At 69.4% G+C, this 55820-nt stretch carries 57 protein-coding genes (1 of these 57 running past the window's edge); 46 read left to right on the top strand and 11 right to left on the bottom strand.

All coding sequences use genetic code 11. From position 1 onward, the window contains the following. Both ACLM5J_RS10220 and ACLM5J_RS10215 read left to right on the top strand, forming a co-directional pair. A protein-coding gene (locus ACLM5J_RS10220) for a hypothetical protein (RefSeq protein ID WP_413656306.1) crosses the window boundary here: on the top strand, positions 1-119 show its end. Its footprint begins 286 nt before the window's first position; the window shows 119 of its 405 coding nt (coding positions 287-405); the start codon falls outside the window, past its left edge; the stop codon is at positions 117-119. A gap of 7 nt (positions 120-126) precedes the next feature. After that, the gene (locus tag ACLM5J_RS10215) at positions 127-1011 is read left to right on the top strand and encodes a serine/threonine-protein kinase (RefSeq protein WP_413656305.1); all 885 of its coding nucleotides are present in this window, start codon (positions 127-129) and stop codon (positions 1009-1011) included. Positions 1012-1061: 50 nt separating this feature from the next. On the opposite strand, the gene ACLM5J_RS10210 is transcribed toward ACLM5J_RS10215, so the two are convergent. The 3 genes from ACLM5J_RS10210 to ACLM5J_RS10200 form a co-directional block, all read right to left on the bottom strand. Then, entirely contained in the window at positions 1062-1727 is a 666-nt protein-coding gene (locus ACLM5J_RS10210; RefSeq protein WP_413656304.1) for a response regulator transcription factor, read from the bottom strand. Continuing rightward, on the bottom strand, positions 1712-3118 hold the full coding sequence (locus ACLM5J_RS10205; RefSeq protein ID WP_413656303.1) for a sensor histidine kinase: 1407 nt from the start codon (positions 3116-3118) through the stop codon (positions 1712-1714). The genes ACLM5J_RS10210 and ACLM5J_RS10205 overlap by 16 nt, the downstream gene beginning before the upstream one ends. A gap of 102 nt (positions 3119-3220) precedes the next feature. Beyond that, positions 3221-3538, bottom strand: a complete 318-nt coding sequence (locus ACLM5J_RS10200) for a hypothetical protein (protein ID WP_413656302.1) — start codon at positions 3536-3538, stop codon at positions 3221-3223. Positions 3539-3625: 87 nt separating this feature from the next. Between ACLM5J_RS10200 and ACLM5J_RS10195 the strand changes: the two genes are divergently transcribed. The 3 genes from ACLM5J_RS10195 to ACLM5J_RS10185 all read left to right on the top strand — a co-directional run bounded on the left by ACLM5J_RS10195 (position 3626) and on the right by ACLM5J_RS10185 (position 6232). Further along, on the top strand, positions 3626-4744 hold the full coding sequence (locus ACLM5J_RS10195; protein WP_413656301.1) for a Nif3-like dinuclear metal center hexameric protein: 1119 nt from the start codon (positions 3626-3628) through the stop codon (positions 4742-4744). 73 nt (positions 4745-4817) lie between these two features. Then, complete coding sequence (locus ACLM5J_RS10190; RefSeq protein ID WP_413656300.1) at positions 4818-5528, top strand: zinc ribbon domain-containing protein; 711 nt, start codon at positions 4818-4820, stop codon at positions 5526-5528. Continuing rightward, entirely contained in the window at positions 5525-6232 is a 708-nt protein-coding gene (locus tag ACLM5J_RS10185) for a histidine phosphatase family protein (RefSeq protein ID WP_413656299.1), read from the top strand. Before ACLM5J_RS10190 ends, ACLM5J_RS10185 begins: the two co-directional genes overlap by 4 nt. 59 nt (positions 6233-6291) lie before the next feature. Here the strand turns inward: ACLM5J_RS10185 and yaaA are convergent, their stop codons facing one another. Then, a complete protein-coding gene (gene yaaA / locus ACLM5J_RS10180) occupies positions 6292-7071 on the bottom strand; it encodes a peroxide stress protein YaaA (protein ID WP_413656298.1) in 780 nt (259 codons plus the stop codon). A 26-nt stretch (positions 7072-7097) separates the two neighbouring features. Between yaaA and ACLM5J_RS10175 the strand changes: the two genes are divergently transcribed. The 15 genes from ACLM5J_RS10175 to ACLM5J_RS10105 all read left to right on the top strand — a co-directional run bounded on the left by ACLM5J_RS10175 (position 7098) and on the right by ACLM5J_RS10105 (position 27252). Continuing rightward, entirely contained in the window at positions 7098-8558 is a 1461-nt protein-coding gene (locus ACLM5J_RS10175; protein ID WP_413656297.1) for an RNB domain-containing ribonuclease, read from the top strand. A gap of 39 nt (positions 8559-8597) precedes the next feature. Beyond that, positions 8598-9458, top strand: coding sequence for a DegV family protein (locus tag ACLM5J_RS10170; RefSeq protein ID WP_413656296.1), 861 nt, complete (start codon positions 8598-8600; stop codon positions 9456-9458). A 70-nt stretch (positions 9459-9528) separates the two neighbouring features. Beyond that, positions 9529-10434 carry a helix-hairpin-helix domain-containing protein gene (locus tag ACLM5J_RS10165; RefSeq protein WP_413656295.1) on the top strand — a complete coding sequence of 302 codons (906 nt, stop codon included), beginning with the start codon at positions 9529-9531 and terminating at the stop codon, positions 10432-10434. A 158-nt stretch (positions 10435-10592) separates the two neighbouring features. Beyond that, positions 10593-12734 carry a ComEC/Rec2 family competence protein gene (locus ACLM5J_RS10160; protein WP_413656294.1) on the top strand — a complete coding sequence of 714 codons (2142 nt, stop codon included), beginning with the start codon at positions 10593-10595 and terminating at the stop codon, positions 12732-12734. 50 nt (positions 12735-12784) lie between these two features. Further along, complete coding sequence (smc, locus tag ACLM5J_RS10155; protein ID WP_413656293.1) at positions 12785-16345, top strand: chromosome segregation protein SMC; 3561 nt, start codon at positions 12785-12787, stop codon at positions 16343-16345. 53 nt (positions 16346-16398) lie between these two features. Further along, positions 16399-18006 (top strand): ABC transporter substrate-binding protein, encoded by a 1608-nt coding sequence (locus ACLM5J_RS10150; protein ID WP_413656292.1) that lies wholly within the window; start codon positions 16399-16401, stop codon positions 18004-18006. Continuing rightward, entirely contained in the window at positions 18003-18986 is a 984-nt protein-coding gene (locus tag ACLM5J_RS10145) for an ABC transporter permease (RefSeq protein WP_413656291.1), read from the top strand. Before ACLM5J_RS10150 ends, ACLM5J_RS10145 begins: the two co-directional genes overlap by 4 nt. Next, entirely contained in the window at positions 18983-19843 is an 861-nt protein-coding gene (locus ACLM5J_RS10140) for an ABC transporter permease (RefSeq protein WP_413656290.1), read from the top strand. The genes ACLM5J_RS10145 and ACLM5J_RS10140 overlap by 4 nt, the downstream gene beginning before the upstream one ends. Beyond that, positions 19840-20634 (top strand): ATP-binding cassette domain-containing protein, encoded by a 795-nt coding sequence (locus ACLM5J_RS10135; RefSeq protein WP_413656289.1) that lies wholly within the window; start codon positions 19840-19842, stop codon positions 20632-20634. The genes ACLM5J_RS10140 and ACLM5J_RS10135 overlap by 4 nt, the downstream gene beginning before the upstream one ends. Further along, on the top strand, positions 20631-21275 hold the full coding sequence (locus tag ACLM5J_RS10130) for an ABC transporter ATP-binding protein (protein ID WP_413656288.1): 645 nt from the start codon (positions 20631-20633) through the stop codon (positions 21273-21275). The genes ACLM5J_RS10135 and ACLM5J_RS10130 overlap by 4 nt, the downstream gene beginning before the upstream one ends. 13 nt (positions 21276-21288) lie before the next feature. After that, positions 21289-21765: an acyl-CoA thioesterase gene (locus tag ACLM5J_RS10125; protein WP_413656287.1), complete on the top strand. Its 477-nt coding sequence runs from the start codon at positions 21289-21291 to the stop codon at positions 21763-21765. Between the two features lie 20 nt (positions 21766-21785). Further along, positions 21786-22949 carry a signal recognition particle-docking protein FtsY gene (gene ftsY / locus ACLM5J_RS10120; RefSeq protein ID WP_413656286.1) on the top strand — a complete coding sequence of 388 codons (1164 nt, stop codon included), beginning with the start codon at positions 21786-21788 and terminating at the stop codon, positions 22947-22949. Positions 22950-23211: 262 nt separating this feature from the next. Next, positions 23212-24585: an ammonium transporter gene (locus ACLM5J_RS10115; protein WP_413656285.1), complete on the top strand. Its 1374-nt coding sequence runs from the start codon at positions 23212-23214 to the stop codon at positions 24583-24585. Then, positions 24582-24920 (top strand): P-II family nitrogen regulator, encoded by a 339-nt coding sequence (locus ACLM5J_RS10110; RefSeq protein ID WP_413656284.1) that lies wholly within the window; start codon positions 24582-24584, stop codon positions 24918-24920. Before ACLM5J_RS10115 ends, ACLM5J_RS10110 begins: the two co-directional genes overlap by 4 nt. A gap of 82 nt (positions 24921-25002) precedes the next feature. Continuing rightward, positions 25003-27252, top strand: coding sequence for a [protein-PII] uridylyltransferase (locus ACLM5J_RS10105; RefSeq protein ID WP_413656283.1), 2250 nt, complete (start codon positions 25003-25005; stop codon positions 27250-27252). Here ACLM5J_RS10105 and ACLM5J_RS10100 read toward each other — a convergent pair. Further along, entirely contained in the window at positions 27236-27556 is a 321-nt protein-coding gene (locus ACLM5J_RS10100) for a hypothetical protein (RefSeq protein WP_413656282.1), read from the bottom strand. The genes ACLM5J_RS10105 and ACLM5J_RS10100 overlap by 17 nt on opposite strands. A 78-nt stretch (positions 27557-27634) precedes the next feature. Here ACLM5J_RS10100 and ffh point away from each other — a divergent pair, with 78 nt between their 5' ends. The 4 genes from ffh (at position 27635) to ACLM5J_RS10080 (ending at position 30621) form a co-directional block, all read left to right on the top strand. Further along, complete coding sequence (ffh, locus tag ACLM5J_RS10095; RefSeq protein ID WP_413656281.1) at positions 27635-29191, top strand: signal recognition particle protein; 1557 nt, start codon at positions 27635-27637, stop codon at positions 29189-29191. A gap of 434 nt (positions 29192-29625) precedes the next feature. Then, positions 29626-29829, top strand: coding sequence for a hypothetical protein (locus tag ACLM5J_RS10090; RefSeq protein WP_413656280.1), 204 nt, complete (start codon positions 29626-29628; stop codon positions 29827-29829). Beyond that, a complete protein-coding gene (locus tag ACLM5J_RS10085; protein WP_413656279.1) occupies positions 29819-30160 on the top strand; it encodes a helix-turn-helix domain-containing protein in 342 nt (113 codons plus the stop codon). Before ACLM5J_RS10090 ends, ACLM5J_RS10085 begins: the two co-directional genes overlap by 11 nt. Positions 30161-30225: 65 nt before the next feature. After that, a complete protein-coding gene (locus ACLM5J_RS10080) occupies positions 30226-30621 on the top strand; it encodes a hypothetical protein (protein ID WP_413656278.1) in 396 nt (131 codons plus the stop codon). Here the strand turns inward: ACLM5J_RS10080 and ACLM5J_RS10075 are convergent. Further along, entirely contained in the window at positions 30602-31708 is a 1107-nt protein-coding gene (locus ACLM5J_RS10075; RefSeq protein ID WP_413656277.1) for a ScyD/ScyE family protein, read from the bottom strand. The two genes, ACLM5J_RS10080 and ACLM5J_RS10075, sit on opposite strands and share 20 nt — an antisense overlap. Positions 31709-31845: 137 nt before the next feature. On the opposite strand from ACLM5J_RS10075, the gene ACLM5J_RS10070 reads away from it, so the two are divergent. Further along, positions 31846-32916 (top strand): amidohydrolase family protein, encoded by a 1071-nt coding sequence (locus ACLM5J_RS10070; protein WP_413656276.1) that lies wholly within the window; start codon positions 31846-31848, stop codon positions 32914-32916. Between the two features lie 130 nt (positions 32917-33046). Then, the gene (locus tag ACLM5J_RS10065; protein WP_413656275.1) at positions 33047-33709 is read left to right on the top strand and encodes an Ig-like domain repeat protein; all 663 of its coding nucleotides are present in this window, start codon (positions 33047-33049) and stop codon (positions 33707-33709) included. Positions 33710-33719: 10 nt separating this feature from the next. Here the strand turns inward: ACLM5J_RS10065 and ACLM5J_RS10060 are convergent, their stop codons facing one another. Genes ACLM5J_RS10060 through ACLM5J_RS10045 form a run of 4 tightly spaced genes read right to left on the bottom strand, consistent with a single transcriptional unit; the run spans position 33720 to position 38649 of the window. Continuing rightward, a complete protein-coding gene (locus tag ACLM5J_RS10060) occupies positions 33720-35855 on the bottom strand; it encodes an iron ABC transporter permease (RefSeq protein ID WP_413656274.1) in 2136 nt (711 codons plus the stop codon). Beyond that, the gene (locus ACLM5J_RS10055; protein WP_413656273.1) at positions 35848-36864 is read right to left on the bottom strand and encodes an ABC transporter substrate-binding protein; all 1017 of its coding nucleotides are present in this window, start codon (positions 36862-36864) and stop codon (positions 35848-35850) included. Before ACLM5J_RS10055 ends, ACLM5J_RS10060 begins: the two co-directional genes overlap by 8 nt. Before the next feature lie 19 nt (positions 36865-36883). Beyond that, positions 36884-37708: an ABC transporter ATP-binding protein gene (locus tag ACLM5J_RS10050; protein ID WP_413656272.1), complete on the bottom strand. Its 825-nt coding sequence runs from the start codon at positions 37706-37708 to the stop codon at positions 36884-36886. Between the two features lie 47 nt (positions 37709-37755). Beyond that, positions 37756-38649, bottom strand: a complete 894-nt coding sequence (locus ACLM5J_RS10045) for a siderophore-interacting protein (protein WP_413656271.1) — start codon at positions 38647-38649, stop codon at positions 37756-37758. A gap of 85 nt (positions 38650-38734) precedes the next feature. On the opposite strand from ACLM5J_RS10045, the gene ACLM5J_RS10040 reads away from it, so the two are divergent. From ACLM5J_RS10040 to ACLM5J_RS09970, 15 genes are all read left to right on the top strand, one after another. Further along, positions 38735-39220, top strand: coding sequence for a glutathione peroxidase (locus ACLM5J_RS10040; RefSeq protein ID WP_413656270.1), 486 nt, complete (start codon positions 38735-38737; stop codon positions 39218-39220). A gap of 160 nt (positions 39221-39380) precedes the next feature. Further along, positions 39381-39863, top strand: a complete 483-nt coding sequence (rpsP, locus tag ACLM5J_RS10035) for a 30S ribosomal protein S16 (RefSeq protein ID WP_413656269.1) — start codon at positions 39381-39383, stop codon at positions 39861-39863. A gap of 5 nt (positions 39864-39868) precedes the next feature. Continuing rightward, positions 39869-40111, top strand: coding sequence for an RNA-binding protein (locus ACLM5J_RS10030; protein WP_413656268.1), 243 nt, complete (start codon positions 39869-39871; stop codon positions 40109-40111). Positions 40112-40197: 86 nt separating this feature from the next. After that, a complete protein-coding gene (rimM, locus tag ACLM5J_RS10025; protein WP_413656267.1) occupies positions 40198-40743 on the top strand; it encodes a ribosome maturation factor RimM in 546 nt (181 codons plus the stop codon). After that, positions 40740-41885, top strand: a complete 1146-nt coding sequence (trmD, locus tag ACLM5J_RS10020; RefSeq protein ID WP_413656266.1) for a tRNA (guanosine(37)-N1)-methyltransferase TrmD — start codon at positions 40740-40742, stop codon at positions 41883-41885. The genes rimM and trmD overlap by 4 nt, the downstream gene beginning before the upstream one ends. Positions 41886-42083: 198 nt before the next feature. Continuing rightward, entirely contained in the window at positions 42084-42434 is a 351-nt protein-coding gene (rplS, locus tag ACLM5J_RS10015) for a 50S ribosomal protein L19 (RefSeq protein ID WP_413656265.1), read from the top strand. A 37-nt stretch (positions 42435-42471) separates the two neighbouring features. Beyond that, positions 42472-43296 carry a signal peptidase I gene (lepB, locus tag ACLM5J_RS10010; RefSeq protein ID WP_413656264.1) on the top strand — a complete coding sequence of 275 codons (825 nt, stop codon included), beginning with the start codon at positions 42472-42474 and terminating at the stop codon, positions 43294-43296. Then, a complete protein-coding gene (locus ACLM5J_RS10005) occupies positions 43293-43988 on the top strand; it encodes a ribonuclease HII (RefSeq protein WP_413656263.1) in 696 nt (231 codons plus the stop codon). The genes lepB and ACLM5J_RS10005 overlap by 4 nt, the downstream gene beginning before the upstream one ends. Beyond that, positions 43985-44293 (top strand): DUF2469 domain-containing protein, encoded by a 309-nt coding sequence (locus ACLM5J_RS10000; RefSeq protein WP_413656262.1) that lies wholly within the window; start codon positions 43985-43987, stop codon positions 44291-44293. The genes ACLM5J_RS10005 and ACLM5J_RS10000 overlap by 4 nt, the downstream gene beginning before the upstream one ends. Before the next feature lie 132 nt (positions 44294-44425). Beyond that, entirely contained in the window at positions 44426-44851 is a 426-nt protein-coding gene (locus tag ACLM5J_RS09995; protein ID WP_413656261.1) for a TadE/TadG family type IV pilus assembly protein, read from the top strand. Next, positions 44848-46503, top strand: a complete 1656-nt coding sequence (locus tag ACLM5J_RS09990; protein WP_413656260.1) for a pilus assembly protein TadG-related protein — start codon at positions 44848-44850, stop codon at positions 46501-46503. Before ACLM5J_RS09995 ends, ACLM5J_RS09990 begins: the two co-directional genes overlap by 4 nt. A 111-nt stretch (positions 46504-46614) precedes the next feature. Continuing rightward, complete coding sequence (locus tag ACLM5J_RS09985; protein ID WP_413656259.1) at positions 46615-46983, top strand: YraN family protein; 369 nt, start codon at positions 46615-46617, stop codon at positions 46981-46983. Continuing rightward, positions 46983-48575 carry a YifB family Mg chelatase-like AAA ATPase gene (locus ACLM5J_RS09980; RefSeq protein ID WP_413656258.1) on the top strand — a complete coding sequence of 531 codons (1593 nt, stop codon included), beginning with the start codon at positions 46983-46985 and terminating at the stop codon, positions 48573-48575. Before ACLM5J_RS09985 ends, ACLM5J_RS09980 begins: the two co-directional genes overlap by 1 nt. Next, on the top strand, positions 48572-49717 hold the full coding sequence (gene dprA / locus ACLM5J_RS09975) for a DNA-processing protein DprA (RefSeq protein WP_413656257.1): 1146 nt from the start codon (positions 48572-48574) through the stop codon (positions 49715-49717). The genes ACLM5J_RS09980 and dprA overlap by 4 nt, the downstream gene beginning before the upstream one ends. A 10-nt stretch (positions 49718-49727) precedes the next feature. Next, positions 49728-50660 (top strand): tyrosine recombinase XerC, encoded by a 933-nt coding sequence (locus tag ACLM5J_RS09970; protein ID WP_413656256.1) that lies wholly within the window; start codon positions 49728-49730, stop codon positions 50658-50660. Here ACLM5J_RS09970 and ACLM5J_RS09965 read toward each other — a convergent pair. After that, entirely contained in the window at positions 50544-51188 is a 645-nt protein-coding gene (locus tag ACLM5J_RS09965) for a M23 family metallopeptidase (RefSeq protein ID WP_413656255.1), read from the bottom strand. The two genes, ACLM5J_RS09970 and ACLM5J_RS09965, sit on opposite strands and share 117 nt — an antisense overlap. 407 nt (positions 51189-51595) lie before the next feature. On the opposite strand from ACLM5J_RS09965, the gene rpsB reads away from it, so the two are divergent. The 5 genes from rpsB to ACLM5J_RS09940 all read left to right on the top strand — a co-directional run bounded on the left by rpsB (position 51596) and on the right by ACLM5J_RS09940 (position 55723). Further along, positions 51596-52501 (top strand): 30S ribosomal protein S2, encoded by a 906-nt coding sequence (gene rpsB, locus ACLM5J_RS09960; protein ID WP_413656254.1) that lies wholly within the window; start codon positions 51596-51598, stop codon positions 52499-52501. Between the two features lie 38 nt (positions 52502-52539). Further along, complete coding sequence (gene tsf, locus ACLM5J_RS09955; protein WP_413656253.1) at positions 52540-53352, top strand: translation elongation factor Ts; 813 nt, start codon at positions 52540-52542, stop codon at positions 53350-53352. Between the two features lie 126 nt (positions 53353-53478). Next, a complete protein-coding gene (pyrH, locus tag ACLM5J_RS09950) occupies positions 53479-54195 on the top strand; it encodes a UMP kinase (RefSeq protein ID WP_413656252.1) in 717 nt (238 codons plus the stop codon). 72 nt (positions 54196-54267) lie between these two features. Then, positions 54268-54822 (top strand): ribosome recycling factor, encoded by a 555-nt coding sequence (gene frr, locus ACLM5J_RS09945; protein ID WP_413656438.1) that lies wholly within the window; start codon positions 54268-54270, stop codon positions 54820-54822. A gap of 22 nt (positions 54823-54844) precedes the next feature. Further along, positions 54845-55723 carry a phosphatidate cytidylyltransferase gene (locus ACLM5J_RS09940; RefSeq protein WP_413656251.1) on the top strand — a complete coding sequence of 293 codons (879 nt, stop codon included), beginning with the start codon at positions 54845-54847 and terminating at the stop codon, positions 55721-55723. Positions 55724-55820 lie beyond the last annotated feature (97 nt).

Genomic DNA, 55820 nt, shown 5'->3' with positions numbered 1-55820 from the left:
GCGGTGACAAGACCCGCGACTGGACCCGTGACGGCGCGAAGAAGCAGGGCAAGAAGGAGATCCGCGACTGGTCTGCCAACTCGACCAACGACCGCTCGCGCAACGACACGCGCCGCTGAGGACACGATGAGCGACCGCGCAGAGCGCTGGGGCTTCACCGAGGGTGACCTCATCACCGAAGAGCTGACTGCGATCAAGCTTCTCGGTGGTGGGGCTGCCTACGAGGCGTACCTGGCATTCGACGAGATCACGTACTCGCCGGTGGTGGTCAAGGTCGTTCGACCTGACCAGGTGCAGAGTCGCAGCACCCTGCGCGGGCTGCGGCGAGAAGTCGCCGCGCTCGCGGAGATCAACCATCCTGTCGTCGTCCGCGGGTTGCGTCACGAGTTGGCGGGGGAGCGCCCGCACGTCGTCCTGGAACAGGTGGACGGCCCGCGGCTCTCCACCCTGGTCCGCCGATACGGACCGCTTCAGGCAGCCCAGTACCTACCGTTGGCGATCGACATCGCAGCGGCGCTGCACTACTTGCGCCATGTCGGCTACGTGCACCTCGACATCAAGCCCAGCAACGTGATCATGGGCGCACCGGCTCGGCTGATCGACCTGTCGGTCGCCCGACGGACGGAGGACGCCGCGGACCTGCGGCACCTGATCGGCACCGACGCCTACATGGCTCCGGAGCAGTGTGAACCGGGCGAGATCCACGTACCGGGCCCCGCATCCGACGTGTGGGGCCTCGGCGCCACCCTCTACCACGCGGTGACCGGCTCTCCGCCGTTCGCCGAGGGCGACCCGGACGCCGAACGGGCGACCGACAGATTCCCCCAGCTCGCCGCTGCGGCACCGGAGCTGCCCGACGAGGTACCCGCCGCGGTCGCCAAGGTGATCCACGCCTGCCTGGCTCCGGAGCCCGGGGCGCGACCGGAACCTGCCGACGTCGCGGGCGCCCTGGAGCCGGTGCTGGCGAGGCTGCCCCGAGGTCACCTGGCGGGCTTCCGGCTTGGGCGTTGACGGTTGGGCGCGTACGCCTGACGGTTGGGCGCGTACGCCTGACGGTTGGGCTAGGGCTCGTAGCGGTAGCCCATGCCGCGCACGGTGCTGATCGCGGCGGCGCCCACCTTCTTCCGGAGGTACCCCACATAGACGTCGACCACGTTGGAGCCGGGGTCGAAGTCGTAGCCCCACACGTGGTCGAGCAACTGCTCACGGGAGAGGACACGACGTGGGTTGAGGAGGAAGATCTCCAGTAGCGTGAACTCGCGCGCCGAGAGGTCGACCTCGCGGCCGTCGACGGTGGCCTGGCGAGTGCGAATGTCCAGGCTCACCCGGCCGGAGGAGAGGAGCTGATCGGTGCCTGCCTGTTCGCCGGCCTGGCGCAGCCGCAACCGCACCCGCGCGGAGAGTTCGGCGAAGCGGAACGGCTTCGGCATGTAGTCGTCCGCGCCCCCTTCGAGCACCGAGACCGTGTCGGTCACCGAGTCGCGAGCGGTCAGCACGATCACCGGGAGTCGCGCACCCTGAGCGCGGGCCTGGGCCAGCACCTCGAACCCGTCCAGGCCGGGCAGTCCGATGTCGAGGATCATCAGGTCGTGACCGCCCATCAGGGCCTCGTCGAGACCCGAAGGACCGTCCGTGCAGACGGTGGTGGTGTGCCCGTCCGCGCGCAGTCCCTTCGCGACGAACGAGGCGATCCGTTCTTCGTCCTCCACGATCAAGATGCTGGCCATGCCTCCGCCTTCCTGGGGATGGTGATCACGAACCGTGCGCCACGCGGGACGGCGTCCTCGACGTGGGAGGTGCCGCCGTGGGCCTCGGCGATCGCCCGGACGATGGAGAGCCCCAGACCGAAGCCCTCGTCGTCGGCGGGGACCTGACTGCGACCGAAGCGCTCGAAGATCCGCACCCGGTCCGCCTCCGGGACGCCGGAACCCGAGTCGCGCACCCACAGTTCGACCCGGTCCGTGAAGGTCGCTGAGCCGATCGCGATCTGATCGCCCGGTCCGGTGTGCTTCACCGCGTTGTCGGCCAACTGCAGCAGGGCCTGGGTGATCCGCTGGCTGTCGAGATCGACCCGGACCTCGGTACCGCCGTCGTCGAGCCACTCGCGGTCGGCCAGCGCGCTGGCCTTGGCCAGGACGGAGGCGGTCAGGCTGCGCAGGTCGACCGGCTCGCGGACGACGAAGTCGGGGCGCGCGCTCTTCGCCAACAGGATCAGGTCGCCGACCAGGCGCGACATCCGGTCGATCTCGTCGATCAGGAGCGCTCTGGTCTCGGTCACCTCGGCCGGGTCGTCGGCGTCGAGGAGCTCAAGGTGTCCGCGGAGCACGGTCAGTGGGGTCTTCAGTTCGTGGCCGGCCGCGTCGAGGAACTGGCGTTGCTCGGAGAAGGTGGAGTCCAGGCGCTCGAGCATCTGATTGACGGTGCGGGTGAGCTCGGTGATGTCGTCGTTGCCGGTCTCGGGGATCCGGCGCGAAAGATCGCTGGCACCGATCTCGCGAGCTGTGTCGCTGAGCTGGCGCAAGGGGGAGAGCAGACGCCCGGCCTGCCAGGCCGCCAGCAGCGTGATCAGAGCCCAACAGGCGAGGGCGATCAGCAGGTAGGTGCGGAGCAGGTCGAGGAGGTCCGCCCGGCTCACCTCCAGCAGCGTGAGCACGACGAGCGCGCCTTCCTCGCCGGATGCACGGTGCTGCACCGGCTGCACCGTGACCAGGACGTCGCCATGCCGGGTCTCCACGCGGACGTCCCCGCCCGCATCGAGCCGGCTCTCGATCTCGTCGCCGATCGCGGGGTTCTGGGCCAGGTCCTCGGCCAGCGACTCCGGGTCGGAGAGGGAGACCAGCGGCGCACGGTTCTCGAACCAGGCGATCAACACCTCTGCCTCGTTGGGAACGTTGCGTTGGATGTAGAGCCGGAACAGCGGCACCAATCCGGTGAACGCGTCCCCGGTCGCCGGGTCGCTTCCTCGCCGTAGCTGATCGAACTCGGCGATCTCCTGGCTGGCGTGGTCCGTGGCCCGTTCGCTGAGGCGCGCCGATTCGACGGTGTAGATCAGCAGGCCGACCAAGGCCAGGGCGAGGGCGACGGTGAAGGAGACGGCGGCCGTGATCCGGGTGCGCACGGAGACGCCCGGCCGTGCTGGCCGGGCGCCGGTTGCGGGGGAGGAGGGGTGGCTCAGGGGGTTGCTCCCGCCGGTGCGGGCGCGAGGCCGCGGAGCGCTGGCTCAGTCATCGTCATCATCGTCGTCGGCGTCGTCCTCGTCGTCGTCACCATCATCATCGTCGTTGTCGACGGCGCCGCCCTGCGCGGTGCGCGGATCCGGTCGCACGACCTCGGGCCGTTTCGACGGTTCGGAGTCGTCGTCGTCGATCTCGTCGGGGATGTCGTCGCGCTGACGCCCTGTGGGCTGCTCGGGCTCCTCGACCACGATCGGGGTCCGTTCGGTGGGACGGTCGCTGCCGGCGACGACGGCTCCGGCCGCGTAGGCGAGCACCGGAAGCAGGACTGCGGCACCCAGCAACCACTTCCACGGCAGGCTCATAGCGGCCATCCTCCGGCCCGCAGGTGGGCCGGAGATGAGCGGACCATGAGAACCTCCTCATCAACCTGGCCCACTAGGGTTGCGGCTATGACGACGTTGGGTGAAGTGGTTGATCTGCTCCATCGGTGGTACCCGCCGGCGACGGCAGACAGTTGGGACGCCGTCGGGTTGGTGCTCGGTGACCCGGGGCGTTCGGTGCGCAAGGTGCACTTCGCCGTCGATCCGAGCCCGGAGGTCGCCGAGGAGGCCGTCGCAGCCAAGGCCGATCTGTTGGTGGTCCACCACCCGCTCTTCCTGAAGCCGGTCACCAGCGTCGCCGCGACCACGCCTAAGGGGCGCACGCTGCAGACGCTGGCGACCGGTGGTTGCGCCCTGCTGACCGCACACACCAACGCGGACCAGGCGCTGAGCGGCGTCTCGGAGTCGCTGGCGCTGGCATTGGGGCTCACCGACCTGACCCCGATCATCGCGGCGCCGGCCGAGCCACGGGACAAGTTCGTGGTCTTCGTGCCGACCGACGCCGCTGCCCCGGTCCGGGCCGCGATGGCCGAGGCCGGGGCCGGCGCGATCGGCGACTACGACCATTGCTCGTTCTCGGCGCACGGCGTCGGCCGGTTCCGACCGCTTCCGGGGGCGGACCCGGCGATCGGCACGGTCGGCGACATCGCCGTCGTCGAGGAGGACCGGATCGAGGTGGTCGTGCCTCGCCGGTTGCGCAGCGCGGTCCTGGTGGCGATGCGCAACGCCCACCCCTACGAGGAGCCGGCCTTCGACATCGTCGAGTTGGCCGACGCCGGCGAACAGAGCACCGGAACCGGGCGGATCGGCACCGTGCCGGCCACCACCCTGGCCGAGTTCGCGCAGCACGTCGCCGGTGTGTTGCCCGCCACCGAACATGGGGTCCGGGTCGGCGGCGATCCGCAGCGTCCGGTGAGCCGGGTCGCAGTCTGCGGCGGTGCCGGGGACTTCCTCCTGGACCGGCTGGCCGGCAGCGACGTCGACGTCTATCTGACCTCCGATCTGCGGCACCACCCGGCGGCCGAGTTCTTGGAGAAGAACGGCCCCGCGTTGATCGACGTCGCCCACTGGGCGGCCGAGTCGACCTGGCTTCCGGTGGTCCGCCAGCGGCTCGCCGACGCCCTGGGCGATACGGTGGAGTGCACGGTCAGCGCAGTGCGCACCGACCCCTGGACGTTCCGCGTCTGAGGACGCATTAATTCCTGAAGAATTTCCACCCGAGGAGCCGACGCTGAAAGCCGACCCGATCGCCCAACGCAAGTTGCTTGACGTTGCTGAGCTCGATGCCCGGATCGCCCAGATCCGCCACCAGATCAAGGCGCTCCCCGAGCACCAACAGCTGAGCGACCTGCAGCACCGGCGTGCCGACCTCGACACCAAGGTGCGCGACGCTCGCATCCTGCTCGAGGACCTCACCCGCGAGCAGAAGAAGTCCGACCAGGACGTCGAGCAGGTGCGCACCCGCCGGACCCGTGACCAGGGCCGGATCGCCCAGGGCCTGATCACCAACCCCAAGGACCTGGAGCGGCTCAACCACGAGCTCGACTCCCTGGAGCGCCGGATCAACACGCTCGAAGACATCGAGCTGGAGATCATGGAGCGCGTCGAGGAGGCCCAGGCCTCCTTCAACGAGTACCAGGAAGCGCTCACCACCACCGACGAGGAGATCGCCGTCGTGGTCGGTGCCCGCGACGAGAAGACCGGGGTCGCGCAGGTCGAGCTGGACCAGGTCACCGAGCAGCGCGCCACCGAGGTCTTCAGCATCCCGACCGATCTGCTGGCCCTCTACGAGAAGGTCCGCGAGAAGCAGGGCGTTGGCGCAGCGATGCTCCGTGCGCGTCGTTGCGAGGGGTGCCAGTTGACCCTCAACCCGGCCGACCTGTCCCGGATCACCAAGACGCCCCTCGACGAGGTCGTGCGGTGTGAGGAGTGCAGCCGGATCCTGGTCCGCACCGACGAGTCGGGCCTGTGAGCAAGACCGCCGGAACCGACGGCGGCAGCCGCGGGTGGTCCGCAGGTTCGGCGGCCCCCACCACCCTGGTGCTGGTGCGCCACGGGGTGACGGCGCTGACCCTGGACAAGCGGTTCTCCGGCGGTATCGGGGGCACCAACCCGCCGCTCGCCGAGGCCGGCCGCGACCAGGCCCGGGAGGCCGGTCAGTGGTTGAAGGCCGCAGCCGACAGGATCGACGCGGTGCTCACCTCGCCGGTCCTGCGCACGATCGAGACCGCCGAGATCATCGGCGCCGAGATCGGCCATCGGGCGGAGGTGGAGAACGCCTTCGCGGAGATGGAGTTCGGCGAATGGGACGGCCTCACCTTCGCCGAGGTCGCCGAACAGCGCCCCGCGGAGATGAAGGCCTGGTTGGGGTCGCTGGAGGTGGCTCCGGCCGGCGGCGAGTCGTTCCGCGACGTCGAGGGCCGGGTCCTCGGCGGCCTGAACCGGGTGCTCGCGGAGCACGCCGGGCGGACCATCGTCGTGGTCTCGCACGTGACGCCGATCAAGATCATGGTCGGCAGCGCGCTGGGCGCACCGCTGGAGTCGGTCTACCGGATGGAGCTCAGTCCGGCATCGGTCAGCGTGATCAGCCACTACCCGGGCGGCGAGGGCAGCGAGTCGATGTCGTCGCTGCGTCTCTTCAACGCCCGCCCGGGCGACCTGCCGCTGGTCCTGTAGCTCAATGTGACCTCAGCGCGGGAAATGGACCGAAAAACGAGCGCTGAGGTCACATTGAGTTAGAGCTCGGTGACGACGACGTCGAGCTGAGTGCCCTTCTTGCCGGGCTCACCCAGCTCGACGAACCAGCCCAGGTCGCGGAGCTTCTCGGCGAGCTTGGCCGGCGTCCGCGGGTTGGCGCCGTCCTCGAGCAGCGCCCGGACCAGCCGGCCCTTGGTGGCCTTGTTGAAATGGCTGACCACCTTCCGCTTGCCGCCGTGCTCGTGGAGCACCCGGACGGTGGCGACCCGGCCGAGGAGTGCGGCATCGGGCCGCCAGAAGTTCGCATAGGTCGTCGACCGCAGATCCACCAGCAGGCCGTCGCCGAGCGCATCGAGCACCGCCGGACCGAGGTGGTCGCGCCAATGCCCGGCCACCGACCCCAGTCCGGGGACGGTGACGTCGCCGGAGAGTCGGTAGGAGGGGATCACGTCGCTCGGACGGACCATGCCGAAGACCGAGGAGATCACCGCGACCCGGTTCGTCGCCCGGCGCTTGCCCGCGGTGCTGAGCGTCGCGAGGTCCAGGTTGTCGTAGAGGACCCCGGTGTAGATCGCATCGGCCCGCGTGCTCGGCGCCTCCTGCAGGCCGGCGTTGTGCTGGACCAGGTCGCGCAGGCTGGCCCCGAGGCCGAGCACCTCAGCCGCCTTGTCGGCGTCGTCGGAGCAGAGCTCGACGAGGGCGGCGATCACCGCGGCTCGGGCGTCGGTGAGCTCCGGGGAACTCAGGGCGGCGAGGTCGAGGGGGCCGCCACGGGTCGGCAACGCCTTGCCCTCGCTGGGTGGAAGCAGGATCAGCACTCGCACAGGTTAGTAGGGTGAGGACCATGCCGAGCCGAGTGGTGCGAGTCAGGTCCCGCGGTAACCGTCCTTGGGGGCAAGCGCCTGCTGGTGCTGGGCTGCGGGAGGGGGTTGACGCGATCCGCGCCGAGCTGGGCGTCACCGCGGAGTTCCCGCCCGACGTCGAAGCGGCGGCAGCCGCTGCCGCCGCGGCACCGCGGTTGCCCGAGCTCGATCGCACCGATCTGGAGCTGCGCACCATCGACCCCGACGGCGCTATGGATCTCGACCAGGCACTGCACCTCGCGCGGTCCGGGGCAGGCTTCGTAGTCCACTACGCGATCGCCGATGTCGCCGCCTTCGTGACCCCCGACGACCCGATCGACCTGGAGGCACGGCGCCGCGGCCAGACCCTCTACGGCGCCGACTCGAAGGTGCCGCTGCACCCCAAGGTGATCTCCGAGGACGCCGGGTCGTTGCTGCCGGAGCAGACCCGCCCGGCGTTGCTGTGGACGATCACCCTCGACGCTCGGGGTGAGCAGACCGCGGCGAAGGTCGAGCGGGCGCTGGTCCGTTCCCGGAGCCGGCACAGCTACGACGAGGTGCAGGCCGACCTGGACGCGGGGCGGGCGGACGGCGTCTTCACCTTGCTCCGGGAGATCGGCGAACTGCGGATGCGGTTGGAGGCCGAGCGCGGCGGCGTCTCGTTGCCGTTGCCGGAGCAGGAGGTCAGCGTCAGCGACGACGACCACTGGGAGTTGGCATTCCGGTCGATGCATCCGGTCGAGGAGTGGAACGCGCAGATCTCCTTGTTGACCGGGATGGCGGCTGCCGACCTGATGGTCTACGGCCGCGTCGGGCTGCTGCGTACACTGCCGCCAGCCGACCCGCGCGACGTCACCAGGCTGCATCGGACGGCGCGTGCGCTGAAGATCAGTTGGCCGGCCGAGCAGACTTACCCGGACTTCATCCGCACCCTCGACCCCGCGGTGCCGACGCACGCGGCGATGCTGGTGGCCTGCACCCGGTTACTGCGGGGTAGCGGTTATGTCGGGTTCGACGGCGAGCTTCCGGCGCAGCCGGAGCACACCGCGGTGGCGGCCGAGTACGCCCACGTCACGGCGCCGCTACGGCGGTTGATCGACCGCTACGCCTCAGAGATCTGTGTGGCGCTCTGTGCGGGTGAGCCGGTCCCGCAGTGGGTGCTCGACCGGTTGGCGGATCTGCCCGAGGTGATGGCGACGTCGTCGCGGACTGCGAGCCGCTACGAGAACGCGATCGTGGACCTGGTCGAGGCGACAGCGCTCGCCGACCGGGTCGGGGAGCGGTTCACCGCGGTCGTGGTGGAGGTCGAGGAGAAGTCCGCGACCCGCGGCGAGGTGACGATCGCGGAGCCCGCCATCGAGGCCCGGGTCAGCTCGGAACGTGAGCTCCCGCTGGGGGAGGAGGTCGAGGTCACCCTGACCTCGGCAGACCCGGTGGCCCGCAAGGTCGCGTTCACCTATTGACCTTGCCCATGCGAGCCGCAGCACCGCTATTCTCTCGACATGCCTGAACGCCGGATCGCCGTCGTCACCGACTCTCCCGCCTCGGTTCCCGCCGAACTCGCGGATCAGCACGGGATCGTGGTGGTTCCGCTTCAGGTGATCGTGGGAGCCACCTCCTACGACGAGGGCGTCGACGAGGGTGCCAGCCCCGAGATGGTGGCCCAGGCCCTGCGTGAGTTCACCCCGGTCTCGACCTCGCGCCCGACCCCGACCCGGATGGGCGAGGTCTACGCATCGCTGGCAGAGCAGGGCTATACCGAGATCGTCGCGGTCCACCTCTCCTCGAAGATGAGCGGGACCTTCGACTCCGCCGAGGTGGCGGCACGGAGCTCGCCGATCCCGGTGCACACCGTCGACTCGCTACAGGTCGGCCCCGCTACCGGCTACGCCGCACTGGCAGCTGCGGCCGTGGTTGAGGCCGGCGGGAGTGCCGAGGAGGCGGCCGAGGCGGCACGCGCCCGCGCGGCGGCCTGCGCATCGCTGTTCTATGTCGACACCCTGGAGTACCTGCGCCGCGGCGGCCGGGTGGGAGCGGCCGCTGCCTTGCTCGGTGGGGCGTTGGCGGTCAAGCCGTTGCTCACGGTCATCGACGGAAAGATCGAATCGCTGGAGAAGGTCCGCACCGCGGGCCGGGCCCTGGCCCGGTTGGAGGAGCTGGCCGCGCAGGGTGCCGGGGAGAACCGGGTCGAGGTCACCGTCGCGCACCTGGCCAGCCCGGACCGCGCCCAAGCGCTCGCGGACCGGCTCTCCGCCCGGGTCGCGTTGGCGGAGCCCGCTCGGATCGTGGAGTTGGGGGCCGTGCTCGGCGCACACGCCGGACCTGGCGTGGTCGCGGTCTGCGTGGCACCAGCGCTCGACTAGCTCAGGCTCTCGTCCACAGATGAGGGCGAGGTCCGCCCTGGGCGAGCCGGGTGGGCTCTAGCTTCGCGCCATGCGAGGTCGTGGAGCAGAACAGCACGCTGAGGCGGTCGCCCGTCGGTTGGAGCTGCTGCGCGCCGAACTTGGCGGTGCAGCCGAGGAGCACACCCGGATCAGGGCGCTGCCGCCCACCACAGCGGCGGACGGCGGCGGGCCCCCGCCACCGCCGCTGGCACCGGCATCGCCGCCTCCGGCGCCCCACTTCGATCCGGTGCCGGGTCCGGCGGCTCCGGTGGTGCTCGGTCCCGGGCGGCACGCATCGCGACGACGGGTGGTCGCCTTCGAGGAGCTGCGTGGCCGGGTGGCCCTCGGCTCTCCCCACCTGATCGTCGCGGTACTGCTGGCGGTCCTGGCGGTGGCCCTCGCCGGGTGGTGGGTGCTCCGGTCAGGCGGCAGCGCGGGGGAGCTCCCGGAGCCTGCGCTCGCCTCGCCGCTGGCCGCGGTCTCAGGGCTGCCTGAGGGGCCGGTGCCGCCCACCGCCTCTGCCGAACCCGAGGTGGTGGTCGACGTGGCCGGGAAGGTACGCCGTCCCGGGATCGTGGTGCTGCCCCGCGGCGCGCGGGTGGTGGACGCGTTGGCGGAGGCTGGCGGTGCCCGGCGTGGAGTGGAGCTGACCGGGCTGAACCTGGCCCGGGTCCTGGTCGACGGCGAGCAGATCGTGGTGGGAGGCGCGCCGCCGTCCGGGATCGCCGCGTCAGCCGCCCCGGAGGGCACCGGCTCGGTGGGGACGCTGGTCAACCTCAACACCGCCAGCCTCACCGAGCTCGACGATCTGCCCGGGGTCGGCCCGGTGACGGCGCAGGCGATCGTGGAGTGGCGCGATGCCAACGGGGGCTTCCGGGCGGTCGACCAGTTGCTGGAGGTGGACGGTATCGGGGAGAAGACGCTCGCCGACCTTGCTCCGCACGTCACGCTGTGAGCGGTCCACGAGCGAGGCGACCGGGTTCGGGTGAGCCGGATCGATCGGGCGGGACGGAGCGAGCAGGTCCGCTGGACCTCCGGCTACCTGCATGGGGAGCGGCGGCGTGGTTCGGTGCTCTGGTCGGGCTGAGGGCCGGTGCTGGCGTTCGGATCTCGGTGCTGGTCGCCGTTGCGGTTCTGCTTCCGTTCGCGATCCGCCGGTTCGGCTGGCGTGCCGTGGTCGCCTGGGTGGTGTTGGCAACGGCGGTCGGGGTCAGCGCCAGTTGGCGCGATGCCACCGTGGCGGACTCCTCGGTCGCGCAACTGGCAGCCACGCGTCAAGCAGCCACCGTGGAACTCCTCGTCACCAGCGATCCGAGGCGGTTGCCGGGTGGCTTCACCGATCAGGTGACCTTCCGGGCCACGCTGCGCGCGATCCACACCGAGACAGGGCGGGTCGCGCTTCGGGCTCCGGTCGTGGTCGTCGCCACGCCCCGCCAGGCCGACCACCCGCTCGGCTCGCGGCTCCGGGTCCTGGTCCGCTCCGCGCCGAGTGAGGATCACGACGTGGCCGCACGCCTTCGGCCGTTGCGTGATCCCGAACGGGTCGAGGCGCCGTCGCGGATCTGGCGCGCTGCCGGTGCGGTCCGCGACTCGGTCCGTACCCACGCTGGGGGACCGGACGACGGAGCGGCCCTCGTGCCGGCTCTGGTGGTCGGCGACGACGCCGGGTTGAGTGAGACGACCCGCACCGACTTCCGGCGCTCGGGGTTGACCCACCTGTTGGCCGTCTCGGGTACCAACCTGACCTTGGTGGTGGGGTTCCTGGTCCTGCTCGGGCGCTGGCTCGGCGTCCGGGGGCGGTGGCACTACCTGGTTGCGGTACTGGGCATCGTCGGCTTCGTGCTGGTCGCGCGTACCGAGCCGAGCGTTGTTCGGGCGGCTGCGATGGGAGCCGCCGCGCTGGTGGGGATGGCCCACAACGGGACCCGGCGCGGGGTCCGGGCGCTCGGCTTGGCGGTGCTGGTGCTCCTGGTCTGGCAGCCCTGGTTGGCGACCACGGTCGGCTTCGCGCTCTCGGCGCTCGCCACCGGTGGCATCCTGCTGTTGGCCCCGCCCTGGACGAGGGTGCTCAGCCGCTGGCTGCCGGCGCCGTTGGCGGCGGCGGTGACCGTCCCGCTGGCCGCGCAGATCGCCTGCACCCCGATCGTCGCCGCGATCTCCGGGGAGGTGAGTCTGGTGGCGGTGCTCGCCAACCTGTTGGCCGCACCGCTGGTAGCTCCGGCGACGATCTGTGGCCTCTTCGGCGGTCTGCTCGGACTGATCGCAGATCCGCTGGGAAACGCTGTGGCGACCCCGGGAGGGTGGTGTGCGGCGCTGATCGTGAAGATCGCCGAGGGCTGCGCCGGGATCGCCCTACCCGCGGTGAGCTGGGGGAGCGGCGGCTGGTCGGTGGCCCTGTTGACGGCGCTCTGCGCCGGGCTGGTCGTGACCCTGCCCTGGCTCTTCGCCCGGCCCCGGCTCACCTTGCTGGTGGTGATCGGGTTGATCCTGGTGATGCTGACGCCGATCCCGAGGTGGGGATGGCCGCCGCAGGGGTGGGCTGCGGTTCTGTGCGACGTCGGGCAGGGCGATGCCGTCGTGCTCAACGCCGGTTCGGGGGCTGCGGTGGTGGTCGACGCCGGCCCGGAACCGGCAGCGGTGGACCGCTGCCTGGACGAGCTCGGGGTGCGGGAGATTCCGCTGCTGGTGCTCACCCACTTCCATGCCGACCACACCGACGGTCTCGCCGGGGTGGGCCGCGGACGTCGGATCGGCGCGTTGTGGATCTCGCCGGTGGTGCCGCCTGCGGCCGCCGCACTGGCAGCCCGCGGTCGGGTGCCGACTGTCGGCGAGACCCGGCAGGTCGGCGCGGCCACTCTCCAGGTGCTCGGGCCCGCCACCAGCGCCGGCCTGGTCGCGGCGGAGCCGAACGACGCCTCGCTGGTCCTGTTGGCCGAGGTTGCCGGGGTCAGCCTGCTGCTGACCGGGGATATCGAGCCACCTGCGCAACAGGCGTTGGCGCGGGTCGTCGGCGATCTTCGAGTCGACGTGCTCAAGGTGCCGCACCACGGCAGCCGGGCTCAGGAGCTCGACTTCCTGCTCGGGCTGCGGCCGTCGATCGCAGCGATCTCGGTCGGCGCCGACAACGACTACGGCCATCCCGCGCCCGAGCTGGTGACGGCGTTCGAGCGGGCCGGAGTCCAGGTGGTGCGCACCGACCGCGGCGGCGACATCGCCCTCAGGAGGCGCTCCGAGGTCACAGAGGTGGTGCGCTGAGTCGGCGGCTCGGCGTAGGCTCGCCTCGATCGTCGGCCCAAGGAGTGCGTGTGTATCTGAAGAGCCTGACCCTGAAGGGGTTCAAGTCCTTCGCCTCCTCGACCACCCTGCAACTCGAGCCTGGCATCACCTGCATCGTCGGGCCCAACGGTTCGGGCAAGTCCAACGTGGTCGACGCCCTCTCCTGGGTGATGGGCGTCCAGGCCGCCAAGTCGTTGCGTGGCGGCAAGATGGAGGACGTCATCTTCGCCGGCTCCTCGGGTCGCCCGCCGCTGGGCCGGGCCGAGGTGGCGCTCACCATCGACAACTCCGACGGCGCCCTGCCGATCGAGTACTCCGAGGTCACGATCAGCCGGACCATGTTCCGCAACGGCGGCTCCGAGTATGCGATCAACGGCAACTCGTGTCGTCTGCTCGACGTCCAGGAGTTGCTCAGCGACTCCGGCATCGGCCGGGAGATGCACGTCATCGTCGGTCAGGGCCAGCTCGACACCATCCTGCACGCCACCCCCGAGGACCGCCGCGGCTTCATCGAGGAGGCGGCCGGCGTCCTCAAGCACCGCAAGCGCAAGGAGAAGGCGCTCCGCAAGCTCGACGCCACCGAAGGCAACCTCAACCGGCTCGGCGACCTGATCACCGAGATCCGGCGCCAACTGAAGCCGTTGGGGCGCCAGGCCGAGGTGGCCCGGAAGGCGGCCACCATCCAGGCCGACGTGCGCGACGCCCGAGCGCGACTCCTCGCCGACGACCTGGTCACCGTGACCACCTCGTTGGAGCAGGAGATGGCCGACGAGACGGCGCTGGCGCAGCGTCGTGCCGAGGTCGAGGCCGCCACCACCAAGGCCCGGGAGAACGAGGCGGCGCTGGAGGCAGCGCTGCGCGAGGACCTGCCGGCGCTCTCCCGTGCCCAGGACACCTGGTTCGGGTTGTCAGGTCTGCGCGAGCGCCTTCGCGGCACCCAGTCCTTGGCCTCGGAGCGGTTGCGCAATGCACAGAGTGCCCAGGGCCCGGAGGTCGAGAGCGGCCGGGATCCGGAGAAGTTGGAGGCCGAGGCTGAGCGGGTCCTCGCCGATGAGCTCGAGATCAACGCCGAGATCGACCGGCAGCGGGCTGCGCTGGCCGCCGCGGTCGCGGCGCGGAAGGCCGCTGAGGAGGCGGCTTCCGATGAGGACCGGAGGATCGCCGGCCTGCAGCGTGCCGCGGCGGACCGCCGCGAGGGGCTGGCCCGGCTGCACGGTCAGGTGAATGCGATCAAGTCCCGCGCCGCGGCCGCCGACGAGGAGCTGGGGCGCCTCGCCGCGGCCCGCGCCGAGGCGTTGCACCGTGCGGAGAAGGCGCAGGCGGATTTCGAGCAGCTGGAGAGCCGCGTTGCCGGGCTCGACGAGGGCGAAGAGGGCCTGGACGCCGAGCACGAGGAAGCCGTCGGCATCCTGGACGAGATCGAGGAGCGGCTGGCCGCGGCCCGCGACGAGCTGACCAGGCTCGACCGGGAGCGCGGTGCGCTGGCGGCTCGCCGCGATGCGCTGGAGATGAGCCTGGCCCGCAAGGACGGCGCCGGGGCGCTGCTCGCGGCGGACGGCGAACTCTCCGGAATGATCGGCTCGGTCGCCGCCCTGGTCACGGTCCAGTCCGGCTACGAGACCGCGATCGCCGCGGCACTGGGCAGTGCCGCGGACGCCGTCGCGGTGGCCGACTCTGCTGCTGCGGTCCAAGCGATGGGCCACCTCAAGAAGAGCGACCTCGGTCGCAGCGACATGGTGGTCGGCGGGGGAGCCGGCGCCGCAGGGACCGGGGCCGATTGGCCCGCTTTGACGGGGTCGATCTGCTACGCCCTCGATGTGGTGAGTGCGCCGGCCACCTTGGGTGCCGCGTTGGCCAGGATGCTGGACCGGGTCGCCGTCGTCGACGATCTGGACGCCGCCCGGGCGTTGGTGCAGGCGCACAGCGAGTTGATCGCGGTCACCCGCGACGGCGACGTGTTGGGCGCGCACTTCGCCTCCGGCGGCTCCGCTGGCGGGCAATCGCTCCTGGAGGTGCAGGCCGCGCTCGACGAGACGGTGGCGGCGTTGACCTCGGTGGCCGAGACCGAGCAGGCGCTGCAGGAGTCCAGCGCTGCGCTGGGGGCAGAGCGGTTGGAGGCCCAGAAGCGGGTCGACGACGCGCTCGCCAAGCTGCACGAGTCGGACGCGAACCTGGCTGCGGTCGCCGAGGAGTTGGGCCAGTACGGATCCCAGGCGCGGGCCGCGAGCGGCGAGGCCGAGCGGTTGGCCGCCGCGATCGTCCGCGCGGAGGAGTCGCGGGAGAAGGACTCGTCCGGCCTGGTGGAGTTGGAGCAGCGGTTGGCCGCGGCCGAGCAGACGCCGGAGCAGGAGCCCGACACCGACGACCGCGAGCGGCTGGTCGAGGAGTCGCGGACCGCGCGGCAGAGCGAGATGGATGCCCGGTTGGCCCTGCGCACCTCCGAAGAGCGGGCCCGGGCACTGCACGGCCGGGCCGACGGGCTGCGCCGAGCGGCCCGTCAGGAGCGCGAAGCCCGAGCCAAGGCGGCGGCCCGCCGCGAGCGGATCGCCCGGGAGGCCGAGGCCGCGCAAGCTGTCGGCGACGCGGTGGTGGTGGTGCTGGAGCGCCTGGAGGTCTCCGTCCAGCGGGCCGCCGAGGAGCGTGCCGCGATCGAAGCTTCGCGGACCGGCCGTGAGGAGGCGCTGCGCACGGTACGCGTGCAGTTGCGTGACCTCGGTCGGGAGCACGACGAACTGGTCAACTCCGCGCACCGCGACGAGATGGCCCGCACCCAGCAGCGGATGCGGATCGAGCAGTTGGAGGAGCGCGCGATGGAGGAGCTGGGCCTGGAGGTGGCCGCGCTGGTGCGCGACTACGGTCCGGACCAGCTGATCCCGGTGATCGTGGACGGCGAGGACGGCCCGACCGAGGGTGAACCGATTCCGTTCGTCCGCGAGGAGCAGACCAAGCGGCTCAAGACCGCGGAGCGCAACCTCAACATGCTTGGCAAGGTCAACCCGCTCGCGCTCGAGGAGTTCTCGGCGATGGAGGAGCGGCACAAGTTCCTGACCGAGCAGCTGGAGGACCTCAAGCGGACCCGTCGCGACCTGCTCGACATCGTGCGGGAGGTCGATATCCGGGTGGAACAGGTCTTCACCGAGGCCTGGCAGGACGTCAAGGTCGCCTTCGACCACGTCTTCAAGCGGCTCTTCCCGGGCGGTGAGGGTCAGCTGGTGCTGACCAACCCGGGCGACATGCTCAACACCGGGATCGAGGTGGAGGCCCGCCCCGCCGGGAAGAAGGTCAAGCGCCTCTCGCTGCTCTCGGGCGGTGAGCGTTCACTGGTGGCGGTCGCCTTCCTGGTCTCGCTCTTCAAAGCCCGGCCTTCGCCGTTCTACATCCTCGACGAGGTGGAGGCCGCCCTCGACGACACCAACCTCGGTCGGCTCCTGGAGATCTACGAGGAGCTGCGGGAGAACTCGCAGCTGCTGGTGATCACCCACCAGAAGCGGACGATGGAGGTCGGTGACGCCCTCTACGGCGTCACGATGCGCGGCGACGGCGTCTCCGCGGTGATCAGTCAGCGGCTTCGGGATACCCAACCGGCGTAGCCGTTCCTGCTTCCAGTACCTTATTGCGAAAGACTTGCAAGAAGGGCTGGGAGATGCGGACCGTACGTGGAGTGGTGAGCGCCGTCGCGGTGCTGATGGTCGGTGGCCTGTTGGCCGCCTGCGGCAGTGACGACGACGGTTCGGTCGGCGGCGCCGATCGGGAACTCGTGCTCGCCCTCGGCGGCGAGAGCGCCGAGGGGTACGACCCCACCCTCGGCTGGGGCCGCTACGGCTCGCCGCTCTTCCAGTCGACCCTGTTGGCCCGGAACCCGGACCTGTCGATCACCACCGACCTCGCCACCGACTACCGGGTCAGCAAGGACGGTCTGACCTGGACGGTCGACATCCGCAAGGACGCCCGCTTCACCAACGGCGCCACGGTCACCGCCGACGACGTCGCCTACACCTTCGAGACCGCCGCCGAGTCGGGCGGACTCACCGACGTCACGGCGCTCAAGGAGGCTCGCGCCGTCGACGCGGACACCGTCGAGCTGGTCCTGAAGAGCCCCCAGAGCACCTTCGTGAACCGGCTGATCAGTCTCGGCATCGTGCCGAAGGACGCGCACGGCAAGGAGTACGCCAGCAACCCGGTCGGTTCCGGCCCCTTCACCCTGGTCGACTGGCAGCGTGGTCAGCAGCTCGTCGTCGAGCGGAACAAGGACTACTACGGCACCGCTCCGGCCTTCGACAAGGTCACCTTCCTCTTCTTCGACTCGGAGGACTCGGCGCTGGCCGCGGCGAAGGCGGGCGAGGTCGACATCGTCGGCGTCCCGTCGTCACTGGCCGTGACGGAGGTCGAGGGCATGCGGATCGAGGCGGTCACCTCGGTCGACAACCGGGGGATGTCGCTGCCTGCCGTCCCGAACGAGGGCAAGCGTTCCGAGTCCGGGGTGCCGATCGGCAACGACGTCACCAGTGATGTAGCCGTGCGCCGTGCCCTCAACCTGGCGGTCGACCGTCAGAAGCTGGTGGACGGCGTCCTGGAGGGCTACGGGTCGCCGGCGTTCGGCCCCGCCGACGCGGCACCGTGGTTCCAGCCGACCTCTGCGATCGAGGACAACGACATCGAGGGCGCCAAGAAGCTGCTCCAGGAGGCCGGCTGGGTCGACTCGGACGGCGACGGCATCCGGGAGAAGGACGGCGTCAAGGCCAGCATCAACCTGGTGCACCCGGCCGGCGACAGTCTCCGTCAGGGCCTGGCGCTCAGCGTCGCCGACATGGTCAAGCCGATCGGGATCGAGTTCAAGGTCGCCGGCAAGAGCTGGGACGAGATCGAGAAGATCAAGCACACCGACGCCATCCTCTTCGGCTGGGGCAGCCACGACCCGACCGAGCTCTACAACCTGCTCTACTCGAAGAAGGCCGGGACCGAGCTGCTGAACCCGGGCTTCTACAGCAACCCCAAGGTCGACGCCGCCCTCGATGCCGCGCTCGCGGCCAACAGCGAGGAAGAGGCGATCCCGCACTGGCGTGACGCTCAACTGAACGCCGAGGGCGAGGGCTCCGCCGCGGCTGCCGACGCGGCCTGGGTCTGGCTGGTCAATCTGGAACACACCTACTACGTCAGCGACTGCCTCGACATCGGGACGCCGCAGATCGAGCCGCACGGCCACGGCTGGCCGCTCACCGCCGGCATCGCCGGGTGGAAGCGGACCTGTTGACCAAGTTCGTCGCCGGGCGCGTAGTCCGACTGCTCACCCTGATGATCGGGGTGGCGGTCGGCACTTTCGCGTTGATGTCGGCCTCTCCTGTGGACCCGATCGAGGCCTACGTCGGAGCCGACTCCGTGCAGATGTCGTCCGAACAGCGCGCGCAGATCGCCGAGCGCTGGGGACTCGACGACCCGCCCGTCGAGCGGTTCGTGGCGTGGGCGGGCCAGGTCGTCCAGGGGAACCTGGGCACCTCGCAGGTCTTCAATGCACCGGTCACCGAGGTGATCGGCGAGAAGTTCGCCTCCAGCCTGATCCTGATGGCGACCGCCTGGTTGCTTTCGGGGCTGATCGGGTTCGGGCTCGGCGTTCTCGCCGGGGCCCGGCACGGCAGCTGGCTCGACAAGGGGATCTCCTGGTGGGCCTACACCCTGGCCTCGGCCCCGGTCTTCTGGGTCGGGTTGCTCCTGCTCTACGTCTTCTCGGTCTCGCTGCAGTGGACCCCCGTCTGCTGTGCCGGGCCGATCGGCGCCCTGCCCGGTGAGGTGAGCCTGCTGGAACGGCTGCACCACCTGCTCCTGCCCGCGCTGACCCTGAGCGTGGTCGGGGTCGCCCCGGTCATCCTGCACACCCGGCAAGCGGTGGTCGAGGTGCTCGGCTCGGATCAGGTCACCTTCGCTCGTTCGCTGGGGGAGTCGCCGCGTGGCGTCATCGTGCACCGGGTGCTCCGCAACGCCGCCGGCCCGGCGCTGATGCTCCAGTTCGCCTCGCTGGGTGAGCTCTTCGGCGGCTCGGTACTGGCCGAGCAGGTCTTCAACTATCCCGGTCTCGGTCAGGCGATCACCACCGCCGCGCTGCGCCAGGACATCCCCCTGCTGATGGGGATCTCACTGGCGATGGCGCTCTTCGTCTTCGCCGGCAATCTGATCGGCGACCTCCTGCACACCCGGGTCGATCCACGGGTCCAGCTCACTGCCGGAGCGGGCCGATGAGCGCCCCGACCACCCATGTCGCCGACGAGGAGTTCGGCAGTGACGGACGGCGTCGGCGCACCCTGTGGACGACGGCCGCGCTGCTGGTCTTCGTCCTCGCGATCGTGGTGGCGGGATTCTGGGCCGACGGCACGGCAGGGGTCACCTCTCTCGACGACCGCCGCCAAGCACCGTCGCCGGACGCCTGGTTCGGTACCGACTGGCTGGGCCGCGACGTCTTCGCGCGCACCCTGGTGGGGCTCCGGCTCAGTCTCTTCGTCGGCGTGGTGGCGGCGACCGCCTCCGCCCTGATCGCGATCACCCTGGCAGCCGCCTCGGCGGTCTTCGGCCGCTGGGTCTCGGCGGTGGTGAACTGGCTGGTCGACCTCTTTCTGGCGCTGCCGCACCTGGTCCTGCTGATCCTGATCGCCTTCGCGCTGGGCGGCGGCACCAAGGCGGTGGTGATCGCGGTGGCACTGACCCACTGGCCCACCCTCACCCGGGTGCTCCAGGCCCAGGCGCGCGTCGTGGTCTCCTCGGACTACGTGGCGCTCTCGCGGGGCTTCGGTCGTAGCCGCCGCTTCATCATGGCCCGGCACGTGGTCCGCCACCTGGTGCCGCACTTCGTGGTCGGTCTCGTGTTGCTCTTCCCGCACGCGATCCTGCACGAGGCGGCACTCTCGTTCCTCGGGTTGGGCGTCGACCCTTCGCGCCCGGCGATCGGCATCCTGCTGTCGGAGTCGATGCGCTACCTCTCGAGCGGGATGTGGTGGCTGGCGGTGCTGCCCGGTCTCTGTCTGTTGCTGCTGGTCAAGAGCGTCGACTCGATCGGCGACAACCTGCGCCGACTCACCGACCCGAGGAGTCACCACCTGTGAGCCACCTCCTGGAGATCGAACACCTCGCCGTCTCGTTCCGGCAGTACGACCGCGGGCTGCGGCGGCGCACCGTGACCCCGGTCGAGTCGATGGATCTGCGCGTCGACGGCGGCGAACTGGTGGCGCTGGTGGGGGAGAGCGGAGCCGGCAAGACCCTGCTCGGTGAGGCGGTGCTGGGGATGCTCCCGCCGAACGCCAAGGTGGCGGGGACGGTCCGGTTCCGGGACGAAGAGCTCACCGTCGCCCGCCGGCGTCGACTGGCGGGGCGGGAGATGGTGATGCTTCCGCAGTCGGTGACCTACCTGGACCCGACCGCGACCGTCGGACGCCAGGTACGACGGGCGTTCCAGTTGGCCGACCGCCCAGCCGGTGGCGACGCCGTCCGGGAGGCGTTGGCGGAGCGGGGACTGGGGCCTGAGGTGCTCGCGCAGTACCCGCACCAACTCTCCGGAGGGATGGCGCGCCGGGTGCTGCTGACGATGGCGTTGGCCGGTCGGCCGAGCCTGATCTTCGCCGACGAGCCGACGCCCGGGCTGGACCAGGACTCGGTGCGTGCGATCTTCGGTGAGCTTCGCGAGATCGCCGACAGTGGGTGCGCGGTGGTCGCGGTCTCCCACGACCTCGACGCCGTGATCGGCGTCGCCGATCGGGTGGTGGTCTGCCAGGGCGGCCGTACCGTGGAGACGCTGGCGCCCGAGCGGTTCGGCGCGGGCACCGCCCAACACCCGTACAGCCGAGCGCTCTGGGCAGCCCTGCCTGCGCACGGCTTCCACGCGGAGGAGCAACGATGACGATGCTGGGCACCGAACGCGGCACCTCGCTGCGGGCCGAAGCGCTCTCCTTCCGGTATCGCCGACGCGGACCCTGGGTGCTGCGCGAGGCGAGCCTGAGCCTGGCCGGCGACGAGGTGGTCGGACTACGTGGCCCGTCGGGCTCCGGCAAGTCGACGTTGGCGCGGCTGCTCGCCGGTCTGCTCACCCCGGTCGAGGGGGCCGTCGCCGTCGATGGTGTCGTCGCCGGACGTGGCCACCCGGTGCAGCTGGTGATGCAGCATGCGGTCACCGCGATGAATCCACGTTGGCGGATCTCGGAGATCCTCGCCGAGCCACGGTCCGGGCGCGACCTGGCCGAGCTGACACCTGCCCTGGTCGACCCGGCGTGGTTGGACCGGTTCCCGCACGAGGTCAGTGGTGGCCAGTTGCAGCGGATCAATCTGGCCCGTGCGCTGCTCGCCGACCCGGCGTTCATCGTCGCCGATGAGATCACTGCGAGTCTCGACCCGATCACCCAAGCCCGGATCTGGCAGTTGTTGTTGGCGCAGGCCCTTGAGCGCGGCATCGGCGTGCTGGTCATCTCGCACGACGACGCGCTGCTCAAGGTGCTCTGCGACCGGGTCCTCGACATCGCCGATCTCGGCGTGGGGCCCGTCTGATTGGATCGACGTCGTGTCTACCTCTGAACAGTCCGCCCCCGCCGGGCGCCCGGTACGCGCCGACTACGTCGCCTGGCGCACAGCGACCACCCGGTGGCGGGACGACGACGCCTACGGTCACCTGAACAACGCGACGTACTACGAACTCTTCGACACCGCGGTCAACGCGCACCTCTTCGAGGCGACCGGCACCAACGTGCGGCTGCTCCCGCAGATCGGTGTGGTGGCCGAGACGTCGTGCCGGTACTTCCGGGAGATCGGCTTCCCCGAGCCGATCGAGATGGGACTGGTCGCGGAGAAGGTCGGCACCTCCTCGATCGTCTACCGGATCGGCCTCTTCCAGGGCGACTCCGACGAGGCGGCGGCAGAGGGCAGGTTCGTCCAGGTCTACGTGGACAACGCACATGGCGCCGGCAACCGGCCCGTCGTGCCGATGCCCGACATCATCCGTGCCGCCGTCACCCCGCTCCTGCGTACCTCGACGCGCTGAACCTCTGATTGGATTCACCCATGGATCTCCTGGCTGACTGGCTCTACCTGATCATCGGCATCGCCGTGGTCGCGGTCCTCGCGATCACCGGACTGGTGGTGTCGAGCAAGCGCCGTCGTGGCACGCCCCCCGCGGCGCCCTCGGCGCCGCCGCGCGAGGTACCCACGCAGGTACCGGATCAGGAGGTCTCCGACCTCGACACGGCGCCCGCAGAGCCGGCCGTCGAGGCGCCTGCCGCGCCGTCGGCGCCGACCCTGGACAAGCCGGAGGGCACCCAGAGCCGCCTGGTCCGGCTCCGCCAGCGGTTGGCCGGTTCACAGGGCGCACTCGGCAAGGGTCTGTTGGCGCTGCTTTCGCGCGACAAGCTCGACGAGGACACCTGGGAGGACCTCGAGGACGTCCTCCTCACCGCCGACATCGGTGTGGCGCCGACGCAGGAACTCACCGAGAAGCTCCGCACCCGACTCCGGGTCGAGGGTTCCAGCGCCGCGGACGCCCGCACCGTGCTCCGCGAGGAGCTGGTCAACCTGGTCGACCCGACGATGGACCGCCGTCTCTCCGTCAGCGGTGACGACGGCAAGCCCGGCGTGGTCCTGGTGGTCGGCGTCAACGGCGCCGGCAAGACCACCTCGGTCGGCAAGATCGCCCGGATCCTGGTGGCGGAGGAGAAGCAGGTCGTGCTGGGTGCGGCCGACACCTTCCGAGCCGCCGCCGTCGAACAGCTGCAGACCTGGGGCGACCGGGTCGGCGTCCCGGTGATCCGCGGGACAGAGGGTTCCGACCCGGCCAGTGTCGCCTTCGAAGCGGTGAAGCAGGGCGTCGACGAGAACCGCGACGTCGTCCTGATCGACACCGCCGGCCGGCTGCAGAACAAGGCCGGCCTGATGGACGAGCTGGGCAAGATCAAGCGCGTCATCGAGAAGCAGGCCCCGGTGACCGAGGTGCTCCTGGTGCTCGACGCCACCACCGGCCAGAACGGGATGATGCAGGCACGCGTCTTCTCCGAGGCGGTCAACGTCACCGGCATCGTGCTGACCAAGCTCGACGGTTCGGCCAAGGGCGGCATCGTCGTCGCCGTGCAGCGTGAGCTCGGCGTCCCGGTCAAGCTGGTCGGCCTGGGCGAGGGCCCCGACGACCTCGCGCCGTTCGACGCCGAGGCGTTCGTCGACGCACTGCTGGGCTGACCTTCCCGCCCGCCCCGAAACCCCCGCGGACGTCGTACGTTCCGAGCACCCGCCTGCTCGCAACGTATGACGTCCGCGGCGTTTCCAGGGAGCAGGAGAGGCGTAACACGAGCGAAACACGGTCGGAAATCATGTTTCCGAGACGAAACACAGCATCTGTTGCCGTGAAATCTGCGCCGACCAGAGTTGGGGTCACCTGAGGGCGAACCGGTCGCGACAGCGTGGTCGGAGCGGGGAGCCCCTGCCCAACGTTGGAGGTTCCATGGACGGCTACCACGCCTGGATGCTGATCGCAGCGTCCCTGGTCCTGTTGATGACCGCACCCGGTCTCGCACTGTTCTACGGCGGCATGAGCCGCTCGAAGTCCGTACTGAACATGATGATGATGTCGTTCGGTGCGCTTGGCATCGTCGGCGTCATCTACGTGCTGTGGGGCTGGAACATGTCCTACGGCGACAGCTACCCGGACGCCAACGGCGCGGTGGGCAAGGAGATCGGCCAGTTCTTCGCCAACCCGTTCCACAACTTCGGGATCAGCGACCTGGACCCGGCCAACTACATCTTCGTCGCCTTCCAGCTGACCTTCGCGGTGATCACCGCGGCGCTGATCAGCGGCGCGATCGCGGACCGGGTGAAGTTCTCCGCCTGGATGGCCTTCGTGCCGATCTGGGTCACCCTCTCCTACTTCCCGATGGCCCACATGGTCTGGGGCGGCGGCTTCCTCAGCCACAGTGCTGACGGCCTCTCCGCGATGATCTTCGGCACCATCGGCGAAGGCGCCGACAAGGTCGCCGAGATCGCCCCGATCGACTACGCCGGTGGCACCGTCGTCCACATCAACGCCGGTATCGCCGGCCTGATCCTGGCCCTGGTCGTGGGACGTCGGCTCGGCTTCGGCAAGACCCCGATGAAGCCGCACAACCTGCCGCTCACCATGATCGGCGCCGGTCTGCTCTGGTTCGGTTGGTTCGGCTTCAACGTCGGCTCGATCGTCTTCGCCAGTGACGACCCGACCGAGATGTACAACCAGTTCGTCTCCGAGACCGGACTGGTCTGGCTCAACACCACCGTCGCCACCTGTGCCGCGATGCTCGGCTGGCTGCTGCTGGAGAAGATCCGTGACGGCAAGGCGACCAGCCTCGGTGCCGCCTCGGGCATCGTCGCCGGCCTGGTCGCGATCACCCCTGCCTGTGGGGCGCTCTCGCCGGTCGGCTCGATCATCCTCGGCCTGGTCGCCGGTATGGCCTGCGCCATGGCGGTCGGCCTGAAGTACCGGTTCGGCTTCGACGACTCGCTCGACGTGATCGGCGTCCACCTGGTCGGTGGCCTGGTCGGCACCGTGGGCATCGGCTTCCTGGCCACCACCGGCGGTCTGTTCTACGGTGATGGTGCCAAGGTCCTGGTCGTGCAGATCGTGGTGGCACTCTTCGCCATGATCTGGTCGGCGATCGCCACCTTGATCGTGGCCCTGATCATCAAGGCCGCCATCGGTTGGCGGATCGACGAAGAGGCCGAGGTCGAGGGCATCGACTTCGTCGAGCACGGCGAGTCGGGCTACGACCTGGCCGGTACCTCCGCGGCTCGCCGCAGCTCCATCCTCACCAAGGACACCGTTTCGGAAGGAGTGTCGGCATGAAGCTGATCACTGCGGTCATCAAGCCGCACAAGTGGGAAGAGGTCCGCGAGGCGCTGGAGACCTTCGGTGTCACCGGGATGACCGTCAGCGAGGTCAGCGGCTACGGCCGGCAGAAGGGCCACACCGAGGTCTACCGCGGCGCGGAGTACGACATCGCCCTGGTCCCCAAGATCCGGCTCGAGATCGTGGTCGACGACGCCGATGCCGATGACATCGTGGGCATCGTGGTGAAGGCCGCACAGACCGGCCGGATCGGTGACGGCAAGGTCTGGGTCACCTCGGTCGACACCGTCGTCCGGGTCCGCACCGGCGACCGTGACGGCGCCGCCATCTGATCGCAGCACCACCTTCGACCGGCCCGGTCACGACACCGTTGTCGTGGCCGGGCCGGTCGGCTCTCAGCAACCGGAGGCCCCGATGAGCGCAGTCGAACGAGCCGAACGCACCCAGGCAGCGGACACCCTGTGCCGCGACGCCTACGCCGCGCAGGACGGCCCCGAGACCGGGATCGCGTTGATCGCCGTCGGTGGCTACGGACGAGGCGAACTCGCGCCGCACTCCGACATCGACGTGGTCCTGCTGCACGCCGACGACGTCGACCCCGGAGTTCTGGCCGAGCAGCTCTGGTACCCGCTCTGGGACGCCTGCCACCGCCTCGACCACTCGGTCCGGTCCTGGAGCGGCGTGCTGGAGATGGCGCAGACAGACCTCCGGGTAGCACTCGGCATGCTGGACGCACGGCACCTGGCCGGAGACCCCAACCTCACCCTCCGACTGCGGACCACACTGTTGGCCGCGTGGCGCCGCGACGCACGACGCCGTCTGCCGGAGCTCCAGAAGATGACCGACCAGCGTCATGAGGTGACCGGCGAACTGGCGCACAGCTCGGTACCCGACGTGAAGGAGGCCGAAGGCGGCCTGCGGGACGCGACCGTCCTCAAAGCGCTGGTGGCCACCTGGCTGGTCGACGCCTCCAACCCGGACCTGGAGCGGAGCCGCCAGGCGTTGCTCGACGTCCGTGATCTCGTGCATCAGGTCGCCGGACGGGCCACCGACCGGATCGCGCCTGAACACTGGGAGCCGTTGGCGGAGCTGCTTCAGGTGGCCTCGCCGATGGAGGCGCAGGCCCAGGTCCGTGAGTTGGGGCGCCGTCTGGCGCACCTGTCCCGGTTGACCTGGCGCCGGGTCGAGGCCGTGCTCTCCGGTACTGCGGTGCGGGGAACACGCCGACCGCATCTGGTCTCCTTGGCCCGCGGGGTCGCGGAGGTCCGCGGCGAGGTGGTGTTGGACGGCAGGGTGGCGCCTGCCGACGATCCGATCCTGTTGCTGCGCGCGGCCTCGGTGGCAGCCCAGCGTGACCTCGTCCTTTCCCCCGTGACGGCGGCTCGACTGGCTCGTGAGTGCCCGCCGTTGCCGGACCCGTGGCCGGCCGAGGCCCGTGACCTGCTGGTTCGGATGCTGGCCGCCGGACCTGCGTTGCGGGCGGTCTGGGAGACCCTCGACGAGACCGGGGCCCTGGCCCGGGTGCTGCCCGAGTGGGAGCAGATCCGGCTGCTCCCGCACGCCTCGGCGATCCACCGTTTCACCGTCGACCGGCACGTGGTGGAGACCTGCATCGAGGCCTCCGGGCTGATCCGCCGGGTAGCGCGTCCCGACGTGCTGGTGGTCGCGGCGCTGCTGCACGACATCGGCAAGGGGGAGTTGGGCGAGCACTGTCAGGCCGGAGCGCCGATCGCTCGCCGGATCGCGACCCGGATCGGGTTCGACGAGGTCGAGGTGGAGCTGATCGGCACCCTGGTCCGCTGGCACCTGCTGCTCGGCGACGTCGCCACCTCCCGTGACCCCGACGACCCGGCCACCGTGGCGATGGTCCTCGACAAGGTTCAGAGCCAAGAAGCGTTGGAGCTGCTGGCCGCGCTGACCCAGGCGGACAGCCTCGCGGCCTCCGCGAAGGCGTGGTCGAGCTGGCGGGCGGCGCTGGTGCACCAACTCCTGACCCGCTGCCAACAGACGTTGCGGGCCCGGGCGGCGGAGACCACCTTGCCCCGGGCGTTGCCGCCGTTGGTCGACGTCCCGGATGCGGTGTGGCGCGACCCGCGCCAGGTCGGGATCGAGGTGACGCCGACCGAGGACGGATCACGGGTCCGGGTGGTCTCCGGTGACCGGGTCGGGCTGTTGGCCGACATCGCCGGGATGCTGGCCGTGCAGCGGATCGCGGTGCGGGCCGCCAAGGCCTGGCCCCAGGACGAGTACGGCGTCTCTGAATGGTTCACCGCCGCCGAGGACCTGGACGCGCGGATCCTCAGGGAGCGGTTGCAGGCGATCGTCGATGGTCGGATCGAAGTGAGCGACCGGCTGCGTCGGGCCCTGCCCGACCGCCTCCAACCGAGCGTGGCGGTACGCCCGGAGGCGTCCACCAGCGCTACGGTCCTGGAGATCCGGACCGAGGACCGCCCGGGCGTGGTGCATCTGGTCTGTGCGGCGTTGGCGGAGCTGGGGATCTCGGTCCGTTCCGCCCATGTCGCGACGCTAGGTCCGCAGGCCGTCGACGTCTTCTACATGCAGGAACTGGGCGCCGGTGCGCTCAGCGACTCCCGGGCGGCGGAGGCCGCGCATGCGGTGCGAGCGGCTCTCGATGTCGGCCGGGGAGCTAGCGCCGTCGGGTGATCCGGGCGGTCCGGGGGGTGCCGTCGGCGCCGCGGACCAACTGGACGCCACTCTGGCCCGGCGGCAGGTCGCCGTCGGGGGAGGGGACGGTCTCGGCGACCTCGTCGACGTGCTGCAACTCCAAGCGGGCGCGGTGCGCGGCTGGGTGGAAGACCTCGTCCATCGCGCCCAACGGGTTGCCGTGGGCGCTGCCGCCTCCACCGCGGCGCATGTCGCGCTGGACCAGCACCGTGAGCAGCGAGATCACCGCGACGAAGGCGATCACGAGGCTGAACGGCATCCAGAACGGTGCGCTGATACCCATGCTGTCCAGACTACGCGTGGCCACCCGGTTAGGCTTGTCCTTCGATCACCCCGTCAGGCCCAGACCGAGGACACCGACTTGTTCGCCACTCTTTCCGACCGGCTCGCCAGCACGTTCAAGAACCTGCGTGGCAAGGGTCGGCTCTCCGAAGCCGACATCGATGCCACCGCGCGCGAGATCCGTATCGCGCTGCTGGAGGCCGACGTTGCGCTTCCGGTCGTCAAGGAGTTCGTCGGCGCGATCAAGGAGCGGGCCCGTGGCGAAGAGGTCTCGGGTGCACTGAACCCAGCCCAGCAGATCGTCAAGATCGTCAACGAGGAACTCGTCGCGATCCTCGGTGGCGAGACCCGCCGTCTCCGGTACGCCAAGACCGGCCCGACCGTGATCATGCTGGCGGGTCTGCAGGGTGCCGGTAAGACGACCCTGGCTGCGAAGCTCGCGCTCTGGCTCAAGGAGCAGGGCAAGACTCCGATGCTGGTCGCCTGCGACCTGCAGCGGCCGAACGCCGTCAACCAGCTCCAGGTGAACGGTGAGCGGGTCGGCGTCCCGGTCTTCGCCCCGGAGCCGGGCAATGGCGTGGGCAACCCGGTCGAGGTGGCCAAGCAGGGTGTGGCCGAGGCCAAGCGGACCCTGCACGACGTGGTCATCATCGACACCGCGGGTCGCCTCGGCGTCGACGCGGAGATGATGGGCCAAGCCCGGATGATCCGTACCGCCACCCAGCCTGACGAAGTGCTCTTCGTGGTGGACGCGATGATCGGTCAGGACGCCGTCAACACGGCGCTGGCCTTCCAGGAGGGCGTCGGCTACGACGGCGTCGTGCTGACCAAGCTGGACGGCGACGCCCGAGGTGGTGCGGCCCTCTCGATCGCCTCGATCACCGGCAAGCCGGTCATGTTCGCCTCCAACGGCGAGAAGATGACCGACTTCGATCTCTTCCACCCGGACCGGATGGCGTCGCGCATCCTGGACATGGGCGACATGCTCACCCTGATCGAGCAGGCCGAGAAGGCGTTCGATCAGGAGGAGGCGCTCAAGGCCGCGGAGAAGTTGACCGGTGGCGGCGACTTCACGCTCACCGACTTCCTCTCCCAGATGCAGCAGATCCGTAAGCTCGGATCGCTCTCCAAGATCATGGGCATGTTGCCCGGGATGGGTCAGTTCCGCGAGCAGCTGGACAACTTCGACGAGCGCGAGATCGACAAGATCCAGGCGATCATCCAGTCGATGACGCCGGCCGAGCGGGAGAACCCGAAGCTGATCGACGGTTCGCGCCGGCTCCGGATCTCGAAGGGTTCCGGCACCCAGGTGAGCGACGTCAACACCCTGGTCGACCGCTTCTTCGAGGCGAAGAAGATGATGCAGCAGATGGCCAAGGGCGGCGGCATCCCCGGGATGCCCGGCATGGGCGGTCTGCCCGGTGGCGGTGCCAAGGCAGCCAAGCAGAAGAAGCAGCAGCAGGGCAAGAAGAAGCGCGTCTCCGGCAACCCCGCCAAGGCCGCCCAGCAGCGCAAGGAGATCGGCTCCAAGCCCGCCTCCGCCGGCAACCCGTTCGGCAGCCCCGAAGGCATCGACTACGAGTCCGCCGCCGCCAACCTGGACCTCCCGAAGGACTTCTCCAAGTTCCTGAAGTGAGCCTTCGGGCAGGTCGGGGTTGGTGTCAGTAGTCGTCTTGGCGCCAGGTGCCCACCTCGACCACCACCCTCTTGCTCTGGCGTCGGCGATCTTGCACGAGGCGATCAAAGCCGCCCACCTGGCCGACCCGAGTTGGGAAGGCGGGTTCCAAGAGACCCAGTCTCTGATCTGTTCGACCTCGCTGACCGCCTAGGACTCCTGCCCGGCGCGGCCAGGGACGACCCCTGTTCCGGGCACGGGCTTGCGCGCCCGAACGGGCTTCGCGTGGCGCTCTGGGCAAAGTGGCCTGTGGAGAGAGCGTCTGCCGGTCTCGATCGGGCCTAGCTTTGAAGCCGCTCGCGAGGACCGCCTTCGTGGAGTCAGTCTCCTTGACAATGAGCTTTAGGAATTACTAAAGTTGAACGATCTTGTGTACTGCACTTCAGCCACGATTGGTGGTACGGGCCGAGGAGCGCGGCAAGGTCCTGGTGCGGGTTGACTCGGCGGCTCCCCACAGCCCCATGTGGTGGTTCCCCGCGTTCGATGGCCAGGTACTGCGGCTCGCCAATGCGTGGCCCAAGGTCGGGCAGAAGGTGGAGCGCCGCGACGTGGACTACGCCGTACTGATTCGACGAGAGGATCTCGACCATGACCGATGACGATCAGCGTGAGTGCGTGGACCTGGCGGCTGCTGCTCTCTCGAACGCAGTCGGGTCGCTGATGGAGCAGGTCGTTGAAGGCAGTGGTCTGAAGAAGCAGGAGATCGCGCAGCGGATGGGGATCACGCCGGCGCGGATCTCCCAGCTTCTGGCATCCGACGGCAACGTTCGGGTCGCCTCCCTGGCGCGCCTCGTAGAGGCTGCTGGATACGAGATCGCGGTGGTGGTGACACCGAAGGACCCCACCCGGGGGCCCAGCATCGAAGTCCCGCGTCGCCGGGACCGGAGCCGCGGCGCCCCGACTGAACCACGGGTGGGCACGACCGCCTAGCGTTGGTGCATGGTCTCGTACGGTTCGTTGACGGCTCGCACCTCCCACGTCGGGGGTAGTGGGCGATGAGCGCGAAACGACGGACGCCGGGCACGGTGTTGGTGGTGGACGCCGCCAACGTGGTGGGAACTAGGCCGGACGGTTGGTGGAAGGACCGGGCCGGTGCGGCCCGGCGGCTCCACGAACAGTTGCTGGTGGGCGACACGCCGCATGACGAGATCGTGCTCGTCCTCGAAGGAGGAGCCAAAGCAGGCGTGAGGTCCGGACGCGATCAACACGTCCGGACCGTTCACGCCGCCAAGGATGGGGACTCCGAGATCGAGCGGCAGACCGCGGCTGCCGTAGCGGCAGGTAGCCGGGTCACGGTGATCACCGCCGATCAGTTCCTCCGCGCCCGGGTCGAAGGCTTGGGCGCGATGGCGATGAGCCCCTCATGGTTGCTCACTTTCCTGACAGGTTGAACGCCACCACCTGACCGCCGTCGGGGCAGACCGCACACGTGGTCACGTAGCCACGACCGCGCGAGAAGGCGACGCCGTACGGTGCCGGAAGGTCGTCCAGCACGGTCTTCGCCATGCCACCGGGCATGACCTTGACCAGGGAGCCCATCGGCAGGTCCTCGCCAGCCGCGAGCAGGCCCTCATCGGCGATCTGCACCGCGTACAGCGAACCGCGGTACCAGGCCAGATCCGTGACGTTGGTCAGACCCGTCGCCACGATGCTGTGATGGCCGGTCCGCGAGAACCGGTGGATGCGAGAAGCACCGGCCTTGAACGGGAAGCCGACCAGTTCACTGACGTAGACCGAGCCATCCGGCGCGGCGATCACCGAGGTGGGCACTGCCTGCATCTCGATCTCAGGGAACGGCGGGAACGGCGCGGGCTCGGTTCCAGGGGAGTCGAGGACGCCGATCACCCTGATCCGGCCCCGCGCACTCACCTTGAGCACCGCGTTGGCACCCGCGTCAGCGACGACGAAGCCATGCCGGGTCCGGGCGAACCCGCCGGGGTTGCTGTCCGGGCCGACGCCGTCCGGATCGTTGGCGGCCTCGAAGGCGGCCAGGTCGGCCAGCACCCGGGGCCTGGTGGAGATCATCCGGTGGTGCTTGGCCTTCCACCACTTGCCGGTGACCATCGTGCCGAGCAGTTTGCGTCCGGTCGTGGGCATATCGGCGCGGACCGCCGGGTCGGCGCCCAGGCCGATGGTGGCCACCCAGTGCCGGCCGTGGGCCATGACGTCGGTCGGGCCGATCGCGGCGCTGCCGTCGGGTGCGGCGAGCGAAGGGAGCCCGCGCACCACTCGGTGCTGTCCGTGTCGGGTGATCTTCGTGATCGCTCCACTGGTGCCGAAGCAGACCTCATCGCCTTCGGGGCCGGCCTGACAGGGACCGGATCCCCCGGTGCCGGCTTCGGCGACATAGAGCGCGTTTCCGCTGACGGAGAGATGCCGGGGGTTGTCGAGACCGGTGGCGACCACGTGCCAATCGGGCGACGTCGACTGCGCGGAGTCCGCGAGAGCCGAGGGTACGGCGCCGAGTGAGGCGCTCAATGCGAGAACGGAAAGGGTTGCGGATAGACGGATGGGTTTCATGGGAACCTCCAAGGGACCGCTGTCCACCTTGCTCACGTTCCTCGGCCCACGGCACCACCCAGATTGCACAAATGCGGTCGCGATAGCGTCGGGCCATGAGCGCCACGAAGTTCACCGGACCCGTGTTGCCCGACGGCGAGAGCCGCGACCTCTACGTGGTCGACGGCCGGATCACGTTCGAGCCTCAAGCCGGTGCCGACGTCGTCGCGTCGGGCTGGATCGTGCCCGGGCTGGTCGACGCGCACAATCACCTCGGCCTCGAGGACCACGGTGCGATCACCGACGACGAGGTGGAGGCCCAGGCGCTCGCGGACCGGGACACCGGCGCACTGCTGCTCCGTGACTGCGGTTCCCCGACCGACACCCGATGGGTGCACGAACGCGACGACCTGCCCCGGCTGATCCGGTGTGGGCGTCATCTGGCCCGGACCCGTCGCTACATCCGGAACTTCGGTCACGAGGTCGAGCCGGACCAGCTGGTCGCCTACGCGGCCGAGCAGGCCCGCACCAGTGACGGCTGGATCAAGCTGGTCGGCGACTGGATCTCCCGCGACGCCGGCGACCTCACCCCGTCGTTCGACGTCGTCACCTTCACCGCGGCGATCGATGCTGCGCACGCCGAGGGGGCCAAGGTGACGGCGCACTGCTTCGGCACCGACGTCCTGCAGGGGCTCCTCGACGCCGGGATCGACTGCATCGAGCACGGCACCGGTCTCGGCATGGAGCACCTCGAGCAGATGGTCGCGGGCGGTGTCGCCCTGGTGCCGACCGTGATGCAGACCGCCAAGTTCCCTCAGTTCGCGGCCGACGGCCGGGAGAAGTTCCCGGCGTACTCCGCCACCATGGACGACCTCTTCGCGCGGCGCCGCGAGACGTTGCTGACCGCTCACGAGGCCGGCGTGGACCTCTTCGTCGGCTCCGACGGCGGCGGGGTGGCCCGGCACGGTGAGCTCGCCGGGGAGATCGAAGCGATGGTGGCGATGGGGCTGCCCCAAGCCGACGTGATCGCTGCCGCGTCGTGGAAGGCTCGCTCCTGGTTGGGTTTCGCCGGGATCGAGGAGGGGGCCAGCGCCGACTTCGTGGTCTACGACGCCGATCCTCGGGTGGATCTCTCAGTCCTGCGGCGTCCGGTCGCCGTGGTGCTCCGTGGCGCCGTCGTCGCCTGATCGCATCAATCAGCCGACAAAGAGAGATCTCCGGCCTAGGGTGAAAGCTCGTCTCACTCCGCGGGGGTAGCTGATGCCGGTCAGAGCGCGAGTATTGCCGCTTCGTTCACTCGCCCGCGGGGCAGCCTTGATGTTGGGCGCGTCCTTGCTCAGCCTCGCGGCGCCGGCGCAGGCGGCGGGTACCGCCACCATCGACTCCTTCTCGCCGTCGCCTCCGTACCCCGGCGGTACCGTCGTCGTCCAGGGGAGTGGCTGCGGGGCGGGCAGCGGGGTGACTGTCTTCCTCTGGCGTCCTGCCGGTTCGCCGGTGACGGCGACCACTACCGGTACCGCGAACGGCGAGGGTGGTTTCGCCCTTGCGGTGACGGTGCCGAGCAGCTACGCCGAGAGTGACGAGATCGGGATCGCTGCTTCCTGCGCTGCCCCGGCCAGTGGGCCGTGGGACGACATCGCCTTCACCGCCCTGACCGCCGCGCCCGCTCCGCCCAAGAGCGGCACGGCTACCACCGCGAAGCTGAAGCGTGCCAAGGTCAAGGCGAGCAAACGTGCCGTGGTCACCGTCCTGGTGCGGTCCATCGGCGGTTCGATGACGCCGAGCGGGAAGTTCCAGGTCCGCGTCGACGGCAAGGTTCGCAGATCGGTCACCCTGTCGTCTTCGTCGAGGGGAAGGGCGAAGGTCACCCTCCCCAGGCTCAAAGTCGGGAGGCACAAGGTTCAGATCCGCTATCTGGGCGGCGCGCGGCACGAACCGTCGAGGAGCAAGGTGCTGAAGTTGCAGGTGGTGCGCCGCTAGTTGTGGGACCTCACCCGGCTCGCGAGCGGGACAACAGCCAGATGAAGTAGGGCGTCCCGATCAGGGAGACCAGCAACCCGACCGGGATCTGGGCTGGTGCGATCACGGTCCGGCCCAATAGATCGGCCAGCACCATCAAGGCAGCGCCGATCCCGATCGCGGTGGGAATCACCCGGACGTGACGCGAGCCGACCAGAGCCCGAGCGGCGTGCGGTGCGACCAGGCCGACGAAGCCGACCACTCCGACCGCGGCGACGCTGGTGGCGGCGAGCAGCGCCCCGAGGAGGAGGATCGCTAGCCGGACCGGCTCCAGCGCGACACCGACGCCACGGGGGACGTCGTCGTCGAGAGCCAGCAGGTCGAGTTCCCGGCGTAGCACGAAGGCGAGCGGGATCGCGAGCAGCAGCACCGCGGCCACCGGCAGCACCTGGTCCCAGGTCCGGCCATAGGTGGTGCCCGACAACCAGGTGTAGATCCGGGGCGTGTCCCACGGGTTGCTGCGGACCAGGAGGAAGGTGGAGATCGCGGTGGTCGAGTACCAGACGCCGATTCCGATCAGCACCAGCCGGTCGGCGTCGAGACCGCCGCGCCAGGCCAATGCGTAGACCAACCCGAACGAGGCCAGCGCGCCGAGCACTCCGGCGATCAGGACCTGGTCCGACGACGGCGCATGGTTGCCACCGCCGGTGACGATCAGGACGGCGCCCAATCCGGCACCGCCGGTGATGCCGAGCAGCCCTGGCTCGGCCAGGGGATTGCGGCAGGTGCCCTGGACCAGGACGCCGGCGAGTGCGAGCGCGGCGCCGGCGGCCAGGGCAGCTCCGACCCGAGGTGCGCGTTCGTCGAGCGCGAAGCCGACCAACGGCCCGGCGGAGTCGTTGAGCCAGAGCCCGAGGTCACCGAACCGGAGCCAGGTATGACCGGCGAGCAACCCGACCACGCTGAGTGTGACGACCAGGGCGACCAGCACGGTGAGGACCACCGTGAAGCCGAGGCGGCCCGGGAGCCGACGGGCGGTCGGAGAGCTGGCGGAGCCGCCGAAGCCTCGGTGTGAACGGGCCAGGGCGATCATCAGGATGCCGCCCAGGATGGTGGTGGTGACGCCGGGTGGGACGCGGAGTCCTTCCTCGGCACCGAGCGCGGCGCGGACGACGGCGTCGGCGGCGATCACCACGATCACGCCGAGTAGGCCGGAGGCGGGCAGCGCGAAGGCGTGCAGACGGAGTCCCGGAACCACCCGGGCGGCGGCGCGGACCAGCACCGGGGCGACCAGGCCGACGAAGCCGATCGGACCGGCCACGGTGACTGCTGCGGCGGTCAACACCACCGCGATCAGGACGCCGCCGGCGCGGATCCTGCGGACCGGCACGCCCAGGCTGGCAGCAGTGTCCTCACCGAGGGAGAGCACGTCCAGGCTGCGCGCCAGCCAGAGTGCGCCGGCGAAGGCGACCACCACCAGGGGCAGCGCGAAGTTCACGGCCCCGAAGCCGAGCTGGGTCAGCGAGCCGTTGCCCCACGCGAAGAGGCTGGTGGTCTCCTCCTGGAAGAGGATCAACAGGGTCGCGGTGGCGGCTTGGGTAGCCATCGCCACGGCGGAGCCGGCCAGGATCAGGCGGCTGGTCGAACTACCCGCGCCGGCCAGCGAGAGCACGAGCAGCGCGGTCACGGAGCCGCCGATGAAACCGGAGAGCCCCGAAGCCCACAACGGCAGGGTGATCCCGAAGGCCGCGACAGCGGTGACCGCCAGGTAGGCGCCGCCGGTGACGGCGAGGGTGTCGGGGGAGGCCAGCGGGTTGCGGGCGATCGATTGGAAGAGGCAGCCAGCGACGCCGAGGGCGAAGCCCACCACGATGGCGGCGGCGAGCCGTGGCAGCCGCGAACCCCAGATCAGGTCGCCGATGGTGACCCCGGAAGGAGCCAAGACGTCCTCGCCGCCCAACAGCCAGCGGGCCAGGTCGATCGGCCCGACTCCGGAGGTGCCCTGGGTGAGGTGCCACAGGGAGAGGACGACGACCACGGCGGTGAGCGTCACCAGGACGCCCACACCCCACAGCGTGTCGCGTGCACCCACCCGGGACGGGCCTGCCCCCGGTTCCACAGGTGTGGACTCGGGGGCGGCCGGCATGCGGGTGGCGAGGTCAGTCAACCAACACTCCGAGGTAGGCGTCGATCACCTGCTCGGCCGAGCGAGGACCGCCGAAGGTCCAGATCCCGGCCGGGAAGGGGTGGGCGTTGCCGGCCTGCACCGAGGGCAGCTTCTTCCAGATCGGGTTGCCGACCAGCCGCTCGTTGACGTCCTCGGCATCCGGGTCACGGGTGCCGGTGTAGAGCAGGAGCGCGTCGCCGACCTTGGTGAAGCCCTCGATGTCGCTCTGGCCGAGGCCGTAGGCAGGGTCGACCTCGCCGGTCCAGGCGTTGGTCAGCCCGATCTCCTCGCCGAGCTCGCCGACCAGGGAGCCCTGCCCGAAGGGCCGGATGCTGACGTTGCCGCCGTCGATCCAGCCGTCGAAGTAGACGAACTCCTTGGTGGCCACATCGGCCGCGGCGACCTTCTCCTTGGCCTCGGCGAGGGTGGCGTCGAACTGGTCGAGGACCACCTGGGCGCGCTCGCCACGTCCGGTCGCTTCGGCGATCAGTTCGAAGGTCGACCGCATCTGCGCGATCGGGTCGGCGGCGTCGGCGCCCTTGGTGGCGAGTACCGGGATGTCGTACTTCTCCAGCGTCTTGATGCTCTCGTCATCGGCGCTGTAGGCCTCGACGATGATCAGGTCCGGGTTGGTCCCGAGCAGCGCTTCGCGGTTGGGCTCGCCACGGGTGCCGACATCGACGACACCGGAGGTGGGCAGCTTCTCGGCACTGTTCCAGGCGCCGTAGCCGCTGGCGTCCGCAACGGCGACCGGGGTGACGCAGAGGCTGAGTGCGTCCTCGATCTGCTGCCACTCCAGGACGGCGATCCGCTTGGCCGGCTGGTCCAGCTTCACGGTGCGCCCGAAGCCGTCGGTCAGTTCGACGGGGCCGGTGGCGGTGGCCGTGGTGTCGTCGGCGCAGGCCTCGGAGGCTGTCGCGGCCGGGGCGTCGTCGTTCTCCTTCGTGGTGCCGCAGGCGGTGAGGGCCAGCGCGGCGGAGAGCGTAACGGCGAGGGTGACTCGCTTCATCGGGGGTGTTCCTCTCGGATCAGGGACGGAGTCGGGTGCTGGCGAGCGCCTCGACGTGAAGGTGACCGGTCGCCGTTGACACGGTCGTCTCGATGGGAATGCCGTAGACCTCACTGAGGTGCGCGGAGGTCAGCACGGCCGCAGGGGCGCCGTCGGCGTGGATCTCGCCGCGGTGCAGCAGGACCACCCGGTCGGCGACGGCGGCGGCGTGGTTGAGGTCGTGTAGGACGACACCGAGGGTGGTGCCGCGCTCGGCCAGGCGGCGGACCAGACGCAGGGTCTCCACCTGGTAGCGCAGGTCCAGGTGGTTGGTCGGCTCGTCGAGGAGCAGCACCCCGGTCTCCTGGGCGAGCGAGGATGCGAGCCACACCCGCTGCAGTTCGCCGCCGGAGAGTTGGTCGACGGGGCGGTCGACCATGTGGCTGGTGCCGGTGATCTCCAAGGCGCTGGTGATCGCATCGCGGTCGGCGTCGTTCAGTGCCCCGAAGCGGGGTCGGTGCGGGTGGCGGCCGAAGCCGACCACGTCGTGCACGGTGAGACCGGAGGGATGCGGGCGGGACTGGCTCAGCAGCGCTACCCGGCGGGCGAAGTCGCGGGCCCGCAGCGAACGGAGCTCGGTCCCCGCTACCGAGACCGCGCCGGAACCGATCGGGTGGAGCCGGGCCAGCGCCCGCAGCAGGGTCGACTTGCCGCTGCCGTTGGGGCCGACCAGCGCTGTCACCTGGCCGGCGACGAGATCGAGGCTGGCGCCGTGGACCACGGTCTTGCCGGCGTAGCCGAGGACCAGATCATGGCCTGCCAGCGGCGCCGGGTGAGCGTCGTCGGGGAGGGGAGAGGCGGTCATGGGTGAGGAACCTAGCATTTGGATTTAGGTTTGCCTAACCTAACTACTCAGGCCATGGTGACGCCCTTGCGCCAGTAGCCCATGAAGGCGACCTGGCTGCGGGGCAACTCCAGGTCGCGGACGAGGTAGCGGCGCAATGTGGTGACGACGCCGCTCTCGCCGGCGATCCAGGCGTAGTGCTCGCTCGGCGCGGCCTCAGGTGCCGCGGGCACCTCCCAGAGGTTGGGGTCGACCTCGTCGTCGGTCGCGGTCAGTACGGCGCCGGTGTGGCCGAGGTGGTAGAGCACCTCGGGGACCAGGCGGGTTCCCCAGTCGGCGTCCCCGCGGGCCAGCCAGTGCACGGTGACGCCGTCCGGTCGCTCGAGGTCGAGGAAGTCCTCGGGGTGCGGAACCTCGAAGAAGGCGTGGCCTTCGGCGTCGTCGGGGAGGTCGGCCAGGATCCGGGATGCCGCGGGGACGGCGGTCTCGTCGGCGACCAGGAGGAGGGGCTGGCCCGGAGTCGGTGCGAACTCGATGCCTCCGAACTCGGCGCCGCGGCGCGGCGCGACCACGATCACCTGATCCCCGACGGCGGCCGTTGTGGCCCAGCGCCCGCCGGGGCCCGAGAGGCCAGGGGCGTCGTGGCGGACCATGTCTACGACCAGGGTGCGCTGGTCGCCGTCGCCGACCACGTCGCGGACCGAGTAGGTGCGCATGTGGCCGCGTTCCGACTCCGGCAGCGAGCGCCAGTAGGACCACAGATCGGGGCCGTCGTGGGTGGTCGGCGGCAGGCCGTCGGTGCTCGGGAAGACGATCTTGATCCGCTGGTCGAGCCAGGGGCCTGCGACGCCGAGTTCGGCGAACGACGGCCCGGTGAGCTCGACGCGGGTGTAGTTCGGGCTGAGCTGGGTGACGGCGCGCACGCTGGCGACGTCGATGATCATCTGGGGCTCGGGGGCCATGCTTCCTCCTGTGATACGAATTAGGTAAGCCTAACCAAATTTATCAGGGGTGTGCGAGCGGCGTCATGCCGCTACCCTTCGGGGCATGGCCACACTGGGCGACTTCAAGGCGACGACGATCACGGGCGAGGAGCGGGCGCTCTCCGACTATCTGGGACAGGTCGTGCTGGTGGTGAACACCGCCTCCAAGTGCGGCTTCACTCCTCAGTTCGCCGGACTGGAGAAGCTCTACGAGACCTACGCCGAGCGCGGCCTCGTCGTCCTCGGCTTCCCCTGCAACCAGTTCGCCAATCAGGAGCCCGGTGACGCAGAGGCGATCGGCGCCTTCTGTGAGCGCAACTACGGAGTCACCTTCCCGATGTTCGACAAGGTCGAGGTGAACGGTCGCGACGCACATCCGCTTTTCGCCTGGTTGCGCGAGCAGCAGGGCGGACTGTTGGGGGACCGGATCAAGTGGAACTTCACCAAGTTCCTGATCGGGCGCGATGGCCAGGTCCTGGAACGGTATGCGCCGGCGACCAAGCCCGAGAAGCTCGCTGTCGATGTCGAGCGAGCCCTCGGGGAGCGCTGAATTTCCTCGGCTCGGGCGGGTCTGGCACAATCACCCGTTGAGTTCTGTGCAGCCGGACCCTCTCACCCGGATGCTGCAGGGTCCATCGAGGCGCTCTACCCGGTCCCCACCTGGAACGAGCGGCTCACCCACACACAACGTTCAAGGAGACACCACAAACGTGGCCGTCAAGATTCGTCTCAAGCGCCTGGGCAAGATCCGGGTGCCGCAGTACCGCATCGTCGTCGTCGACTCCCGCAAGAAGCGCGACGGCAAGGTGATCGAGGAGATCGGTAAGTACCACCCCAAGGAGGACCCGTCCTTCATTGCGGTGACCTCTGACCGCGCTCAGTACTGGCTCGGTGTCGGCGCTCAGCCGTCCGAGGCTGTCGAGGCGATCCTCAAGATCACCGGTGACTGGCAGAAGTTCAAGGGTCTCCCGGGCGCCGAGGGCACGCTGCAGGTCGCAGCCCCGAAGCCCGACAAGCTCGAGGTCTTCAACCAGGCCCTCAAGGACGCCGCCAGCGAGCCCAAGGCCGCCGCGGTGACCAAGAAGAAGAAGGCTGAGAAGGAGGAGGCCGCTGAGGCCCCCGCCGCCGAGGCGCCGGCTGAGGCCGCTGCTGAGGAAGCTCCCGCTGAGGCCGCTGAGCCGAGCGAGGGCTGAGCCTGATGCTGGCTGATGCGCTGGAACACCTGGTACGTGGCGTCGTGGACCACCCCGACGACGTCTCCGTCCGTGACAAGCAGTTGCGACGGGGTTCGATCCTCGAGGTTCGGGTCCACCCTGACGACCTCGGCAAGGTGATCGGTCGGAGCGGTCGTACCGCTTCTGCCTTCCGCACCGTGGTCTCGGCACTTGCTGGCCGCGGCGGAGCGCGCGTCGACTTCGTCGACGTCGACCGCCGGCGCTGAGTCTTCGGCATTCGCCGGCAACGGGCGTGGTTCCTTCACGGGGCCACGCCCGTTGTTGCGTTCTGGAGCCACTAGGCTTGTCGTCCGTGAGTGAGATCGAGGTAGTGATCGGCCGGATCGGCAAGCCGCACGGCATTCGTGGTGAAGTCACCATCGACGTACGCAGTGACGAGCCCGACCGGCGCTTCGCGGCGGGCAACGTCCTGCGCCTGCAGCCCCCGAAGGGCTCCGCGCTCACCTTGCGTTCGGTCACCGTGGTCAGCACCCGGTGGCACCAGGGCATCATGCTGGCGAACTTCGCCGAGGCCAACGACCGGAACACCGCCGAGACGCTGCGCGGCTCGTTGCTGCACGCCACCATCCCGGCCGACGCCAGTCCGGAGGACCCGGACGAGTTCTACGACCACCAGCTCGTCGGCCTCGCCGTCTTCGACCTCGACGGCACCCAGATCGGCGTGGTCACCAGCCTGGTCCACGGCGGCGCCCAGGATCTGCTGGCGATCAAGGCGACCGATGGCCGCCCGACGCTGGTGCCGTTCGTCAAGGCGCTGGTCCCCGAGGTCGACGTGAGCGGCAACCGCGTCGTCGTCGCCGACCGCCCCGGCCTGGTCGCGCCGATGGACGACGAATGAAGATCGACCTGGTCTCGATCTTCCCCGACTACTTCGCGCCCCTGGAGCTCTCGCTCGCCGGCAAGGCCCGGGAGAAGGGCCTGATCGAGATCGGCGTCCACGACCTCCGGGGCTGGACCCACGACCGGCACAACACCACCGACGACACCCCGTACGGCGGCGGTGCCGGCATGGTGATGAAGCCCGAACCCTGGGGTGAGGCGCTCGATGAGCTGCTCACCGAGCGGAGCACCGTCATCTTCACCACCCCGAGCGGACGGTCGCTCTCGCAGGCGCTGGCGCGGGAGCTCGCCACCCGGGAGCACCTGGTCTTCGCCTGTGGGCGCTATGAGGGGATCGATCAGCGCGTCATCGACGACACCGGGCAGCGTGCCGAGGTGCTCGAGGTGTCGATCGGCGACTACGTCCTCAACGGCGGCGAGGTCGCGGCGCTGGCGATCGCCGAAGCCACCATCCGGCTGCTGCCGGGATTCATGGGCAACCCCGACTCGCTGGTTGAGGAGTCGCACGAGGATGGTCTGCTGGAGTACCCGGTCTACACGAAGCCGGCCCAGTGGCGCGGCCACGAGGTCCCGCCGATCCTGCTCTCGGGCAACCACGCGGCGATCGCGACCTGGCGCCACGAGCAGGCCGAGCGGCGCACCGCCGAGCGGCGTCCCGACCTCTTGCCGGCCTCCGCGCTTACCGATGAGCTCCACCTGGTGCCCGCCGTACGGGCGGACGCCGCGGAACTCCTGACCCTGCAGCGGGCCTGTTGGGTGCAGGAGGCGATCGCCAACGACCGTCTCGACATTCCGGCGCTGCACGAGTCGCTGGACGACGTCACCGCCTGGCTGGGGGAGTGGCGGACCTGGGTGGCTCGGGCCGACAGGCGACTGGTGGCTGCGGTGCGCGCTCGGCTCGACGGCGAGGTCTGGGACATCGGTCGGATCATGGTCGCCGCGGACCTCCAGGGTCGTGGGCTCGGGCGTCAGGTGTTGGAGTTCGCGCAGGCCGCAGCCCCCGCCGAGGCTCGTGAGTTCCGGCTGTTCACCGGCACGGAGAGCGCCCGGAACCTGAAGCTCTACCGCAAGGCCGGCTATCGCAAGGTCGGTGCGCTGCCCGGTGACGACGGCACGGTGGTCCTGACCAGGCGTCGCTGATTTCGGCCGCCACCGGCCGGTATGGCAAACTTCTCCTTTGGTCCAGTCGGTCGACCTTGCCCGGAACTCATCGTGCCGGGAAGCGGCTCGTACACCTGCCACAGGGGGTGCACGCAGTGCCGACCAGCTGTTGCTGGGCCATCCGAATCAGCTTCACCGATTCCGCGGTTTGACCTGTGGCTTCCGCGAGGAGAGATCATGACCAACGTCATCGACCAGCTCAACAACGCGATCAAGCGCGACGACGTCCCGGAGTTCCGCGCCGGTGACACCGTCAAGGTTCACGTCAAGGTCATCGAAGGCTCGCGTTCGCGTGTCCAGGTGTTCCAGGGCGTGGTGATCCGCGTGCACGGTTCCGGCATCGGCCGTACCTTCACCGTGCGCAAGGTCTCCTTCGGCGTCGGCGTGGAGCGGACCTTCCCGCTGCACTCCCCGATCTTCGAGAAGATCGAGATCGTGACCCGCGGTGACGTGCGTCGCGCCAAGCTGTACTACCTGCGCAACCTGCGCGGCAAGGCAGCCAAGATCAAGGAGCGTCGCGAGGCCTGAGTGCCACGCCGACCAGTCTCTGGTTAGGCTCTGCCGCGTGACTTCAAACGACCGCGACGATCTCCCCGAATCGGGCGAGGCCCCAGGCCTCGAATCCGCTGAGCAGGAGGCGTCGCGGTCGTTGCCGTCTCCGGCGAAGAACGGTGCGGTGAAGAAGCCCAAGAAGAAGGCGCTCCCGGTCTGGCTGGAGTCGATCCTGCTCCTGGTCCTGGCCCTAGTGCTGGCCGTGGTGATCAAGGCCTTCTTCGTGCAGGCCTTCTACATCCCCTCGGAGTCGATGGAGCCCGGCCTGGTTGAGAACGACCGGATCCTGGTGCAGAAGATCTCCTACTGGGGCGATGGTTCGCCCGAGCGCGGTGACGTCGTGGTCTTCAAGGACCCGGACAACTGGCTCGCCTTCACCGAGGAGCCCGGTCCCACCAACCTCTTCTCCAAGGGGTTGGCCAAGGTCGGTCTCTATCCGACCGGCGGTCACCTGGTGAAGCGGGTGATCGGCGTCCCCGGTGACACGGTCGAGTGCTGCGACTCCGAGGGCCGACTCTCGATCAACGGATACCCGCTCGATGAGAGCGAGTACATCGCGAAGAGCGATGGCTGCGCGGCCCCGATGCTGCAGTGCAAGATGCGTCCCACCAAGATCCCCGACGGCTACCTGCTGGTGATGGGGGACAACCGTGAGCACAGCGCGGACTCCACCGCGCACATGTGCCGCAACCCGAAGGCGGAGCAGTGCCCGCCGACCCGGGGGCTGGTGCCGATCGACAACGTCGTCGGCAAGGTCTGGGCGTTGATCTGGCCCGCCAACCGGTTCGACAAGCTCAGCCGCCCCGACGTCTTCAAGGATGTGCCGGACCCGAAGTGAAGCCCACGCTGAGGTTTGAGCGGAGCCTGCTACGCGAGGGGCGGACCCACCTCGCGTGCCTGGACGAGGTGGGCCGGGGCGCGTTGAGTGGCCCGGTGTCGATCGGCGCTGTGCTGATCAGCCTGGAGACCAGGACCGCGCCCCAGGGCGTTCGCGACAGCAAGTTGCTGACGCCGGCCGCCCGGCTTCGGCTGGTGCCCCGGATCCAACGCTGGGCGTTGGCCTACGGCGTCGGTCATGCCAGCTCCGATGAGATCGACGAGTTCGGAATCATGGCGGCGCTACGCCTCGCCGGTCATCGCGCCTTGGGGATGCTGGGCACGGTGCCGGATCTGGTCCTGCTCGACGGAAACCACGACTACCTGACGCCGCCCGAGCAGCTCAGCCTGCTGCCGGAGCCCGGCGCTGCCGCCGAGATGCCGCCGGTGCTCACCCGGATCAAGGCCGACATGCGCTGCGCAGCCGTCGCAGCGGCCAGTATCTTGGCCAAGACCGAGCGCGATGCGTTGATGGTCGGCCTCGACGCCGTCTACCCGGGATACGGCTGGGCGGAGAACAAGGGCTACTCGGCGCCGGAGCATCTGAGCGCGCTAGCGCAACGCGGCCCGTGTCGCGAACACCGGGTCTCCTGGCGGTTGCCTGGGGTGGACCTAGACTCTCGTCTGACCGCTGCTGTGAAGGAGGCTCCGTGAGCACTGAGGATCTCGAGAAGTATGAAGCCGAGATGGAGCTCAACCTCTATCGCGAGTACCGCGATGTGGTCTCGATCTTCAAGTACGTGGTGGAGACCGATCGCCGGTTCTACCTGTGCAACCAGGTGGACGTGAAGGCCCGTACCGAGCAGGGCGACGTCTTCTTCGAGGTGTCGATGAGCGACGCCTGGGTGTGGGACATGTACCGACCCGCGCGGTTCGCCAAGAACGTCAAGGTGCTCACCTTCAAGGACGTCAACGTCGAAGAGTTGGCACCTTCGGACATCGAGCCGCCGAAGTCCTGAACCGGGCCCGTCCCGGTGGTCTAGACCGACTTTGGTCCTAGTCGTTCGAAACTAGGACAGTTCGGGCGCGCGGAACCTATCCTGACGTCGGCGCTCCGGTGGGGCGTCAGACGTTGACTTGGGGTGGGGTGGATGGTTCGCGCGCGCATTCGCCGTCGGGAAGAGGACGGCGCCTCGGCGGTCGAGTTCGCACTGCTGGTGATTCCGCTGTGTCTGCTGCTGTTCGGGATCATCACTTACGCCTACATGTTCAGCGTGCGCCAGGCGCTGACTCAGGCCGCCGCTGAGGGTGCGCGTGCTGCCGCGGTCGCCAAGACCGATCCCAACGCCGCCGCGATCGCCGCCGTGAACCGCGCGGTGAGCGGCACCGGCAACCTCTCCTGCAACACCAACGGCCTGACCTGCACCTCTGCCGTCGCCCCGTGCGGCTCGGCCGCAGCGCAGTGCGCGACCGTGACCGTGCGGCTCGACTACGGCGCCTTCGACCCGTTCGACATCCCGTTGATCCCGATGCCGAACACCCTCTCGTTCACCTCCAGCGCAGAGATCAACCCGTGATCGCCGGCAAGCCCCGCGACGAACGCGGCGCCGTAGCGCCGATGGTCGCGATCCTGGTCGTGATCCTGGTCGGCCTGGCCAGCTTCGCGGTCGACATCGGCTATCAGCGGGTCGCCGCGCGGGACATGCAGGCGGTGGCGGACGTCGTCGCTTTCGACATGGCGCGCGGACTCGACGGTCGTTCCACCTCGGCGTTGGTCGGCTCCAACTGGGACTCGCGCCTCACCAACTCCCTGAACCGCAACCGCGACAGCGTGGGGGAGGTGCTCACGCCGGTCTCCTGCGCGGCGAGCACCACGACGCTCAACGAGGCGCAGATCTGCGCGACCCCCGGCGTCTACGACCGGGTTACCGGGACGTTCAGCGACAGCAACGGCTCCGCCGCCACCCACGTCCGGGTGATCACCCGGACCCGGGTGGACCGCTTCTTCCCGATCTACGACGAGTCCGGTTGGGTCACCAAGACCGCCTATGCCGAGGCGCAGAAGAAGGTCTGTATCCAGCTCGGCTCCTACGCGGCTCGGCTCAAGGCCGGCCAGTCGCCGCTGCTCGGACCGCTTCTGGGCGCCCTCGACACCGACCTGAACCTCGGCGTCGGCGACTACAACGCCTTGGCCGCGGTCAATCTCGACCTGCTCAACCTGGTCGACGTCAACACCAGTGCAGGCACCATCGGTGAGCTGATCGATGGCAACAAGCTGCTCGGCCTCGCCGACTTCTATCTGGCCACCGCGACCGCGCTGCAGAAGCAGGCGGGCAACACCGCCGCCGTCGGCCTGCTGCAGGCGCTGGCCCTGAAGGTCCCCAACCTGAAGATTCCGGTGGGTGAGCTGCTCGACGTCGGCACCGGCGGTTCGTCGGGCCTCGCCGCGGCGCTGAACCTGCTCGACCTGGTCAGCACCGCCGCCTTCGTGGCGAACGGCGACAACGCGGTGAGCATCCCGCAGCTCAACGTGAACCTCGGCCCGCTGGCGAAGGTCCAGGCGAAGGCGCACATTACCGAGCCGCTGCGCCCCGCCTGCAACGACGGCATCGCGAAGACCTCGCAGGTCGGGGTCACTCTCGATGCGACGGCGTTGGACTTCTCGTTCACCCCGCTCGGTGTGCTCGACCCGCTGGGCCTGACCAAGATCGAGACCAAGGTCGCGCTGCACGGCGAGGTCAACGTGGGCGCTGCGAAGGGCACGATCACGAACGCCAAGTGCCGGCCGAACAAGTCGGTCACGGTCAAGGTCAGCGACGGACTGGCGACGGTCAACCTCTCGGTGGAGATCAAGGCGAAGTTCGGTCTGCTCGGAGTGATCGAGGGCCCGATCACCGTGACCGGGACCGCGCCGACCAACGGTGAGGTCACCAAGGTGATCATCAACGACGGCGACTACGACATCGCGCTGCCGGTCGGTAACGGGAACATCGGACTGCCGGTGCTGCACGTCAACACCAGCCAGCTCAAGGTGCTCAACCTGCCGATCGGTGCGCTGCTCAGCTGGGTGCTCAATCCGGTGCTCGACCTGCTGATCAACCCGCTGCTGCAGGGTCTCGACAAGTTTGTGATCAGCCCGTTGCTGCAGACCCTCGGCCTCCAGGTCAGCGGTGCCGACGTCTTCGTCCTGCGCGAGCCCAACTGCGGTACCCCGGCACTGCGCGGCTGACCCGCTTCTGCTCCACAGCTTCGGTCCGCACCAGGTCTCCCCAGGCAACCTGACGCCGGGCCTGCCGCGACTCTGTCTCGGTGAGCCTTGGCCTCCTAGGAGGTCATCGAGATGGCGAGAAGAAGTTCGGCGACGAAGGCACTCGGCGCCTACGGAGAGGCGTTGGCGGCGCGGCACCTGGTCGCCGCGGGGATGGTTCTGCTCGACCACAACTGGAGCTGCGAGTTGGGGGAGCTGGACCTGATCCTCCGTGACGGCGACGTGCTGGTCTTCTGCGAGGTCAAGACCCGCCGCAGCACCAGTCACGGTTCGCCGTTGGAGGCGGTCCACGCGCAGAAGGCTGCCCGGATGCGTCGGTTGGCCGCCCGGTGGATCGCGGCCCATGACGTCCATGCCGCCGACGTGCGACTCGACCTGGTCGGGGTCCTCGCCCCATATCGTGGCGCCGCGCAGATCGAGCACGTGGCAGGGGTGGGCTGATGCCGATCGCCACCGCGTACACGGTTGCCCTCCAGGGCGCTGTCGGCCATCTGGTCGACGTCCAGGTCGATGTCTCCCAGGGCGTCGTGGCCACCACGCTGGTGGGCCGTGCGGACGCATCGATCGCCGAAGGCCGCGACCGCTGCCGGACCGCACTGGGCAACAGCGGCTTCGAGTGGCCGAGTACCCGACGGCTGACGATCCTGCTCTCGCCGGCCGATCTGCCCAAGCGGGGTTCGCATTTCGATCTGGCGATCGCCGTCGGTGTGGTCTTCGCAGCCGACAAGCGGCTCGAGCGCATCGCCTTGGACGACTCGGTCTTCATCGGTGAACTGACCCTCGACGGGCAGGTGCGCCCGGTTCCCGGCGTCCTGGCGATGGCGATGGCGGCGGCAGCCCACGGGCGTGGCCGGGTCTTCGTGCCGGAGGCCCAGTTGGCGGAGGCGGCGATGGTGCCGAACCTGAGCGTGATCGGTGTCCGCTCGCTGGCACAGGCCGTCGCCGTCCTCGCAGGTTGGGAGGTGCCGGAGGCCGCGCCGGTCCCGTTGCCTGCCCGCGCCAACCTGCTGCACTGGCGAGGCGAGGACCGGATGGTCGAGCTGGATCTTGCTGACCTGCACGGCCTGGAGGATGAGAAGTACGCCCTCGAGGTGGCCGCTGCTGGTGGGCACCACCTGCTCCTCTCCGGACCCAAGGGGGCGGGCAAGACATCGCTCGCGGAACGGCTGCCGGGATTGCTCCCCGACCTGGAGATCGACCAGGCCCTTGAGTTGACGGCGGTGCTGTCGTTGGGCGACGCCCTCGACGTCTCGGCTGGTCTGGTGCGGCGACCGCCCTTCTCCGCGCCCCACCACAGTGCGAGTCGGGCCAGTCTTCTCGGTGGCGGTTCGGGCCGGGTCCGGCCGGGCACCCTGAGTCGCTGCCACGGCGGGGTGGTGATGCTCGACGAGTTCCCGTTCTTCAACGCCGACATACTGGAGGCGCTGCGCCAGCCGCTGGAGTCGGGGGAGATCACCCTCGCTCGTGGGGAGGAGAGCGCCACGTTCCCGGCAGGCTGCATGTTCGTGCTGGCCTGCAATCCCTGCCCGTGCGGGAACTACACCGCACATCCGGGGCACTCGCGGTGTGACTGCGAGGAAGCGGCGCGACGACGCTACCGGCGCAAGCTCTCAGGGCCGTTGATCGACCGTCTCGACATCGTCCGCGAAGTGATGCCGGCTGCCGTGGGTGCCGCGCCGGTCGGCTACCGGACGGCGGAGCGGAGTGCGACGGTACGAGCACGGGTGACGGCGGCCAGGGAGCGTCAGACAGCACGGTTCCGCGGCCGGGGGTGGCGGGTCAATGCGCAGGCGCCGGGGCCGCTGCTCACCGCCGAGTGGCCGCTCACAGCGGCCGGAAGCATGCTCGTTGAACGCGCTGTGGGCTCCGGTCTGCTGACCCAACGCGGCAGGGTGCGGGTGCATCGATTGGCCTGGAGCGTCGCAGACCTGGCCGGGGCCGAGGTGCCCGATGTCGACCAGGTGGCGGTCGCGATCGCGCTGCGCACCGGTGAGCCGCTCCCGGCATCGGTGCTGGCCGGTGCTGGCCGATGAGTGCGACGAACGAGGAGGAGCGGTTGATCCGGGTCGCGCTGAGCCTGATGGCTGAGCCCGGAGACCCCAAGCTCTGTGAGCTTGCCGCCGAGTTGGGGCCTGAACAGCTCTATCGCCGCCTTGCCGATCCCGCGACCGACGAGCCGCGCGCGGTGGACGTCGCGACCCGGCTGAGCACCAGCGATCCCGGCCGCGCCCTCGAGCAGGCCCAGCGCCGGGGCATCCGCTTCGTGATGCCCGGTGACACCGAGTGGCCGAGCGGGGTCGAGGACCTGGCCCATGCCGGAGTGCTGAGCGATCGCGGGGGAGTACCGCTCGGCCTCTGGGCCCGAGGACCCGTGCCGCTCCACGAACTGGGTGTCTCGGCCGCGGTGGTCGGCGCCCGGTCCGCGACCAGCTACGGCACGACGTCGGCCGCGCGGATCGCGGCCGACCTGGCCCGTGCGGGCGCTGCGGTCGTCTCGGGTGCGGCCTTCGGGATCGACGAGGCAGGGCACCGGGGCGCGCTCTCGGTCGGCGGGATCACGGTCGCGGTGCTGGCCTGTGGCGTGGACCGGGTCTACCCGGCCGCGCACCGCCAGCTGCTGAACCACCTCGCGGATCATGGCGCGGTGATCTCGGAGGCCGCGCCGGGATGGGCGCCGATGCGGGTCCGGTTCCTCGCGCGCAACCGGATCATCGCGGCGCTGGCCCGGGGCACCCTGGTGGTTGAGGCGGCGACCCGGAGCGGGGCGTTGAACACCGCCCGTTGGGCGACCCAGCTCAACCGCCCGACGATGGCGGTTCCCGGCTCCGTCACCAGTGCGAGCTCCGAGGGGTGTCATCGGTTGATCCGCGACGGAGGTGCCTGCCTGGTGACCGGCGCTGACGACGTCCTGGAACTGATCTCCGACTCCGGGCGGCTCCCGCCGCAGCCCGAGCCGGAGCCCTCGCGGCCTCGCGACCGGTTGTCGCTGCGCGAGCGCCAGGTGCTGGACGCCGTCCCGGCGGCGCGAACGGCTCGCGCCGAGTCGATCGCCCGCACCGCTGGGATCGGGCTGAGCGAGGTCGTGCACCTGCTCGGGCGGCTCCAGGAACAGGGCTTCGTCGATGGTCTCGACGGCCGGTGGTGCCTCAGCCGATGGGCGCGCCGGGTGCCGTAGTGTCGAACGCGTGTCCGACGACGAGCTTCCCGAGGCGTTCGCCGAGGTGCTCGCTGCCTATGAGCGGCACCTGGTCTCCGAACGCGACCTCGCGCCGCACACCGTGCGCGCCTACGTAGGCGACCTGGTCTCCCTGCTCGACCATGCTGCGCGGTTCGGGATCGAGGAGATCGACGCCCTCGATCTGACGGTGCTGCGGAGTTGGTTGGCGAAGCAGAAGAGCCTGGGCAAGGCCCGGACGACGATGGCGCGCCGGGCGACCGCGGCCCGGGTCTTCACCGCCTGGCTCAACCGGACCGGGCGGCTGGCCGGCGACCCCGGTGCCGCGCTGCTCTCGCCGAAGATGCCCAAGACCCTGCCGCCGGTGCTCCGGGCGGAAGAGGCACGAGCCCTCCTCGAGACCGAAGCGAGTGAGGGCGACGACGGCCCTCCCGGGCCGGTGGCGCTACGCGACCGCGCGATGTTGGAACTGCTCTATGCCACCGGGATGCGGGTCGGTGAACTCTGCGGGCTCGACGTCGACGACCTCGACTTCGACCGGCATGTGGTCCGGGTCTTCGGCAAGGGCCGCAAGGAACGGACCATTCCGTTCGGGGTGCCGGCCGCCGACGCGTTGGAGTCGTGGCTCGGGCGAGGCCGGGGCGGGCTCTTCGTCGAGGGCTCGGGCGCGGCCCTCTTCTTGGGGGTCCGGGGCCGGCGGATCGATCAACGCGCCGTCCGTTCTCTGGTCCACCGGCGGATGTCGGAGGTACCGGGAGCACCGGACATCGGCCCGCACGGACTCCGCCACTCGGCGGCCACCCACCTCCTGGAGGGCGGCGCCGACCTACGGAGTGTCCAAGAGACCCTCGGTCATGCCTCGCTGGCCACCACCCAGCTGTACACCCACATCTCCAACGAACGGTTGCGGGCCGCCTACCAACAGGCTCATCCACGCGCCTGAGAAGGGCAGCAGTCGGATCGGCGGGTGGTTCAGGAGACCGAGCGGGTCGAGGTAGACGTCGTCGGAGCGGATCAGCCCCCAGTGCAGGCAGGCTGTGGGATGGCAGTGTGAGCCGAGGAGTTCGAGGCGTCCGATCACGGTGCCCGCCACCACCTGCGCACCACGGGCCAAGGTCGCTGTCACCGGTTCGTAGGTGGTGCGGGTGGCGCCGTGGTCGACGACCACGACTCCGCGACCTGCGATCCGCCCGATGAACGAGACCCGACCGGCGAGCGCAGCGTGTACCGGGCGCCCGGCGGTTCCGCGGAGGTCGACGCCCCGATGGCCGCTGGCCCACGGGGCGGCCGGCGGGGAGAAGCCGGCCGCCACCGTGGGCTGCGGGCTCAGCGGCCAGACCGCCGAACCTTGACCGCCTGGCTCCTCGTCGCCTGCCGCCGCGCGCCCGGGTGCTCGGTCGAAGGGGAGGATCAACGTGAGCAGCAGCGCGATCAGCAGGGTGAGAGGGGCCCGATGGGGAGTGGCGGTCATAGGGCGATCCTGGGAGCGCCGCGATGGCGCCACCAGTGCCTGGCGGGTAGCTGTGGCTCCCGGACCGTCCAGCACCTCTGTGGAGTAGGAACGGGCCGGTCACTTCGATTCGCACCGATCCGGCCCCGCGGCATAGACTGATCGCTGGCAACCCCCCTGTGGGTTGACTTCGCACGTCTGCTTGCCGCGGCGAGCTCCGCAAGGAGCCCGAACCACCGCGGGCGTCGAGCCTCAGTTCCGTGTCCGAAATGGGCGCAGATCGGCTCGCGCGCGGGCGTCAGGGTGACCGGCACCTGCCGGTCGCAGCAACTGAAAACACCAGCCGCCGTCAAGCCCGGCCACCTCCCGCTCGCGGGTCAAGGTGACCCCAGGGGTGAACCGGCGGCGAAACCAGGAAGAAGAACCTCATGGCAGTCGTGACCATGCGCCAGCTCCTCGAGAGCGGCGTCCACTTCGGACACCAGACCCGTCGCTGGAACCCGAAGATGAAGCGCTTCATCATGACCGAGCGCAACGGCATCTACATCATCGACCTGCAGCAGTCGCTCTCCTACATCGACCGCAGCTACGCCTTCATCAAGGAGACCGTGGCCAAGGGCGGCACGATCATGTTCGTGGGCACCAAGAAGCAGGCCCAGGAAGCGATCGCCGAGCAGGCCACCCGCGTCGGTATGCCCTACGTCAACCAGCGTTGGCTCGGCGGCATGCTCACCAACTTCTCCACCGTGAGCCAGCGGATCACCCGCCTCAAGGAGCTCGACGAGGTCGACTTCGAGACCGTCGCCGGTTCGGGTCGCACCAAGAAGGAACTCCTGCAGATGAAGCGGGAGCGCGACAAGCTCGACAAGACCCTCGGTGGTATCCGCGGCATGGGTCGCACCCCGTCGGCCGTGTGGATCGTCGACACCAACAAGGAGCACCTCGCCGTCGAGGAGGCCCGCAAGCTTCGGATCCCGATCATCGCGATCCTGGACTCCAACTGCGACCCCGACGTCGTCGACTTCCCGATCCCGGGTAACGACGACGCGATCCGCGCCGTCGGTCTGCTGACCCGCGTCGTGGCCGACGCCGTCGCCGAGGGCCTGATCGCCCGCAGCGGTGCCAAGTCGGACGCCCCGGCCGAGCCGCTGGCTGAGTGGGAGCGCGAGCTTCTCGAGGGCAACGCTGCTGAGGCTCCGGCCGAGGCTGCCGCTCCGGCCGAGGCTGCCGCTCCGGCCGAGGCTGCCGCTGAGGCTCCGGTTGAGGCTGCCGCTGAGGCTGCCGCTGAGGCTCCGGTTGAGGCCGCTGCTGAGGCTCCGGCCGAGCAGGCCTGAACCTCTCACTGACCACACCTGTCTAGGAAGAAGAACTTATGTCTAACTTCTCCGCTGCCGACGTCAAGAGGCTCCGCGAGCTCACCCAGGCCGGCATGATGGACTGCAAGAAGGCGCTGACCGAGACGGACGGCGACTTCGACAAGGCTGTTGAGCTGCTCCGCGTCAAGGGTGCCGCCAAGGCTGCTGCCCGTGCCGCTGAGCGCGACGCCTCGGCCGGCCTGGTCGCCACCGCTGGTGGTGCCCTGGTCGAGATCAAGTCCGAGACCGACTTCGTCGCCAAGAACGAGACCTTCATCGAGGCCGCCCAGAAGATCGCCGAGGCGATCAACGAGGGCAAGGCCACCACCACCGAGGCTGCCAAGGCGCTCCCGCTCGACGGCAAGACCGTCGGCGAGGTCGTCGAGGACCTGGCCATCACCATCGGTGAGAAGATCGAGCTCGGTGAGGTCGCCTACTTCGACGGCGGCACCACCACCTACATGCACAAGCGTGCGGCTGACCTGCCGCCCGCCGTCGGCGTGCTGGTCGAGTTCGAGGGTGACGAGGAAGCTGCTCGCGCTGCCGCGATGCAGGTTGCTGCCATGAAGGCGCAGTACCTCAGCCGTGAGGACGTTCCGGCCGACATCGTCGCCGCCGAGCGCGTCGTCCTCGAGAAGAAGACGCTGGAAGAGGGCAAGCCCGCTGCGGCCGTCGAGAAGATCGTGGAGGGTCGCCTCGGTGGCTTCTTCCGCGAGATCGTTCTCCTCGAGCAGGACTCGGTCACCGACTCGAAGAAGTCCGTCAAGGCGGTTCTCGACGAGGCCGGCACCACCATCAAGCGATTCGCTCGCTTCGAGGTTGGCGCCTGACCCACTCTGTGACGGGAATCCCGTAACAGCTCCGTGAGGGCCGGTACGACTGATGTCGTGCCGGCCCTTACGTGTAAGTTGCCTCCTGGTAAATAGCACGCGTGCGTAGGCACTGAAGGGACATGCATGACGTCGTACAAGCGAGTTCTGCTCAAGCTCTCCGGCGAAGTATTCGGCGGAGGCAAGGTCGGGGTCGACCCCGACGTAGTGCAGAAGGTGGCCCGGGAGATCGCAGCCGTAGCCGAGGCCGGCGTGCAGATCGCTGTCGTCACCGGTGGCGGCAACTTCTTCCGAGGTGCTGAGCTCCAGCAGCGCGGCATGGACCGGGTCCGTGCCGACTACATGGGCATGCTCGGCATCGTGATGAACTGCCTGGCGCTGCAGGACTTCTTGGAGAAGCTCGGCGTCGAGACCCGGGTCCAGACCGCGATCACCATGGGGCAGGTCGCCGAGTCCTACATCCCGCGCCGGGCGATCCGGCACATGGAGAAGGGCCGCGTCGTGATCTTCGGTGCCGGCATGGGCATGCCCTTCTTCTCCACCGACACCGTCGCCGTCCAGCGCGCGCTGGAGAGCAAGTGCGACGTGGTGCTGGTCGCCAAGAGCGGCGTCGACGGGGTCTACACCGCAGACCCGCACCTGGACCCGACGGCGGTCAAGCTCGACCACGTGACGTACGAGGACGCGATCGGCCAGGGTCTGCGGATCATGGACCAGACCGCCTTCGCGCTCTGCGGCGAGAACAAGCTTCCGATGATCGTCTTCGGCATGGAGCCTGAGGGCAACATCCTGCGGGTCGTGCAGGGTGAGAAGATTGGCACGCTCGTCAGCGCTGAGAGCTGAGCGCAGCGCACCCGCACCACCGCAGCACAACCACCGACGGCCCGGATCCGGGCATAACGAGGAGAAACCGTGATCAACCAGGTTCTGTCTGAAGCCGACGCCAAGATGGGCAAGTCGGTCGAGGCGACCCGCGAGGAGTTCGTGGCGATCCGTGCGGGACGCGCGCACCCCAGCATGTTCAACAAGATCAGCGCCGAGTACTACGGTTCGCAGACGCCGCTCAACCAGCTGGCCTCGTTCACCTCGCCCGAGCCGCGGGTGATCATCATCGCTCCGTTCGACGTCTCCGCGATGGCTGCGATCGAGCGCGCCATCCGGGACAGCGACCTGGGTGTCAATCCGGCCAACGACGGCAAGGTGCTGCGCTGCAACTTCCCCGAGCTGACCGAGGAGCGCCGCAAGGAGTTCATCAAGGTCGCCAAGGGCAAGGCTGAGGACGGTCGCGTCTCGGTCCGCAACGTGCGCCGTACCGCCAAGCAGAACCTCGAGAAGCTGGAGAAGGACGGCGAGATCGGCAAGGACGACCTGGCCGGTGCCGAGAAGCGCCTCGACGGCTTCACCAAGAAGCACACCGACGCTATCGACGAGATGCTGAAGAACAAGGAAGCCGAGCTGCTGGAGGTCTGACCGACCACCGCACTCGACTGAGATGACGACCTCGTCCGCCATCCCGCCGGCCGCGCCCAAGAAGGACCACGGGCGCGCCGGGCGCAACCTTCCCGCCGCCATCGGTTCTGCGGTGGTGCTGCTCTCGGCGATCGCCGCCTCGTTGTGGTTCTACAAGACCGCCTTCATGGTGATCGTTGCGATCGCCGTGGTGGTGGCGCTGTGGGAGCTCGGTCGTGGCTTGTCCGCCAAGGGCATCGACCTTCCCGAACAGCCGCTGATGGTCGGCGGTGTGGTGATGGTGGTCGTCGCCTACTTCTGGGGTGCACCCGCGTTGGTGACCGCGACCGCGGTCACCGCGCTGGCAGTGATGTTGTGGCTGCTGCGTCGCGGCGTCGACGGGTACGTTCAGAACGCCTCGGCGGCCGTCTTCACGCTGATCTACGTGCCGTTCCTCGGCTCATTCGTCGCGCTGATGCTGGCCGAGGGCGGGGCTACCGACTTCGATCGGTGGGACGCCGGCGTCAAGGGCATCGTGGTCTTCATCGGTGTCACCATCGCCAGCGACATCGGCGGGTACATCGCGGGCGTGCTCTTCGGTAAGCACCCGATGGCTCCGGTGATCTCGCCGAAGAAGTCCTGGGAGGGTTTTGCCGGCTCGGCGCTCTCCTGTGTCCTGGCCGGTTGGGCGCTCGTCGTCTACCTCCTCGACGGCGACTGGTGGGTCGGCGTCCTGCTCGGCCTGATCGCGGTCGTGATGGCCACCCTGGGCGACCTCTGCGAGTCCGTGATGAAGCGTGACCTCGGGATCAAGGACATGAGCCAGATCATCCCGGGCCACGGTGGCCTGATGGACCGCCTGGACTCCCTGCTCGCCACGATCGCCCCGATCTGGCTGTTGCTGCACTACCTCGTCTTCTAGTCACCCTCGCGATAGTCCCTGACGTTTCGCCCCTAAATTCGGCGGCGGGTTCAGGTGGTGGAAGCAACGTTGTTGTCTGCTGGCGGGTTGCTCAGCA

The sequence above is a fragment of the Nocardioides sp. Bht2 genome, from assembly GCF_047308515.1.
Lineage (GTDB): Bacteria > Actinomycetota > Actinomycetes > Propionibacteriales > Nocardioidaceae > Nocardioides.
This window is presented reverse-complemented; position numbering and strand designations above follow the sequence as displayed.

Coding starts and splice junctions, on each gene's coding strand:
- rpsB (WP_413656254.1), top strand. CDS start 51,596: ATGGCAGTCGTGACCATGCGCCAGCTCCTCGAGAGCGGCGTCCACTTC.
- trmD (WP_413656266.1), top strand. CDS start 40,740: ATGAAGATCGACCTGGTCTCGATCTTCCCCGACTACTTCGCGCCCCTG.
- ACLM5J_RS10030 (WP_413656268.1), top strand. CDS start 39,869: ATGCTGGCTGATGCGCTGGAACACCTGGTACGTGGCGTCGTGGACCAC.
- ACLM5J_RS10140 (WP_413656290.1), top strand. CDS start 18,983: ATGAGCGCCCCGACCACCCATGTCGCCGACGAGGAGTTCGGCAGTGAC.
- ACLM5J_RS09985 (WP_413656259.1), top strand. CDS start 46,615: ATGGCGAGAAGAAGTTCGGCGACGAAGGCACTCGGCGCCTACGGAGAG.
- dprA (WP_413656257.1), top strand. CDS start 48,572: ATGAGTGCGACGAACGAGGAGGAGCGGTTGATCCGGGTCGCGCTGAGC.
- ACLM5J_RS09965 (WP_413656255.1), bottom strand. CDS start 51,188: ATGACCGCCACTCCCCATCGGGCCCCTCTCACCCTGCTGATCGCGCTG.
- ACLM5J_RS10045 (WP_413656271.1), bottom strand. CDS start 38,649: ATGGCCCCCGAGCCCCAGATGATCATCGACGTCGCCAGCGTGCGCGCC.
- ACLM5J_RS09980 (WP_413656258.1), top strand. CDS start 46,983: ATGCCGATCGCCACCGCGTACACGGTTGCCCTCCAGGGCGCTGTCGGC.
- ACLM5J_RS10165 (WP_413656295.1), top strand. CDS start 9,529: ATGCGAGGTCGTGGAGCAGAACAGCACGCTGAGGCGGTCGCCCGTCGG.
- ACLM5J_RS10100 (WP_413656282.1), bottom strand. CDS start 27,556: ATGGGTATCAGCGCACCGTTCTGGATGCCGTTCAGCCTCGTGATCGCC.
- ACLM5J_RS10105 (WP_413656283.1), top strand. CDS start 25,003: ATGAGCGCAGTCGAACGAGCCGAACGCACCCAGGCAGCGGACACCCTG.
- ACLM5J_RS10080 (WP_413656278.1), top strand. CDS start 30,226: ATGAGCGCGAAACGACGGACGCCGGGCACGGTGTTGGTGGTGGACGCC.
- ACLM5J_RS09940 (WP_413656251.1), top strand. CDS start 54,845: ATGACGACCTCGTCCGCCATCCCGCCGGCCGCGCCCAAGAAGGACCAC.
- ACLM5J_RS10050 (WP_413656272.1), bottom strand. CDS start 37,708: ATGACCGCCTCTCCCCTCCCCGACGACGCTCACCCGGCGCCGCTGGCA.
- ACLM5J_RS10070 (WP_413656276.1), top strand. CDS start 31,846: ATGAGCGCCACGAAGTTCACCGGACCCGTGTTGCCCGACGGCGAGAGC.
- ACLM5J_RS10195 (WP_413656301.1), top strand. CDS start 3,626: ATGACGACGTTGGGTGAAGTGGTTGATCTGCTCCATCGGTGGTACCCG.
- ACLM5J_RS10055 (WP_413656273.1), bottom strand. CDS start 36,864: ATGAAGCGAGTCACCCTCGCCGTTACGCTCTCCGCCGCGCTGGCCCTC.
- pyrH (WP_413656252.1), top strand. CDS start 53,479: ATGACGTCGTACAAGCGAGTTCTGCTCAAGCTCTCCGGCGAAGTATTC.
- ACLM5J_RS10115 (WP_413656285.1), top strand. CDS start 23,212: ATGGACGGCTACCACGCCTGGATGCTGATCGCAGCGTCCCTGGTCCTG.
- ACLM5J_RS10130 (WP_413656288.1), top strand. CDS start 20,631: ATGACGATGCTGGGCACCGAACGCGGCACCTCGCTGCGGGCCGAAGCG.
- ACLM5J_RS09995 (WP_413656261.1), top strand. CDS start 44,426: ATGGTTCGCGCGCGCATTCGCCGTCGGGAAGAGGACGGCGCCTCGGCG.
- tsf (WP_413656253.1), top strand. CDS start 52,540: ATGTCTAACTTCTCCGCTGCCGACGTCAAGAGGCTCCGCGAGCTCACC.
- ACLM5J_RS10110 (WP_413656284.1), top strand. CDS start 24,582: ATGAAGCTGATCACTGCGGTCATCAAGCCGCACAAGTGGGAAGAGGTC.
- ftsY (WP_413656286.1), top strand. CDS start 21,786: ATGGATCTCCTGGCTGACTGGCTCTACCTGATCATCGGCATCGCCGTG.
- ACLM5J_RS10170 (WP_413656296.1), top strand. CDS start 8,598: ATGCCTGAACGCCGGATCGCCGTCGTCACCGACTCTCCCGCCTCGGTT.
- ACLM5J_RS10200 (WP_413656302.1), bottom strand. CDS start 3,538: ATGAGCCTGCCGTGGAAGTGGTTGCTGGGTGCCGCAGTCCTGCTTCCG.
- ACLM5J_RS10175 (WP_413656297.1), top strand. CDS start 7,098: ATGCCGAGCCGAGTGGTGCGAGTCAGGTCCCGCGGTAACCGTCCTTGG.
- ACLM5J_RS10040 (WP_413656270.1), top strand. CDS start 38,735: ATGGCCACACTGGGCGACTTCAAGGCGACGACGATCACGGGCGAGGAG.
- ACLM5J_RS10085 (WP_413656279.1), top strand. CDS start 29,819: ATGACCGATGACGATCAGCGTGAGTGCGTGGACCTGGCGGCTGCTGCT.
- rplS (WP_413656265.1), top strand. CDS start 42,084: ATGACCAACGTCATCGACCAGCTCAACAACGCGATCAAGCGCGACGAC.
- ACLM5J_RS10150 (WP_413656292.1), top strand. CDS start 16,399: ATGCGGACCGTACGTGGAGTGGTGAGCGCCGTCGCGGTGCTGATGGTC.
- ACLM5J_RS10215 (WP_413656305.1), top strand. CDS start 127: ATGAGCGACCGCGCAGAGCGCTGGGGCTTCACCGAGGGTGACCTCATC.
- ACLM5J_RS10210 (WP_413656304.1), bottom strand. CDS start 1,727: ATGGCCAGCATCTTGATCGTGGAGGACGAAGAACGGATCGCCTCGTTC.
- ACLM5J_RS10065 (WP_413656275.1), top strand. CDS start 33,047: ATGTTGGGCGCGTCCTTGCTCAGCCTCGCGGCGCCGGCGCAGGCGGCG.